Genomic DNA, 57,671 nt, shown 5'->3' on the forward strand with positions numbered 1-57,671 from the left:
TGGGGTGAGTGAAAGCAGCCAACAAAGCAGCAGCTTGAAAGATGAAGGGTATAAAACTATTCAATGTTCCGTTAGGTGTTGCTGCCATTGGCAAACAAGCACTTCCAGTATCAATCATAATAATAGCCAGGCAACTATGGTGAAAAGCAGTCGGTAGAACTACCGTATTTTCAGTTAATACTTTAAATGGGTGTCTGCCCCACTGAAGTATCAATCCACTGGGAAACTCCTGATAACCATTAAACGATAATTGAGAAGGAAACTGCCCCTTCGTATGATTCTTCAATGAATCTGTAAAAGCCTTATTAAGGACTTCCATATCCCCATTATCTTTAACATCATTCCCACTCTGTATGGAGATAAAATTAGCCACAATAGATGCTATCGTTGATGACTGACGTAATACTTTATTCAATACATGAGTGGTAACATTATCTGGGGGAAAACCCGTCTTTAAACTTTGTTCCTCTTCATATTTATCTTGACTCACTACATTTGCATTGTTATTAATAGAAAAGGCTTTAAAATCATTCTTGGCACTCATATAAACCCCTCAAATTAAATGATGTTTTCTTTCATAAGAAATATATTGAACCATTGAAGAGACGATTTCTCTCAATTCGCATAAATAACAGTTTAGTTCAGAAAAATAACAATGGAGCGTTCTTATTACTTATAAGGTTAACTGTTTTTGTATAATTTGTGACTTTCCAGACCTCGACTGACAGTTTTATGTATATTTAGCGGGCGTTAGTTGAGGTTAATATGAGAAATAAAGAAGAATAGGAAATTAGAGGAAAGCTCAAAATATTGGTTCATGCTGAAGAAGATAATAACGTCAGTAAAACTTGCCGTTATTGAAGAATATCCAGAGATACTTTTACCGTTGGAAATAAGGATTATGCCGTCAAAGGAAAAAAAGAATTATTTAATAGCAAACCATGCCCGGAAAACCAAGCTGCCTGCGTTGTCTCTGTCCTTGAAGAGAAAATCTTATATCTGCGCCCAAATTACCATGATGATTATAACAGGCCATTTTGGAATAAAATAGCTTAATATAAAAAATTTACAATAAAAACAATAAGTTAAATTAAAATAAATCACAAAATAAAAACACATGCACACACATATGTACAAACAGAAAAAGCACTCAAATTGATTCTATACTATATAGCGGGAGGGATGGGGATTAGTTCTGAGATGAGAGGGAGATTGTGAAGCCGGACTAACCGGCTTCGTTGTTCTGCCTGTGCAGCAGTGTACACGCTATTCAAAAATCAGCATTTCTAAGCTACTTATACAGTAGTCAGCTAATGCTAAACACATTTAATGTCATGAGTCAACAATTACTTCGGCACCTCAGGCCACTCAACATTGGGAGCCTGTGAAATGTCTACCCTGCTCAGTAATACCCGATATTTCTTCCATTCGAGTAGAGCGGCTTTCTCTGCGTCTGTAGCGACTTCTAAGTCAACCGAGTCTTGTAGCAATGAGAGTGTTTCATTTGCTTGTTGTAACAGTGCTGCTTGCTTCTGTTTTGCTTCGTTGATTTGATGAGATTTGAGTAAGTCTTTATCAACTACCCACTCTTTACCGTTCCATCTATCGTAATCGGTATCAGGTCTTTTGAATGTCAGTGTGTCTTGTAGCTCACCGATTTCTGTTATTTTAATCGGCTCTCTCGTTAACGTGTCGTAAGCGATTTTTCCGCGATAGTCCGGTACTATTTCCCAACGGCTTCTATCTTCACTGCGACGGATGGCTTTATCATCAGAACTTGGTAGTTCCGGCGCATCATGATAAGCATCTGCTGATAGACTGACACCGAGCATGACATATTCAATATCAGCGTTTGTGAATTCTCGTGTGATTTGATTCGAGTGATAAGCTTTTATCCAGCCTGCTTGAATTGCTAATCCGTCTTTACCTAATACGGCTACTTCATGTTCTAAAGAGTATTTTTGTTCAGTCATTATACTGCTCTCACTATGTAGTTAAATGCGATATTACGGGGGCGGGTTTCGTTTGCAGTACGCGCGACGCGAAATGCATCGAATCTCACTGCATACGATATTTCGTTTTGAGTAACGTAAGACATTGTTCTCACATCACCCTCAGAAAATATTCCATTACTGTCATGTGGTCGTGTCATCAAGCCGATGTTGTTACCACCGTCAAGCACCCCGTTTAATTCCTGCATTGCATCACCCTGCCATTCCAAAACTCCGCGGCCACTATCAACACCACGCCCACCATCCCAGCCACGAATAAACTCGCCTCTTAAATCAGGCAATTTACCTTTGGGGTAAGCTTCTGCTAGATTCGGATATAAAGATTTATCAAATTCTTGGCCTCGACACATAAGATAGTTTTTTGATGTCGGTGGATGATTTGACGGCCAGGGAATAGGGGCGCCCACAGGATGATTATTTACAACGTTAACATCATCAACTGTTGCTAATGTTCCAGATTTCATTGGAAAATTAATAGAATAAATAATACTATGGTTAGCGTCTCGCTTATATACTTCAAGAGACGACTGATAATCATTAGAAAGATTAGCTCGAATAACAAAGAATCCGCGTGATTGCTTGTCGTCGGGCGGGGAAAATTGGATTTTGGGACTAGTCCCACTAACCTCAACATAACGAGCATTTCCACGCGCAAAGCGGCTGTTAACCCAATCTTGTGAAATTGAATTTTTCTGTAACTCATCTATTTTTGATGTCAGCTCATTAATAGTCTTAAGTTGAATTGTTTTACCGCTTGGCGTTGTGATATATACAACTCCGTTCTCTGTCATCCATTTATTTAAATTGAATAACAGCTCATCCGTATAATTTAATTGCGCTGTGACTTTTCTAGCAACATCAGAATAAGTATTCGGTACTGATGTTTGAATAAAATACTCAGCATTAGAAACAGCGTCAGGAAACTTATCGATTAAGACTAACTCCGTATCACTATTAACGTTCTTAATTGCTGACAATTTAAAAGCATTCCCGACTTTAATTAGTATGGTCTGAGCTGGAGCAACACCGAATTTATTATCTTTCCAGTGCGTTCCCGTTCCTGTTGCAATATCTGAATTGGAAGTAATTGAAATTGTTCCTGCGTTGTATGAAGACATGATTAACTCCAATGATTAAAAATTAAAATATGTTTCAGCGTCAATGTATAATGATTTCAGCGAAGAGATATAAGTATAATATCCCCAATACCCTCGTTGTATTTTAATATCTTTGGAAACACATGGTGTTATATATTTTCCATCAACCCCACCAACCGCTATCACTTTATTATTTCTTTTATAAATAGACTCACCGAAATTGCAGGGCGTGTACATTGGTCTTGATATGCCAGGTACAGCTACTTTATCTCCTTCAACGCGTCCGCCTAATGATACAGCAACAGGGCGTGTCAATACACCCACTCCAGACGAAAATCTAACATTATTACCGGAATCTCTAATTCTTAATCCATACTTATCATTACGTAAATTATTCTCAAGATTTAAATTCGAAAAAATAACAACTTTAAATTTTCCCGAAGTCATACCAGCCGACCTGGGATTTCTCACTTCCAGCGTGACTTTTGGCGTTAATTCATATCCTCTATAAATATTTAGAGCAACAAACGCGTTATTATCCTCAGTATAGAAAAATGGAAGGCAGTTATTTAAATTCAATCTATTATCAATAACACTTAAATTAAACTCTCCCCTCAACGTAAGTTCTTTTTTATGCGACACATAACTGTATTTAATATTTGGATTTAAAGAAGAAAAATTAGCATTGCCAGATATCTTTAGTCCGTATTTTCCTGCCGATATAGTCGGCCATGAAATTATAACAATATACTTTGTGAAATGATTCTTTCCTGTCTCTAAGAACTCATCCCAGTAAAATGTAAGATATCCCTGATTATCACGAGTAACAGATAAATCTTTACCTCCATCGGGCCAGCTTGCTCGTCCGTCATCTTTCCAATTTATTTCACCGAGTTTATGAGATGATACTGCATAATCATGACCGGGTGGGATTGGATTCTGACATTTCCACCAGGTATTCCATCCGCTCCCCCGAATACCCGGCGCCGATGGTGTAATAATACCCGCCCACACAATGTATGCCGGTGCCGTTTTTTCATTAAATATAAATCTTGAAAAATCAAAAGGATTCGTAATCCTTAAACCGTATTCACTCATAAGAATTCACCCAATTCAATTATTGGAACACCTGAGCCATTGAATATATATATCCCCGTGTTAGTTATCCTCATTTTGTAGCCTCCAGACACGCCATTTACTTCAAACACTCCATTTTTCATATCAATACGCAGACCCGATTTATTCGGCACATAATTAATAGATTTAAGATCAACACTGACTAACAACTCTTGAATTGTCGCACTGTCAATGAACGCACTACGCATGAACACTTGCCCGTTTTTTATAAAAAAGACAGATTCAAGTTTTTTATTCGCTGGATTAAAAACACCGAATGTCTCAGCATTAAAACCAATATTTGTTGTGACTTTTCCGTTCTTAACTTGAGCGCCGATAACCATCCCCGCGTCATAATACTGTCCGTTATAGTTAACCCCTGCTTTTACTGTATATGTTGCTGAACCATCGCCTTTCTGATCAAAAACCGTTGTCGCCTTGGTTTCAATCATTGCCTTTTGTTTTTTGAATTCAGCACTTGTCTGTGTATTATATTCAGATAACGCTTTATCCGTGTTTGCAATTGCGTTCTTATTCTCTTGAATCAGCCCTTTTGCTAAAGTGATTCCATTTGCATTATCATTAACCTCGGCTTTAACTTGATTAATATCTTTTGCTGTTGACTCATTTAATTTAGACATTGATTCTTTAATGTCTAATACGCTTGAGTCAGTATTCTTAAATTGACTAGATACTTGCTGCTGATATTCAGATAATGCTTTATCCGTATTTGCAATTGCATTTTTATTCTCTTGAATAAGTCCTTTAGCTAAAGTAATTTTATTTGTATTATCATTAACCTCGGCTTTAACTTGATTAATATCTTTTGCTGTTGACTCATTTAATTTAGATACTGACTCTTTAATATTTAATACGCTTGAATTTGTATTCTCAAACTGACTAGACACTTGCTGCTGATAACGTGCAAGTGACTGTTGATCAGATACTTGTACTTCGCGAACTTCAACAATTTCAGCTTTTCTATCTCCGTTCTCTTTCATCCAACGTTTAATATCTGCATCACGCGCGGCGGCATTTTCAAGCGCTGCTTCGGCATTTTCAAATGCTGCCTCGGTATTATCATCAATCTGAGATTGAAGCTGTTTTCCTGCGTCTGTTGTTAAGAACTGATCGCCAGCTGCGTCAATTATCCAACTCGCATCGGAAGATGACTCACCCCTGACAAATTCAGTCCACGGACTTTGATTGCCAGTCTTATCGACTAGACGAGCGCGGAAGTAGAAAGCCACACCCGCAGCTAGCCCCTGCATCGTATAAGTTCGTTGAGGATAAGGAACGTCAGACAACAGCATCAAATCATTGCCGTCATTTGTCTTACTGTACTGAATCTCAGTATGTTGTGTGTCTGATGTGTCATCACCAAAATTCCAGTCTATCGTGATCCCGAAGACAATCGGCGTTGTCCTGAAATTTAGCGGTACAGGCGGGTTGCCTTCTTTTCCGTTAAGTTGCGTTTCTTGTGCATTGGCCCAAATACTGGAAATATCTGATGCATTGATAGCCCGGACACGCGCTTGATAACGTCCCGCGTAAATATTATCAACTTCAAAACTCAAAGCTGACGTTCTCGACGCTGATATCCAATTACCATTATCTTTCCGCCACTCTGCTTCATAAGCAATAGCATTTTCTACAGCATTCCAGGTTACTCTCAGTGTAGTGACTACAAGCCCCTGTGATTTTGAAGAATAAGAACTGATAGCCACATTTTTCGGCGGAGTTTGAACGCCGGGCGGAATAACAGAAATGGGACGTTCGTCAATCCGGGCACCAGTATCAATCCGGTCATACTTATCGGGATCGTGATAGACAGCACTGATTTCAAATGTGTTATCACCTTTATCACGCACACTTGTAACCCGGTATTGCTGAACGAAGAGATCATTAGCATCAATCGCCCAACCTGACTCAGGTACCGGTGTTTCTGAATAAGCAGTGGTGACAGTAATAACTTTGCCATTAACTGCCTGGACTGTGCGACCTTCTGATTTACCGGAGGGTAAATTAACTAACAGGCGATCGCCTTCTTTAGCCTCGGCTACTCTATCTAATGTGATGTTGCGCTCTGATACGGCACTAATGCGCCCACCGATAATACGGCCTGAGCGGTTTCTGTCAGCAATTCCAATGATATAGCCGGGTAAGGGTATTTGTCCTTCTAAACCCACACTGAATGAAACAGCACTATCTTTGCTGTTTGTCAGTAAAGCCCAACGGCCTCTTCTGTTTGCTTCACTTTGTCGTGTACAACCGATTGCTGTGATCTCTGTTTGATTGACACCGTAGCGACGAACTAACTCATTATCAGAGACTGGCTCGACAGCATCAGCATAGTGATTGTCAGGATCTGACCAACAAACCATTGCTGTTGTATATCGGGTTCGCTCACTGCTTGCTGAATAAACAAATTTTCCATTGATGACATTTGACTGGTTAAAAATGTAATCCATGTCGCGAGGCATGTCAGCAAGTGCAACAAACTGATTTTGCCCCCAGTACGTCATTCCACGGAATATAGCCGCGAGATCCGTTAATACAGTCCACGCATCATTGCGAGACTGAATGTAGACATTGCATGTAAAACGAGGTTCTTTGCCATCCCCGCCGCGGCCATCTGGGACTAATTGATCACAATATTGGGCGATTCTGTAAAGTTCTGCTTCGCTGATTTGAGTTGAATTAATTCTATTTCCCAGACCAAATCCATCTGACAAAAGAATGTCATAGAAAATCCAAGCTGGGTTATCTGAATGCGCCCACTTAAATGTACCGTCCCATATTCCAGAGTAAGCTCGTGTTACTGGATCATAATTTGACGGAACGCGGATAATACGGCCCTTTGGCTTACAGCTAATTTTCGGGATATCGGGGAATTGCTTTGAATCAAACTCAACATAGAGCAACGCTGTATTTGGGTACCGAAGTTTTGCGTCGATAACTTCTGTGATCGCCTGTACAAACATTCTATCAACATATCGCCCTGAATTTTGATTGGGTGTCAGTCTGCGTACTCTGATTTGCCAGCCAGTTGTGGCTTTTGGTAAATCAATGCGATAAGAACGTTCATACAGTGATGTTGTCTTACCGTCAACCGCCGCTTTTAAGACTTCTCTGTAAGCTCCGCCATCTGTAGCAACATCTATTGCATACTCAATGCGATAACCCACTGTATCCCCGTTATCTTTTTGACGCTGCAACTGGGGCCAGCCGAAGCGCAAGCGGATTGCAGATAACTTAGTATTAGAAACGGCTCGAATCCACGGATGATCACTTTTTAGTTCCGTATTTATCCTGATTTCATTTTCTGCCGCGGGTATTCCTTGAATGTATTCTTGTGATTGGGTGCCTGGGCGGAATTCCCATTTAACACCCGAAGCGTTCAAGCTCCCATCTGCATTAGCGATTGGCGTATCATCTAAGTAAATATTTGTACCATCCAACCCACCAGCAAACTCACCCTCCCCAAGTGCCAAGAGTATTTTGGCTTTCGATATTGACTGAATACTGTCTGGGGATTCAATCGGCGTTCGTTGCTTACCGCCACCGCCTTTACGCCCTTTGATTACTTTTGCCATATTTCACCCATAAAAAACCTCGCTGAAATCGCGAGGCTGATTAAACAAAAAAACCGCAGTTAAGCGGCGTGTGTACATAAAAATCCCGTAAGGGCTATATTTTTAGGTTAATTCCGGCCTGCTTAAGAATAGCGTTAGCTGTATATTTTGAAACTATTGTGTATGGAACACTGAAATTTTTGTTTGTGATATCGCTATGCCAGATTTCATGGCTGCCTTTGCCTTGCCTAATAAAATAACAGCCATGAACCAATAGAATTTCTTTAAGTTGTGGATATAAGCCAGATCCCATATCAGAGCGCCATCCTTGAATCGTAAGATTGTTCCTGAACGAAACTAATTTTCATTCCATCAGGGTTACTACCAAGTTCATTCAGCTCGTATAGTTCGGGAGCTATCTCCCACACCCGCTCTGTCAATTCATCGTATGACTTAGCTTCCGTAACAAGACCAAGCTCATCACATTCAGCAATCCATACGTCATCATGTGTGACTTTTACAACAAAACTAGTTTGTCGATCACCGAAATGCGCCTTGTAAACTATGTTGCTCATGATGCCCCCTTAATGCTCGCTATTGGTTAATAATAACCCACATAACAATATAAGAAAAGGTGATTATTTAAGCCATCCCTAGCTTGTGATTTACTGTTGATCTTCGGTATATATCCCGGCTGAAATAATTGCTCCGCCGATCTCGCGGGTTCCATATAAGACAGGAACGGGATTACCCTGCGCCGTAGTGTTGACTGGCCCACCAAACGCGTAAGAGGGTTTATTGTCAGGGGACTCACGCATTCTCAAACCCGGCATTTGTGGTGATAGCATTTGGACAACACCACCGAGGGCCATTGATGCACCTATCATTGCAGTAGTTCCCCACATCCCCCCAGCTGTAAATGCAGCAGCTATTCCCCCGGATGCAATAGCAGCAGCAGTAATTAAAGCAACACCAAGTATTGTTTGGAATAACCCTCCGCGTTTACTGCCAATAATGACAGGTAAAATATGGATATCATCAGTGCCTTTTGTCATATCAAGCTCATCTTTGCTAATATTTTTACCGCCAACAAAAATTGCAAACGTTAGCCCTTTCTTATGGGCCTCAATCATATATTTTTCAAAACCCGGCAATAAACAACGCATAGCATCAATTGCTTTTTTAGCATCCAATGCTTTGTATTTAAATTCTTTCCCAAAACGCTTTATTAGCGGACCGTGCATTCGGATTGTTCGCATCGGTACATCAATATAAGCCATACAGTTAACTCCACACAAAAACAATTTTAATTCACTTTATATGCAATTCTTTATTTTCTGAATTCGGTCATTTATTCTATAATTAAATAATCCACTTTGATGATAAAAACTAACTTTAACTCCATTGTTCTCATCTACAATATCAACAACCTCAATCTGAGAATTAGAATACACTGTATAGCCGTTACCATAAGGTTGAATAAAAACACCTCCATATCTTGGGCTATTTTCTTGCCAACCAAACAGGATGCATTCAGCTACATCTTTTGTTTGCTGCTTTGTGGACGCATAGACCTGGTCGGGAGAACGACTTCTCATATCTTGGATGCTTGAACAGCCTGCCAAAATAAGCGCACACAGAGTAAGAATGTTTTTTTTCTTCATTGTCATTTTCTCTAAGTCAAAAAAAAAGAATAAATCACAACAAGTCTTTATAACGCAATACCTTTACCGTTCTGTCTTTCCAATAACCCCCGTAAGGCACCCGCTGACTCAGTTGTCCGTACATATGATGTAGTAACATATTATCAGACAAAAGAATACCAGCATGGTTCGCCACCGGGGAAGAAACTTGCATAATTGCCATATCACCGAGTTGCGGTTCGCCGCTGAACTCGCGAAATCCACACTGAAACCAATTATCTAAATAACGGTTTTCTTTGGCATTTTCCCACCAGCAATAATCAACCCGATAATCATTCAGCTCAATGTCATGTTTTTGCTTAAAGTAGCTCATGATTAGCCCCCAGCAATCTGTATGGCCCAGCACGAATGGACGCCCAATTAATGGTAATTCGCCACGCGGCTGAATTGTTCTGATATCCCCCTCCGGCCAACTGACAATGATCCAAGGTAATTCAGTTGTATCGCACTGGGCTTTATCCAATTCAGAAGGCTGCGTTGTTGCGTCGGGGTGACTATGCACAATCGCCGTTACTGTTCCCCAATCCTCAGCGGTTACGTACCCAATGGGATCAAGGTGAAATTGCTCTTCGGGTTCTGTTGCTAAATTCCGGCACGGGAAATACTTTTCTACACGACTTTTTTGAGCAATCACCCCGCAACACTCTTTCGGGTATTCCGATTTGGCATGAGTCATGATCGCTTTTAATGTACTATCACGCATTGTCACCGCCTGATGAGTGCCGAGCCGGGGAAACCACCAAACGGCAGGGGTTCATCTTTCCCAAATCGTTCTTGACACGCGGGTAACAACCCGGAACATTTATCTTTGCTTGGATCATCTACGGGATTATCATTCTCATCAAAATACCGGGTACCGGCATAGTCACACCCCTTGCCGGTTCGGTACCAGCCCCTTGCACACCACTCACATAAGCTATGAATCTGCCGTGTTGGGATCTTCAATCCCTGCAAGTCAGCGGGACTGGCAAGCTCAAACTTTATCGCTTCATCATCTTCTGATTCTTTTCTGTCAATATAGAAAACTTGCACTCGCTCTTGTTCAGGATCTGCGGTTGGATTGCCATCTTTGAAATTAGTGGCATCAAGATAATGAGCAAAGGTATCGTGAATTGTGACCTTTGCTTGAACCATATCATCAAATCTCAGGCATAGCGCTGTGATCAACCCGTCAATATTAGCAACTGTCAGCTTGGGACGCGCTGATTGTCCATCAGTTGACATGTCTAAGCCCTCAATATTAACAGGCCACGGCCCGTACTCTTTTCCCTGCCAGAAAAGTGATTTCTTCGGCAGTTTATCGGTTTTTAACTCTTCGGAAGTATAGGGGATAGTCTCATTATGAAACCGTAAAATATCAGCGCCGAACGCCGTCCCGTCAACTTCATACAACCGGATCGTATTACCAGGCTCTAGTTTTTGAACGTCAGCATTTATCATTATCATGTTTCCTGAATTATGGGTGATAGGCTTGGGTGAAACTGGCAGACAGCGAGTAATTCCCGCCGCCGAGGGCTATCGTCTTGTACGCGTCACAGCGATAAAGCCCGACATCAGCCAGTAAAGGGGTCCACTGAAATGACTTATAACCGCTGTGACGATCAAAGAAATCGACAATCGCGCGGATATACGTCTCGTTACCCACAAATGACAGTTCCCACTTTTGAGTTCTTGGGTGAAGTCCATCCCCGGCCACTTGTGTATAACCATCCCCGAATTGGGCTTTTCTGACTCGAAAATTCACATCAACAGCCGCTTGAACACGGGGTGACCACGTAAATATTTCAATCATTTATCTTCTCCACAACGGGCCTCCGGGACGTAAATCTCTGTCTCTGAGTTCGCGATAACGGCTATCAACAAAAGTTGCTATCTGAGATCCAAACGCTTCCAACCCTGCTGGGGCTTGTGAGGAAGCATTTCCATTACCATCGATTTGTATAAAGACTTGAGGAGCGGCGCTGACTGCCTGTGCATTAGGGCTGGACGCTCTAACACCTAATGAGCCATCAGGCCCACGTTTTAACGGTAAAATTGCCTCCGGTCCCGCTTCGCCCATCAGACCGGCCCCTTTTGCAAAGGCAAATAATGTCGGACTGCTGACTATTTGTCCGCTATAAGCGCTTAAGCTTGGAGAAGAATAAACACCGCCCTTAGCATTAAGCTTTGGCGGCATTGGTACAAGTTGACCGTTAGCTTTCGTGACTCCACCGCCAGCGCCGGAAAACCCGCCGAATAAACCTGACACCGCGTTGGTTATCACGGCTTGCATAGCAATGCGAATCAGATCTTGAATAATGGATTGAGCAAGAGAGGCGGTAAGTTCTTTCAACGAATCAGAAAAACTCTTTGTTCCCATAAGCATCCCTGTTAGCGCATTTCCTGTCCGCTGCTCAACTGCATCTAACAGATTCATCTGCATTTTCTGAAAGCTTCCCTGGCTTGCATACAACTCTTTTGCTGCGGTGAGTTGAGATTCCTTTGATTTATTAGTTGCGGCAGTTACCAATTGCTCATAGCGTTCTTTGCTAATAATGCCGTTTTGATAATAGGCGTCATATAATGCCTGTTGTTCAGCAAGTTGATTTTTGAGCTGGACAACCGGATCAACTTCTCCCGCAATATCAATACTCGGCGCAACAATCTGCTTTGCCTGTTCTGCCAGTTTTTGCCTGGCAGAATCTTGATACAACGTCTTGCTGGCTGATAAGTACTCTTGCTCTGTCAATAAACGGGCATCATAAAGTGATTTAAGCTCTGTATTAGCCTCTTGCTCTTGACGAACCAACGCTTTTACAGGGGAGTATTTCTCCGCCAAATCCATACGTTGCTTTTGGTGATTTTCAACGTTGAGGGTTTTTAAGCGCTGTATCTCAGTTTGAGAGGCTGCACCAGATTTATCTAACTCATTGAGTTTTTTGAGTGTTTCTTGTTCGCTCTGAATAATACGTTGCAGACTTGTTGTGTGCACGGACTCAATTTCTCGGCGTAATTGCTGATACTGATTGAGTGCAGTTTTATCTTCTTTCCCTTGCCCGCCTCTTCCTTTATTTGCCTGATTAGCTTGCTGTAGACGATAAAGTTCGGCTGCTTTGGCACGAATCTGATTTATTTCAACTTCATTCAGTTGTCCTTGAGCATGACTTTGCGCCTGCTGTTCAGCGGCCAACATCGCCCGTTCAACACCCTGCAATCTTTCTAATTCAATCTGTTTTTGTAGTCTATTCAGTTCTGATTGTGCTTCCGTGCTCGGAGGTAATGCTAACGGAATGGCAACAGACAACTCTTGCCGTTCCTGTAATAACTTATTACCTGCTGACAATATCCGGTTGAATTCTGAGCCTGCCGCAGTCATTAACGGTAACGTATCCGTTATGTTTATCATTTCTACGTAATTATCACGTAATAAACCGGATTGGCGAGCTTGCAGTAGATTGAGATCACTTTGTTTTTTACTCAACCCCTCCTGCATTAATTCCAGATTGTTTAGTTCGTTTTTATAGATACGCGTGGCTTCTGCTGCCATTTTTGCCTGATCTGGGGCAAAAGGAAGCCAGACACCACTATCAGATATCGCCCGTCGCTGCTCCATAATAACTCGTTGAGATTCTACGAGTTTTTTCTGGTCTTCTATCGCTTCTTTTTGCTTAGTAATGTCATCCTGCGTATCAAAAATACGTTTATTAACTTCCAGATTGCTCATTGTACGTAGAGAGTCAATCAGTTGATCGGTACTTCTTCCGAGTTCAATAGCCGATTGTTTGGCTTGCTCTTGCTGCTGATGAAGGTAGTAGATAGCAGAACCGGCAAGCATGGCAGCCCCCAACGGACCGCCCATCATCCCTAACGCACCACGAGCAAGCCCTGCCGAAATCGACAGCGCACGGGTCGAAAAAGATAATTGGCGATTGGCCTGAGTTAGTTTTCGTGTCGCATTTTCTAATTTCGCGAATGCTTCAGTTTCTTGCCTGAATAATGTATTTTTTTCCTTAGCATAATTAACAAAAACTCCATGCTGTCGGTTTTCTAACTCTTGTTGCCGAATGTATTTGCCCTGAACCTCGGTTAACTTGATTGTCGCATTGGCTTCATCAATAGCGCGTTTTGCGGTTTCTGCCTGCTGCCTAGACGCAGATCGGGAAGCACTTTCAAGTTGATACCATCCCTTTACTTGTGACTGTAAGTGACTTGTCAACTTGCCACCGATCACAGGAAGTACTGCGTATGCAATAACGTTGGCTAATGCACTAAAATTGTCTGTCAGTGTATTCACGACGCCAGTAACTGCCTGAATACCCGTTCTTAACGGACCATCAGTACTTTGACCGATTTGAATAATCATGCCTTCAAAGGCACTAGTGAGTGACAGCAGATCACCGTTTAGGTTATCAGTCCGGGTTTTGGCTTGTTCAAATGCTGTATTTGTTCCCGTTAACGCGGTTTTTAATTCGTTCAGCTTATTAACATTCTTGGTCAGAATTGTTGCAGCGTTAACATTCTCCAAACCAAACATTTTAACCATCGAAGTTGTTGACAGGCTTTTTTTACCAAGGTTTTCAAGCGCAGTAGACAGCCCTACAACGGATGGTTTCAGACTTTTATCACCCCCTCTCTCTAACATCAGAATAACATTGCGCAGTGCGGTACCCGCTTCGCCAGCTTTTACTTCACGTTCCGCCAAAACCTGAATCGCTGCATTCAGCTCCTCAAAACTGACTTTAGCTTGCGCTGCTGCCACACCACCGTTTTTGATTGCCGCAGCGGTATCGGTAATTTCAGATGAGCCGTATTTTGCACCGGCAGCCAGGACGTTGATATAGCGATCTGCTTCTGCTGCTGATGCACCGAACTGATTCAATGAGAGTGCTAGTGTTCGAGTCGCGTCGGGTAAAGTCGTGCCACCAGCCTGTGCCAGAATCAACGCAGAATTTGTTGTCTTAATCAACCCGTCACTGGTTTTCATCAGTTCGGGTTTTGCGGAGGCCATCAATTTCAGCGCTGTTGCCGCTTGGCTGGCGGTATATTCTGTTGTACGGCCCATCTCTTGCGCCGCTTTGTCAAATGCTTTTAACTGTTCCCCTGTTGCACCAGTGATAGCGGACAGATCAGACAGAGCTTGGCTGTATTGACGGGTAGTGCTAATAATAGCGCCCAGAGAAAAGCCTGTTCCTGCCAACAGTGCCAGTTGGCCCGAAACCGACTTAATCGCCGAACCGAGGGAATGATAAGATTGCTCCGTCTTTTTCGCTCCGTCGCTTGCCCGCCGCGAAAAACGATCGGACTCTTGCCCGGCATAACGATACGCATCGGAGATGGCAGACTTAAAAGAGACTGCATTCACGAGCAGCCCAACAGATAATGTTGCTAAATTTGACATAAATTAACTCAATAATTTAACGACAGCATCACACTGCTCTTGAATGGTACCGCATGATATCGGCGTGGAAGTAGCAGGATGGTATGTATCATGCCTCTCATCACGTCGATTTTTGAGACGATAATACGCTTGCCACTCATTAAGCGTTGAGACTGGTAAGGACAGGATTTTGTAGGGATCTATCTCGCCGAGCTGCTCAGCAAGGGCAAACGCAAAATGCAGCAGCGGCGATTTAGTTAGTTTTTTTCCGCATCTTCCAAGGTACCGATACTGTGGCGCTTCACAATGTTGATAGCTTCAATAATCGTTGCGTTGTCATGGACATCCATTAATTCTGACGCAGTGGGTAAATCTGCCTGATTAATTATCTGCCCCTTATCATCAACGAGACAATCCAGCACAATCTGGACGTTAAGCAAAGAGGCTTCACGACCATTACCGGCTTCACTGAGTTTCTCTACTTTCTCCTCCAATACCATCAATTCTGATGCCGTCATACGACGCAAATTGACTTTGGTACCAAACAGCTCCACCGCTCTAATATGTGGGCGAGGGGTTAACAGGGCAGCTTTTAAGCTTTTCATTATTTATTGCCTCCAGTGATTGTTGTTGGTTTGGTGGTAGCGACACCCCAGACAAGATTATTCTGTTTGCCTTTGACGGTTATTTGAATAACTTCACTGGCAGGGGCTGTAATTTCGCTCATTTCCCAACCAGACAATGCTAAGATCATTGTAGCCGTCCGTTTATTTGGTAATGCAATATAGAACTGCACAGTTTCACGATTCTGGGCAGCATTCAGAAAGTTGGTGAAATCGACATTTTCAGGATCATCAATAAACCCCAGTGTTTTCTCAGGCCCTTCTGGCATGTCTGAAATAAATTGTTTGTTGGTATCAATGAGCGTTGTGCAATCAATGAAGCTGCCCGTTAATCCTGTTGCGCCAAGCGCTTTACAGTTTATGAGTGGTTTCATTACATCAACTGTCTCACCGGGCTTGCCGAATTTAACGATTGTGCCTGCGGGCAGCATTGCATACTCTGGCGAAGATTTATCAGCCATAATAATTACTCCAAGATATTAATTTATTTGCTATAAGTGGACAGTGCGTCGCGGATTTCCGCAGTGAGCGTTTTTAATACTGCGGACTTGTTATAGTCAAGTGCGGGTCGAATGAACGGGTTCGGTACCTGCTTAATGGTTCCTACTTCCTGTGCTAATGCTTTCATGTAGTGTTGTTTTGTTGGACCAACTGTGATCATTACCCCATGATATTTTTTAGCCCGACTGCTGCGGATTTTAATATCATCCCGCATGTGTGGGCCGGGGCTGTTTTTGTCATACCCGGCATGTCGTTGCATATCTTCTTTGACGACTTCCATTGCACCCTTACCCGCTGAACGTAGGATTTTGGTCTGTAGTTCAGTGTCTAGTTCATTGAGTTTTCGCCCCAGTTCTGCCAGTCCCTTAACTTCAACTCTGATCATGCTGCGTCCTCCGCATAAGTGATGATGAAATCACGTACAACTCGATAACGCTTCTGGTTCTCTGTCAGCTCTTCAGCGGATTGGTGAAATGTACCGCGTGAAATAGCCTGTACTGGATAGCGACCAATATAGCCATGCCGAATGGATTCCCACGTCGATCTAACGGTTTCGTCCAGTTTTAACGCTTTCGCGTAATCATTCAGAACAATAAAAGCTACCTGAAACCGCGCCTCTACTAATCGAGTCGATGCTAAACCAGTATTAAATTTGGGATCGCTGATACGTTGGTATGTCACCCCCTCCAATACATTAGACGGTAATATCAGCGGGTAGGCGGGCAACCCAGTTAATCGCTCCAAATCCGTTTTAATATCAGGCTCTATCATGACGAAAATCCGCCTCAGTAGTGATCATTGTGCGAACGGATTGATTGCGGTCAACAGCACGGACAGTAAACTTTCTGCTCTGGTACTCAATCAACCAATCAGAATCTACATCACATCTAGGTCTGATAGTAAACTGCATAGTTTCAATTACTTGTTGTTGATCTGCTGTGCGTATCTTCCTGTTTGAAATCGCGACGGCTTTCGCCCAGACTGTTGCAACATATTCAGATGTGACGATTTCAGCGCCAAGCTCATCACGTGTAATAACGGTGCGAAACAACTTAATACGCTTGTTAAGTTCACCTGCTTTCACTGATACCTCTACAATCACAATGGAATATACCTGTAAGGTTCAAGTAACATCTTAAAACCACCTGGTAACACCACTCCCTCCCGGTTTTCATACCAGTGACCTACAGCGAGCATGATTGCTAACTTGATATCATCAGTGATGACCAGCCCTTCACTCACATCATCAGGAACCCGGTCATCAAAAAGCGGCCGGTTAATAAAGTTCTCGGCGCGTTGACGTGCTGCTTTTGCATACGTTATCAGTAAGTCATCTTCTTCATCCGTATCGATACGGCATTGAGCTCTGAGCTCTTTAATTGTCTGTACCATAATCATCCGAGCCCGTAACCCGTTGCCAGATTACAGGCACAAAAAAACCGCATCAGCGGCTGTTATAGAAAGGGTGCGGAATTTTTAAGCTGTACTTTTACCGGCACCGATCAACGCCTTGATAGCAGCAGTATCTTCCAATACACAGTCAAAACGGTGAAAAGCCAAGAATGCCACTTGGTCAAATTCTGCATAACGCTCAACCAATCGCTTCAGCGTCATATACGTAATACGGCGCAGAATGAAGCGATCAAAGTCACCACAGTAAACAAATTTCTTGCCTGCTCCCATGCTATCAATCGCCTGATCGATAACGTACTGCATGCCTAAGACCGAAGCAGGTGCAACTCCGGCTATATCAGGCAACCACAGCGGACGTTTATTACCGTCCACCAGTTCTGAAAGGGTCTTTAAAGTTGAATCATTAAAGGCCAGGCGAAATTTAAGTCCGTTACGGTAAGCGGGATCAATGCTATGTTTCAGCGCATTGATATCCGTCCAGTCAAGTGTGGCCGCCTTAGCTACTACGGTATCAGTTACGGAGACCTCTAAGCCTCTTGGTTGTAACGGTGATCCTGCGCCAGTTCCTTTCACTAAATATTTAGCCTCGCCACGCCCGATACGTTGAGCAATACGGCCAGCCAGATAAGCTTCAATATCAACACCACTATCTTGTAACAGTTCGTTAGAAATGCGGATAATTTTAGAGCTGAGTTTTTTTGCCCCCAGAATCGCAGTGCCAAATTCAGCATCTTGCTCTGATGTGGCAGTATTTTCTCCCAGCAGCTCTCCTTCTTCCGCCGTGCCGTCAGATGTTGACCAAATGATATCTTGTCCATTGGAGGAATTTATGATTTGAGCTACGCTGGCAATACCACCATAAGCTTTCATCGCATCAACGATTTTATTCAACATCTGAGGGGGTACTGTATAACCGCCCTTTTCATCAGGAGATGTACCTTGTGCACGGAGTTCACGAAGTGCAACTCGTTCTTCCGCGTTCAGTTCTCCAAAACCCTGACGAAGAAACTTATCAAAAGCGGAGGAACGTTTTTCTTGCTGCTGTTTTTCTGGATCATTGTTCAAATGCTGACGTTGTTCTTCCTGGCTCTCTTCAACAAATTGCTGATCGAGAGCCCGAAGCTCTTCTTCGCGTGAAATCTGATCATCCAGTTTTTGTAACACCTCTTTGGCTTTATTCCATTCTGTACGCTGCTCATCCGTCCAGTTGTTATCACCGATCTTGTCATGCAGGGTGCGCATATCAGTCGCAATAGTGTTACGCTTTTGTTTTAAATCATGTAATTTCATCATGGTATTTTCTCAATCTAAATATTTAATAAAGTCAGCAAGCGCTCACGCGCCATTTTCTGATTAATGGCTTTCTGTAGCGCACCACTATTACGCGCTTCCTGCCATGCTTTCATGGAGCGGACACCCGAATCAGCTTCTTGATATGCCGGATAGGTCACTGGGCTAACATCAAACAAGCGCGAAAACTTATTGATTTCTCTGATAATAATTCCCTCATCATCTTCGTACCATTCCTCACCGTCGCGTGCGACACGGAACGCAAACGAACTTTGGTTAATATCGCCGCGTAGCATCGGGGTGAGGACAAGATCGCGGATAGTCTGGGTGTCCGGGGCTACAATGTTGTATTGCAACCCACGCTCATCAACAGATAGTGACAACGTTCTTGATGACGAGCGGCCTAAAATAAAATTAGGATCGTGATTAAACAGACCACGAACATCATCATTCAGCACATCATCAAAAGCGCCAGGCTTAATAATTTCTCTGAATCCCCATAGCGGTTCTGAACGACTATTAAACACCGAACCATAACCGACTATCCGCATAGGCTGGTTCTCGTGTTGTTCGGCGCGTACCTCACCGCTGTAACAGCGCGTTTCTCTGTCACTCATTCGGTTTTTCCTCTTTATTTTGGCCTGTATTAACAGGATTAGCCGTATTGACACTGACCAGCATCTCATCCAATCCATCGATAGGGTTCATATCTTCAAAAGCGCGGGCCTCATTACGACTCATCCAACCATCCGTGATCGCGAGATGATAGAATTGGGCGCGTTCCTGCGGGGTTCCACGGAGCAAGCCAGCAAGATTAAAGCGAACGTAATACCCCGCTTTGCGCTCTACGAGAGTAAACAGGCGGCGATTCAGCTCCTGCTCCCAGTTCACAACCCAGGGCATGACCGTGTGACGAACAAACTGGATTGCTTGCTCGCTGATGTTAGAAAAAGTGGCTTTTTCCAGGTCATTAATCATGTGTGCCGGAACGTTGAATATCCCGGCGATTTGAGAGCGGTTCAGCTTCATCATGTCAATCAGTTGCGCGTCAACCGGTGAAACTGTCAATGCCTGATAATCCAGATCGGCAGGGAGCAGCAACGTTTTATTTTCCTGATTTCGAAGAGCCTGCGCCGCTTTCCGCCAAACATCTTTCAGCCGTTCCCAAGAGTCTTTTTTTAGCTCTCCTTTTACTGAGACAATCCCGGCCGGACGCGCATTACCGCCAAAGAAATTACTAGTATACTGTTGTCCACTCATCCCCATCCCGATAGTTTCAGCATGTTGAAGGATGGGACTTAAGCCCATTTTTTGGTTATTACCGAGTGCCCGGATATGGATCATGTCGTGGGGACTGACTGCAAAGCTGCCCTCTTCGTTATACACTCCATAGGTGTAACGACCACCGGTATTGATAAGCGTGGTTTGCCACGGCATACAGGCATCTATTGCTATCACTTCTCCCCGGCGACTGCGTTTAATCCACGAATAACCGTTACCCCAACCTAAAATATGGCGCTCTTTTAGCTCGCGCCATTTGTAACTAGTCTGCCAAACATTAGGCTCATCGTGCACAAGGTAAAAAACTGGATGATCACGACCTTGCTCTACTTTGTTATCCGTTGTTTTGCGCATGACATGCAATGGCATCTGAGCTAATGAAGACGACAACACATAGATACAGGCATACACCGCAGCTAACTTCATTGACGTTTCAGGACTGACGTAAACATCACCGGACCTAAACCCCTCATCAAGATTTTCACCTGTGATAGGATTGGCTGGGTTCTCCAGTGGCTCGCTGCGAAAAATAGCATCAAGTAACACGCTTATTCCTCCATGCTGCGATTAGGGCAAATGCCAACAGTCCACCGCCGCCCGCTTGTAAAGCAATAGCCGTGCCGTATTGCATGTAAAGCCCAAATGTGAGTAAGCCAAAGCCGGTTAGCCCCAACAGGTCTATAATCAGTAGTTTCATAGCATTAATAATTCTTCGTCAGGATCGAGAGAGGAAAGGAAGTCAGAAGGCTCATTTAACATAGCCCGCCCAATTGCCATCATCAGGGCCACTGCACCGTCGATTTTGTTTTCTGATTGCTCTTTAATGGGGCGAACCACATCATCATTGCCCGGCAAATATTTCCCGACCACGTTACCCACACACCACGTCATAATCGGATTCCCGTCATGGTGGAAGCGCCCAGCTTCAATAGCTGCCTCCAATTCTTTCATGGGATCTGACATGTTTGTGTAGTTTTGAATGATCGTGATGGGGTTTAACCCTTCATCAGCTAATTGATGCGACAGATTCGTCGCACCATGAGGATCAATCGGGGATTCTTCTACCGGATTTTCCAAGTTGTGGGCTTTAGCATCTTCAAGAATAACCCGATAATCAATTTCAGCCCCTTCTGTCACAGTAAGATGCCCGGTATTCACCCACTTTTGATAACGTTCCGCCGTGCGCTGCTGGTCCGTGTCTGTGCTATATACCGTGTCATACGGCACATAAAACTTGGGCGCAATACAGTAATAGTGCCTTTTCCCCGCCATTTCACGATAAAAAAGTTTGACATTTGAATTCATATCCAACTTTCTCGCTAAGTCAAAAGAGAGAATGCAAGGCTGCCCTTCGAACTGTTCTAACGTCAGTGTCTTATCTTCACATTCTCGCCAACTGACTAAATTGAAGTAAGCCGCTCTGGCGGATACCCAAATGTTCAAGTGCTTAGTTTTAAAGGTGTTAGCCAGACGTGCGTTATTCTTTGCTCTGTTTTGCTGACTCAGGAGAAAATCAGCATAGACAGAAACCCCCATGTTTGGGTTGGCTTTTCTGAGTACGTCTGGGTCTGTCCAATCATCCCCCTCATCAACGGTATAAATTATGCCAAATAGCTCATCATTAGGTACCGTGCCGTTAAGCATCTCAATCACTTCACGCCGCTTGTCATAGCACGGTCCCTCTATGTTGTAACCCGCCGTTGTGATTGCCCACATTAGCGGCTGACGCCTTGATCCCATCCCCGTAAGCATCGTTGTATAAAGCGCATCAGTATCATGCTCGTGGTACTCGTCAACAATGGCGCAATGCGGACTGGCTCCGTCACCAGGATTACCAATCAGAGGTTCAAACCGGGCACCGTCTTCCGGGCGGTTCATGTTTTTGGCATTCACTTCAATACCGAACGCTTCCGTTAATAAAGGAGTGCGTTTACACATTAATCTAGCCGGCCTGAATACTTCCCAGGCTTGTTTTTCTGTTGTTGCACCGGAATACACTTCCGCGCCAAATTCATCATCACAAGTAAAACAAAATAAGGCGACACCGGCTGAAATCGCTGATTTTCCGTTCTTACGGGGAATTTCTGTATAAACCTCACGAAAGCGACGCAGCTTTGTGCCTTTATGAACCCATCCGAACGCCGAACATACAATAAATAACTGCCACGGTTCCAGGGTGATCGGCATACGTTTAAACGCCCACTCGCCTTTTGTGTGAGGGAGAAGCTGAATAAATCGAGCCGCTTTTTCAGACAGATCTTTGTCAAACCGGTACCTGAACTTTTTACTTTTCTCTTGTGATAAATCATCAATGTGTCGCTGACAGGCATCAATAACATATTGACAAGCTATAACTTTTCCGCGAACGACATCACGAGCATATTGACTGGCTGCATTAACATTAGGATAAGATTTACGACTCATGATGTGATGATCCGAATAAATGGGTTTTCAACTTTAGCCTTACCAGCGGACCCAATTAACCGCTGCCGACTGCTGGGATCTAAACCCAACATGGAGCCGGTAGTACTCATTTCTGATTCTTGTTCTTTCTTGGCCGTTAACTCAGGGTTTTTTATCGGGCCACCTGTCGCACCCATTACCGTATTACCCTGCCGGGCAATATTCACAACAGCCCGGCGCCAGAACTCATAAGCCACACACCAGCGTTCAAGCACGGCTAAATCCGTCAGGCAAATAATGCCCTGCCCGCATAATTCTTTAACCGTGATCTCCCACATAATGATCGCCAGATTTAATTCGCTCTCTTGAAACCAATCGGGCGGCAAGACCCCTTTTAGCGGAGTAAAAACCGGTTCATCTTTATTCAGAGCGCGTTTACCGGGATTGCCAGCCAATTCCTTACGTGCAGTAGGCTTAGCCCGACGTCCGGATCGGCCAGCCGTTCCTGCCATATATAAAAATCTCCAAAAATGAAATAAAAACTGAAAATGCAGAGGAAAATTAACGCTTAAATTGGCTTATTTATCTCCCGGATTAAATTTCATTTTTCGCGGGCATAAAAATTCGACTGAGGCGGCGGTCCCATAAAGCGAGAGGGGTAGGGATTTGACCCGCCCCTACCCCTGCGAATAGTTCCATTTATGCTGGTTTCTTTTTGAAATTAAATATAGATATCAGGTGCATCATCGGTCATCTCATTAGTGATGAGGAGTTTGATCTCCAATTCAGGATGAATGTGCCTAGCGTTAGTGGTAATCACCGCCTCTCTTTGATTTGATAACAACACCCCTTCGACACTCAAGGTATAACCTTTAAAGATGCCATCTTTGAATAGCCGTGATAGCTTCACTTGTTTCTCTGTCATCTCATTCTCTCCGTTGCTGTCTTGCGTCTATGGCAAGGCCAGCATAGTGATTGCAGATTACTGTCATCATCAGTGCCGCCGCGGGCTTTGGGAATGATGTGGTCAACTGTAGTCGCAGTAACAGCTCTGCCATTACGTAAACAATCTTTACGTAAACAATCTTGGCACAAGTAGTTATCACGCTTCAGTATCCGCGTGCGTATGACATCCCACTTATTACCATAGCCGCGTTCGTGCCTACTCTTACCGCGTTGGTGGTTCTCCCACCCTGTATTCTGATGAGCAGTACAATAGCCGCTCCTGTCCGTTGTTGTATGCGCACATCCCCGTTTACGACATGCGCGGGGTATTCTTGCTGGCATGTCATCACCTATTTATATCCATTAAATTTACACTCATATCACACCTTCATTAAAAGCAAATAGAGATAGAGCCTCCCCTGCAATATTCTCTATAGTTTCCACAATGAATAAGCTCTTTAACATCTCTCCCATTGAGGCAGAGAAATATGAACTGAAACACATCGTTATTCTCTTTCATGACCAGATTCATCAGTGTGCATTTTCTGGCGTCGCTGCTGAGATAATCTCCTCACTTGATCAAGATATTCGGGTATGGCAGACACAAAACCGTTTAGCGTGGCGGCAAGTGGCTTCAGCGCATCGATATCTACCTGAATATCATTGGTCAGAGTTTCCGATTGATGAAATTCATCGGATTGCAGGGCAGATAATTTAGTCTCAATGATGGCAAGTGCTTCCTGTGCGTTATTAATGGCAGAGAGTACCTTCTCTTCCAGTTTATACCCCCACAGGAAGTCAATATGACCTCGACCTTTCGCTAACCCGCTTAACCATGCAGCGACTTCATCCTCTGACAGGTTTCCTGTATTGATATAAGGTTTTTGATTCATAAGTTTCTCCAGTCTGTGATTAATATGAGCCGTCTCTCCGGCTGTCACATCGCTTCGCCTACCTATGGCTGATGTTGCCAACATATGCCACTTTCAGGGGTATTGGTTATTTTTGACTCTGCTGTACACTCGATAGAAGGGTGCTATGTCATAGTTAATACAAACAGACTGCGATAACCGGCGCCGAATTGTTTCCGAATTGGAAATAGTTAGATTCAGAGTTTCCTGCTAAAAAGTCGGTGGGCGCCCACTGAACTGACATAAGTAAATAACTACTATCAAGTATTCTTGCAGTAGAATGCTCTGAATTAGTTACTCTTCATCTATTGACACTGAGTTTTGATGTAGTCCTGCAAGTATTTCGTTTGCTGCTCGTTCTCAACAATCATTCTTCGCAGATCGAAATAATCTTGTTCAACTGCTGGGTTAAGTCGTGGGGTGGCTGCATGGCCCACGCTGCCGGAGGAGCTGGCTTCGCCTTGATTACAGGTGGCCGCGATGCGCAACCGACGATGACCAGCGGCAACATCATTGCGAAGAACATCAATTTCAGATTTGGCATGAGCAAGTTCCTTTGTATGCTGATTATCCAACTCAGACAGGAGCCTTATCCGCTCCTGCTGATTAACGATTTCATTCTGCTGCTCCAGCAGCTCACTCTGTAGCTTAACTGTCGTATCAAGCTGTTTGGTATACTTACCGTAATAGTGATAAGCCAGAAGCGAGGCAAGCGCCAGTACAACGAAGGTATAACCGTGTGAGTTAAACTTCATGCGACCTCTCGTAATATCCTCTCTCCAATCCATGCCATGACCGGCACAGCAATTGAATTTCCGATTGCCCGGTAACGGTGGCCGTCGGGACAATCAGCCGAAGCCTTGCCATTCCACGGAATTTGTGTGTGATTATCGGGAAAACCCTGCAACCGCTCACACTCGACTGGCATTAAACGGCGCACGACACCCTGTGTTGCTATTAGATCAGTAGTGCTTCTATCATCTCTTGAGCGCAGTGTTGATGAAATATCATCCGTTCGGTACTCACCAAATGAGAGCAACCGGTAGGTTGAGACCAATCCACTGCCCCGCTGGGAAAATATCTCCTGATTGCTCATACCGATACCGCCAACATTATGACTTTGGCTCAAGGTTGGGTGTGGATTTGCGACTCTGTCCCAGTGGCTGCCAATAACAGCGCCTGTTCCAGTGCAGCCGGCGGTTTCTTTCCCCGCCGTTCTGCCCGGCGGAGGATTCCTGCACATGCTCTCTGGCTCAAAAAGTACTTTCGCGGGATCGAAGTCGTCACGAGCACTTGCGACAACAAACACGCGACGGCGTCGTTGGGCCACTCCGAAATATTGAGCGTCCAGCACTCGCCACGCGACATTTCTTTGTGGTCCAGACACATAACCAGCGTTCGTCCATCTTTTCCTTGACGGCTTAAGTTCTTCACTTTCTCCTGCAAGGTGAGCAAGGAAGCAACCAAAGGCATTATCTTTACTGGATAGAACTCCGGGGACATTTTCCCATACGATAATTGATCGTTGTTCGTTGTTTGCTGTTCTGACTGAATCAATGACATTTGCCAACTCCACGAATGATAATGTTAATTGTCCCCGTTCATCGCCCAACCCATTGCGCAGACCTGCAATACTGAATGCCTGGCAAGGTGTTCCGCCGACCAAAATATCGGGGGCATAGACTTGATTTGCTGCAACCATCCCGGCAATCCTCGTCATATCCCCCAGATTTCGGACATAAGGCCAGTGATATTGCAGTACCGCGCTGGGGAATTTTTCGATTTCACTGAACCAAGCTGGAGACATTCCTATCTGCTCCCACGCCACGCTTGCAGCTTCTATACCCGAACAAACAGAGCCATAGACTATGCGCACAAGCATTCCTGCCGAATTGCATTTTTCTTTATGCATGGGAAATTCCTAGAATTGGAGAGCTGAACAGGAATTGGAGAGCTGAACAGCTACAAAAGTGAAAAGGCTTTATCAATGACCTCATCGTTATAGGGCTGACTGCCATTTTCTACGGTAATAATGGCTTTGATGAGCTTTGTCATGAATATCTGATTAAATACATCAACAACCTGAGCGCCAGTCGTTCCCATGTCTTTACATACCCGGTTAATATAAGCATCAGTATTATTTTCATTAGAGGGAGCCCAGCGTGAAATAATGCCGCTGACAGTATTAATACCGTACTTCCTGTTATAATTTCTGATAACCTTCACTATTGCCCGAATACCATACTCAGGGCTGACAAACTGACAGAAAGATTTGTCAGTACGGTGTGATTGAGGGACCAATCCTTGCCAGTCATCACCCCAACGAATATTGCCGGGGTTATTATTTCGAATACCTCTGCTCATTCTTTTATTCCTGCTTTACGATTCAAGGTCCCGCGCATCCATTGGCCGAAAAAGTCTGTTCCCAGATAACCAATAATGACGCTGCCGATGTAAGCCAGGTCCGTGCTCAGATTTAAAAAGACGAGTAAGTCACGAATGAACCACGCAATTAATGCGCACATCATTGCGTCAATAATTGTCTTCCAGAACTTACCCCCGTTATATCTACCCCTGAGATAAGCCATTAAACCGGCTAAGGCCGCACCGATACCTTGCTCTTTGACTGATAGCAGCCATAACCATAGCTGCATCCAGATGTCAGGTTGCTTGTCCATGAGTTTCATATCCACCCCCGTTGGGGATTAAGTCCCCGCGAGTACGGGAGTGAGAAAAATTCACTGTGAAAGCAGGTCTATTAACCCTTTACAGTTTTCAGTTGATAAATCGAAAGAAACAATCTCGTTGCCCATATGTGATAGCTGTAATTTCTTAACCCCTGATCTTTCAGCTATGATATCTAGGCTATAAATTGATGGCTTACACAGCGTAATGCCTGTTTCTATTGATATTGTTTTATTAATGAGGTCATTCATGGGAATACTCTCAGAACTTAATACATTGTTGGAAAAGATCCCGCTCTGGAAACGCCTACAAACCATCCCATCAGATGTTGATGATTTAAAGAAACGAGTAGCCGAACTCGAATCGAAAATTAACTCATCATCGGGAGATAAATGCCCCAAATGCAGTGAAATGAGCTACGAGCTTGACAGGACGGAGCTCGATCCTACGTTCGGAGATTTAGGCGTTCAAAGGGATGTGTACCAGTGTGCTAAATGTGGTTATGAAGCTTTTAAGCAGCGCTCACTCAGTTAACCCTTTTGTAAAATGCAAAAAGCCTCGCGAGAGCGGGGCTTGGGAATTGCAGACATAAAAAAACCCCGTGAGTACGAGGATTATTAATTCAATAAGCTGTGTGACAGGGTTATTACTCTTACACTAATGCTATATAAGAAAATAATATTTATTAAAATAATTTAATTCCGTATTTTTATTCCAGAAGCTAAGAGAGCTTTTTTACAGTCCTGAATACCTTCGTTATAGCCCGCATCATAAAAACCATCGGGCGGAGATTTGCAGATAGGTAAAGATATGGCAATATTTTTCCTCTCTGATTGCGCACCCGATAAAAACAGTTTCCACATTAATTGAGCGCCAGGGTTCTCATATTTGATATCAGTTTCGTTGTCAGAGTAAGAAAAATACATCCCATGCTTTGTTTTACAAGATAAAGATACATCACTGTAATATTTATCCATAAATAGCTCAAACCTGCGCTTTATTTCATGAATATTCACTTTTATCTCTCTCGATTGACAGGCAATAAAGCATGGCAAGCCTTAAAAACAGAAAAACCCGCACTTAGGCGGGTCTGAATATTCTTTAGTGAGCATAGCTACAATTCCCCACTATTTAGAGAGATTACGCCAAGTTTATGCAAAACGCAAGCCCTCTCTTTTTTATTGCGCTACTTTGCTAAATTCAGATGCTGCTCTGCTTTCCTCAATGTCGCATTTCGCCACCAGCTTTTCATAGAATGGCTTCCAGTTACGTGACCAGCTTGATTGGGTTAACTCTGGCAAAAGAGCCTTGATTGCCGTATATGCTACTGAGGATGGCACCCGGCTATAACCGCGCCCCGTACAACGCTCACAGATTTTGATCACCGGTGCACCCGTAGCTTTCGTTGCTTCACGATCAACGACTTTCCCGGTCCCATTACAACGGCAACGGCTGGATATAACCCCTTTACCACCGCAAGGAGAGCAAAGTTCATCTACACGCTCCGTTTCTATCCGTTGCTCTATCACATTCTTATATCCGGCATATTTAATCACATCACGCCGAACGGATATTAACCCGCGCCCATTGCAATGTGAGCATGTGCTGGTTGTGGCGGCTGATCGGGAATATTCTTCAAAAGCCATTTTTGCCAATATCACCAGGCATTTTCCTAACTGGCGCCCACTCGCTTTGATGATGAGTTTGGGTACCTGGCGTTTGGCATACAAAGTCAGCTGCTCAACCGTTCTAACGGTATCTTCATTACTGACGCCGTGTTTGCCGAAGAACGCCGCCATTCCAAATTCAGCCTTAGATTCGGCCATACCCAAGGCCGCCATAATATCCGTACCCGTGATCCGGTCTGTTGATGTGCATTTAGACGAATGATTGATTGCCAGTCCTTTTGGACTGAAATGTTTTAGTGCTGATTCTAATTTCATGCGGCACACTCCCCCACCAGATTCAGGATAATCTTGTCGGTCAGTTCTGAGCGGTCATGAAATCGCTCTTCGGACAGTACCCACTTACAAACCTCTATCGCTTCCTGACGGTTCATAGCCGGGGTGATTGCCAAACGCCCCTCAAGATAATCTTCCCGGTCATAGATATAATTTCTCTCATCAATGCCGTATCCACCGGGATCAAGTTCTTTAGCAGCCACATTGCGCATCTGATACAACCAATCCCAATAAAGGAACTCACGAATAACATCAGACAAGGTGTGCGGCTCTGGGAGTTGTTCAGTGAAACCCTTGGCCGTCGCCTGGCGTAATTTATCCGTTTCATTAATACGATCACCATGCATACACCCTTCTGCTTGCTCTTTCTCGTTCCAGTAGTAGAAAGGTTCATAAATTTCTGCCAGCTCCCCCACCAGCATTAATTTTTCTGGTTCGGTCAGTTCCAGCGCAGCCTCATAACTTGCAAAAGAAGCCCTGACCTTGGCCGCCTCCTTGATCTGTTCTTTCGCCCGGTCGATATAGCCTTGCGGGTTATCCATACTTATCGTGCCAAGCGCAATCTGGAAGACATGTGCACCCGACCTCATCAGGTAATCGGAATATTTTTTCTGCGCCTCTTTAGGGGTGATTTTCAGTTTCTTCAACGCTTCCTCGGCGGCGTCAAGATGTGCGGGCTCGTTGGTTTTAATGACTGCCAATACCCACAGATAAGCATCCACCTGTTTGTTTCCGGTAATCTTGCGCTGAACCGGTAACGGTTTCACCGTTGCCAGTGCCGTGCCGTAGCTTGGTTCAGGAATGGCAAATAGCGCCTTATGTTTTAAGTTATCAGTCATCTTCATTAGTCCACCCATTTCTTAAAAGACAGTTCACGCACTTCATCACCGTTAACAAGTACGTCATTGAAATCACCGTGATCAGGCCAGCGAATACTGACCGTTTCTACATCGTTTTTGGCAACGAGATTGCCCCTGGCACACTCAAACGCTGCCGCGTGCCCTGTAGCGGAATGCAAGTCCATATCAGCGAAAATAATTAAATGTTTAACCCCTTTCGGTACCCGGAATTTCCCCATAAATCCCGCATTCATAGTCGGCCAGGTGTTGCAACCGTATATCTGTTTACATGAGAGAGCGGTTTCTATGCCTTCTGTGATCCCCAACGTTGATGAAACGGGAAACATGCGGATGGCAACAGATCCTGTGTGCTTTAAATAATCATCAGACTGTAGGGAATACGTCTTTTTGGCGATATCCATATTGGCTTTTTTATCACCCTCTAATAGCGTCCTGTGCAGGTAACAAAGCGCACCTTTATCATCCGTCGCCAGAGAATATATAGCCTGAAAAGCTTTCATTCCCACAGGCTGATGAGGGCAATACCGGATTTGTTCCGCGGGTAAACAGTTAATCCCCCGGTTGCGTAAATAACTTTCGGCTGACGTTCCGCGCAAATTCACCAGAGTGGCATACTTCCTAATCACCCTGTCACGAAATAATGACCGGTCATCTTTATTGATGGAGTCTTGAGCGCTTTCGGGCTGATAGGCATACGTATTGCCAATAATTTCATCCACTTCTTTTGCCTGAGTTTTAAAGTCTTTCTTCTGAGTCAACCGGAGCAGCGTCCAGCCATCACCCGAATTACCACAGCTACAAATAAAGGTTCCCCGTCCGCCTTGATCATCACAGCGATACCTGCCTTTCCGTCCACATATCGGACATTTGCCTTTGTAGTGCTTTTTCCCTGTGATGGGGGGTAAACCGTAATGCTCAAAAACTATCGACCATTTTCCGATAACGGCATCCGTTGTTTTCATAAGCTACCTCCCTGCGTGGCTAAACTGAGTTGTTTTTTCTCCTGACTCTTCGCGTGAGCAATCAATCTCCATTTGATGAAATTGTTCACTTCCGGGGTGATTTCTACCGGGTGGTCGTGTAAGCCGTTCGGGTACTCACTGAATTTGCTTCTAAAGGTATGCGCACACCAGCCATCACTAATGGGTTTCCCCTGATTAGCTCGCTGGCGCTGGTAATACTTGATTTGTGACCACCAGCTTTGACGCTCTGCCTTGCTATAGACGCGATCCTTGCCGCTGAGCTTTTTCAGTCCACGCGAGCGATCCACTTCCACATCTTCACCGCTTAAGGGCTTAAACCCGCATTTCGGACAAACGTAGACGCCTGCCGGCTTCATAAAGTGACAACTGGGGCACTCCTTCGGCAGCTTTTCAACTTTGTCGCTGTCGATACTGCGAGAAGCCTCTTTCATGCCGTCATTTTTGGACGGTAATTCGTCATATTCGATATCATCGGGATAACCGAGGCGATGAACTGAACCACTGTGATCAAAGATCATGCAGGTTTTTTTACCCTGAGCGGTTCGCAATCCGCGCCCAAGACACTGAACCCATCTGATCTCTGATTTAGTCGGGCGGGCATAAATGATGCACCGGACGTCACTATCAAATCCCGCTATTAACGTACCGACACTTACCAGGATCTTTGTTGCGCCCTGTTCAAACCGATGGATGATGATCTGCCTCTCTTCCGGGGGCGTTTCAGCAATGATTACCTCGGCATTGACCCCCGCTTTATTAAATTCGACCGTGATAAAGTTGGCATGGGCCACGTTGACGCAAAAGCAGATCGTTGGCTCATCGTTACCGTTCACCAGCCAGTTCCTGACGATATCGCCCACCAGCGTTGAATCACCCATAATTTCGGCCAGCTGGTCCTCTTTGTAATCCTGCCCAAAGTCATTATTGGAAGTTACTTTTACGCCTTTCAGGTCCGGCCTGGTGGGAGCATAAAATTCATAGGAACTGAGTTCGCCTTTAGCGATAAGCTCCTTCATCGTGGTGGGTTTTAAAAGCTGCTGGTAGTAGCTTCCCAGAAAGGGGGAAAATGGCGTTCCTGACAGACCGACAACCTTTACTCTTGTGTTCTCTGCAAGATATTGAATCACTTCAAGCAGTTTTTTACGGCGCAAATGGGCCTCGTCAATGATCAACAAGTCGATGTTGTCTGGCATGTCACGACGAATAAGCGTGTCAGCCGATGCAATCTGAATTAGCCGGTTCGGATCATGGGGCTGGTAATCCCGCCACACGTAGCCAATTTCTTCCTCCGGCAGTCCGTACTGAATGAATCGGGTAGCAGTCTGACGCACCAGAGTTAAGTAAGGCGCGACAAACATCACCCGCATACCGCGAGAGACGAAACCGGCTGTAATGAATGCCGATAAGCCGGTTTTACCACTTCCTGTGGGCGCATATACCATGAATGTACTGTGCTGTTTCCAGTTCTGGCGCAACATAGCCAATGCCCGGCTCTGAGTTGTGTTTGGGGTTATCGTCAGCATGCTTTGCCTCCCTGTTCCCTTAAGGCGGATTCAGTGACATAATCGCCTGTGGGTACTGAATTCTGAGAGGTGCCTGTTGCAAGAACCGAATCAGACGCGCTCGCTAAAGTATCGCTGTTCGGTTTCTTGCTCCCTTCTGAATATTTTTTTATCAGTTCGCGAGCGATATTCTTCTGTCTGCCTGTTAAGTATTTTCCACACCGAAAATAGCGGCTGAGTCCGTTGATAAAATCGTATTCCCATCGGGTCAGCCCAGAACAAAGAAGCCGCTCTAATTCCAAAATAAGTTTCTCACTGGTTTCCATCGTATTGTCCTCTGTTATTCCACTTTGCCAGGAACACAGCCCTGACGGATATCAATTTAGCCATTTAGCCGTCCAGACGTATTTCGGCTTTATCCCCCTATAGTGATCTTCTATAAGATCGGAGTTGTTTTCCTTGGCTGTGCCTTCCCTAACACCCCTTTCAAAGATCACCCCCCTTACCCCCCTAGAAAGTTTTCCCCTCTTCCCCAAAACATTCAGACGTCCAAACATCCAAATAACTTTTCAAACTTTCTTCTCATTCACTAACTGAGGCTTGTCTGTATAACCCAAGCTCGCTCTGGCATACTTCGTCACAAATTCGCGTAGCCTGATGTTTGCATGGCGCCGGGCGGCATTGTCTTTACGATACGAAATTTGTTCTTCATCCCACGCCGCTTGATAAACCTCAGCATATTTGACTGCGATTTTCCCGCGAGTAGCCGGATCAAGCCTCAGCAATATCTCCTGTATCCAGTCACCATCGGACGGATAAAAATACGAAGGCATTGATACCTTTGCCCGTTCAGAGGACATGATTGACACTGTTACGATACAACTTCTCGTTATATTCAAGTTTTCCGTTCGTCAGTTTCTCAAGCTTAAGTGCAGCTCTTTCTGGGATGATTTCTTTCCACTGCCCAACAGCCTGATCACTGATCAACATAGCGTTAGCCACTTTTCTCTTAGAACCGAAATATGAAATTACACTTGATTTCAACATTGATTTGCCTTACCAACTAAATTAAAATTTAGTTTAATAAACTTTAAATTAAATTCAAGTATAATTGATAAAATTAAGTACTGCTAGGGGTCTATATGCAATCAATCGATAAAGTAATGACAATTGGAGAAAGAATATACTCGCTCCGCAGGGGGCTTGAGTTAACCCAAGTTCAGGTAGCTGAAAAGATAGGTGTATCAATGGCTGCCGTGTCGCTGTGGGAAAAAAACAAAGCAAGCCCAAGCAGTGAAAATCTCCAAAAAATAGCGCAGGTTCTTCAATGCAGTGTTTCTTGGCTTCTCGATGGAGAAGATTCTGCTGATAATCAAGCCACTACTTATACTATAGGTAGCTGTAGCAGCTACAGGATACTTAAAATACTTGATCTGCTTCCTGATAAAGAAAAAGCAAAAATTATTGAATTTGCTGAGGAGTTACTTTCAAAACATGCCAAAGCACTAGAGAATGAATTAAATAAAGTTAAAAAAAATATTAATAATATATAAAACAATCAGTTATGAATTAAAGTGCAAAAATTTAAAAAATAATTGATTTTTGCACTTGAAATTCAAGTAAACTTGATCAATAGTGTTATTAGAACTGGTGACACTATATGAGGATGTAAAAAAATGACTGATTCTCACTTGGAAAAAGCCCGTACAATCGCAGGCACATTGGAGTTGCTACAAGAGTTTTCTGTTCAACAACAAGAACCTGGCAAGCGTTCACTTGTAGATATGGTGATTTTGGAAAAGATAACTGAACTGAATTCGGTTCTAATGACTCTTGATAACGATCGACATATAAGCAAAATTGAAGACGCTATTCTATAAACTCATTTTATTAAAATAAAGGACTGATAGCGATAAGGCTACACAACTAAAAAATTATCAATAATAACTTCAAACCGATTATGAGGTAAAAGGTGAAACTCAATAAAAAAGGGCAGGGAGCAATGGCAAGTATCAAACTATAAGCGGGATTTAAAATGGCTCTGGTGTTTGATTGGCGTCACCACCAGAGCCTGAACAACAATAATTGAGGTGCAATTACTATGTTCAATACAAATAGTACCACAAAGACTTTCATTTTTGCAGTCACAAAACACGCAGGCACTGAACAACTCATTGTCAAAGTTAAGTGTGTAGCTGAAAGTTATCAGAAAGCCAAAGATGCATTAACTGAAATGCTGTCAGAATATTCCATCATATGGATGGGACAGTTAACTACAGCGAGCATCTAATTATGAACATCAGCAAATCAACTATCAATTTCGCAAACCGCCGCAACATCGACATCGAAATGATCAACATTGATGGAGTGGATGTAGTTTGGTTCAGCCAAATAGAAGATGGTGAAGTTTCAGGTGAATCGATGTTTGTAATGTTCAATAATCAAAATAATTTGACGTGGAAAGGAAATATTTATTTACCGCGAGCAATAAAAGAGGAAATACCGTCCACTATATTGTCAGAGAAACAACTGAAAGAAATGATTAAATTCTTAAAAAAAGAATTACCAGATGCTTGTATGTAATTACTTCTCCACACTGGGAAGCAATAGAGAATTAACCATGTTTAAGATAATTGTAACAACTAAAAACTATCACACAGGGCGGATAACAACAGAAACTTTTCGCAACAAATACAAAACATATCAAGGAGCTGAAAAAGCTGCTAGGGGAATGCGCCGGGTTTGTATGCCAGATAGCAAAACTATTACTGAAACAGTTGATGCTGATGTCGTAGAGGTGAAACGCACTTAATATAACATTATCTTCTTTATTTAGTTAAGAGTGAAAAGTCAAAATTAATTTTTAAATAATTACATGAGGGTATGAATATGGAAATATGGTTTAAGCAGTTTGAATCCCACGGCAGAAAAATTTTAGTCGAGAAAGTTGAGGATAACGAAACAGAAAAATTGGGCATTAAAATACGCTGGCAAGAGGATTTTGGTGAGATATCGATTGGTCCTTGGTTTTCATTTAATGACGATATTTACAAACATGTAGTACGGCTTCGTGATGCCGTATTCAATAAAACTAAGCAAGTTGATATTGATAATGTAGTCAGGGAAATATTAGAAAGATTAGAATTATTACCATAACTTCCGACAGGGAATTAAATAGAGGATTAAATTATGTCGAAGAAATTAACAAGAGATTTAAAGAAAGAAATAGTTAATAACGCGTTATCATCTGCTGGAATATCTGAATGCTACGCCCAATTGGGGCGAGAAAAGGACCAACTCGCAAAAGACGTCCGAGTTGCCGCGTTGGGAGGGGAAGAAAAAGCCAAGCATTATAATCGCGTATACGATAAAGCACTTGAAGATATTAAGGAGTTACAAGTTAATATTGACAGACATATTCATATTTATAATGTACTTGCGGATGGCATATATACCGCCTTTGGTGGACTCCAGCCGGGACAATTATATTACGGCAAAGATGACCTAGGAAAAGACATTAAGTTAATAACGCCCACGCAAAATCATTGTCGTTTTCCAGCGGACCATGAACTCTCTATTCGTTTTACGGAGATAGAAAAAAAATCAAATGAGCTAAACAATAAGAAAGATGAAATAAAAAATAACGTTTACGCTATTTTAAATTCAGTTACTACAACAAAGCGACTTATTGAAGTCTGGCCGGAAGCGAAAGATTTAATTCCCTCTGAGGATATTAGAAGTATAAACACTTCATTATCAGTAAAAGTTGAAGATTTAAACAAAATGATTGGCATACCCAAAATCGAGGATTAAAAAATGTCAGAAAATAAAAAACACGTGCACGCTGAATTAATGTTGCAATATGCACAAGATGCGTTGAAAACTGATGAGCCGTGGAAAATGTGGGAATATAGAGACAAAGACGGTGATTATATTTGTGAGTGGAAAGAATTGAATTATACTCCGAAATGGGGTTTATGCCGCGAATATCGGCGAAAGACTGAAATCACTGTCGGCAAAGTGAGTTTTCCGAAGCCTGTTGATTATGAGTTAAATAACGGAGATAAATATTATTCTATAATTGACTCAATGTCATATGATGAATGCGGTCCGCTCATTTGGTTCGGAGATAATATTGATGTTTTATATCTTAATAACAGATGTATTCATTTAACGGAAGAAGCAGCTAAACAGCATGTGGAGGCGCTAATTAAAATAAACAAGGGTGAGTTTTAAGTATAAACTCTGATTAACTCAGTAACTGATTAGATTTTATTACAGCTCAATGGCTGAGGATTATCTCAGCCTGAAATCAGGATTGTATTTATGAGTAATCAAACATTAATTGAGCGATACAGAAACCGTTTAATAGCAGCAAAACTCGATGCAATGATGAAAAAGACAGGTAGTTATTGTATTGCTGTTAATCTTCACGATAACTCTATGTGTACTATTGAATTGTCGGAAGAGATATTAAAGAAAGCCCTGCATGTATTTTTCGAAGCACCTGTTTATGACGAATATAAACGAGAGAGAGCCGATAACTATATTTTAAATAGCTATACCGATTATCTGTCAAAACATTGGAAGTTAACAAGGGAAGGTGATGACTTCATGAGTGCACTTATTAAGTTAATTGCAGAAAGAGCTAATCACAGTGGATTTTCACCAGAATACATATTCCAGTAAGTAGAGGTTTAGCAATGGATATCACTTATTTTAATTTCTCACAAAGAGCTATTCAAAGTGAGCGTGAAGAAAAATATGAGACAGCGGCTATTTTTTGGAAAAAAGTCTCTGAACATGCAAAACATTCAAGTAATCGTAAATGGGCTGAATATCGCTCTGAATTGAACTCAAAGCGTCATTCGTTACATGAGCGTCATCAACAATGGCAGGCAGATAACAAGCGACGTCGCAAAGAAGATGGAGAAACGAAGCGGCTGGCGGGTGCGATAAAGACTCACATTGATAAAGAAAATGATAGCGTCAGTATAAAAAATACTCAGCAGTTAATACAGAAAGCTAAGGAGCTTGAAGAATGTGGGATGTTTAGGAGGGCGAGTGAAGTTTATAGCGAGGCTATTGATCGTGCACTGACTGATAAAGAGAGAGAACGTTGCACTATTGATGCCAAACGTTGTGCAAGAAAAGCCCGGCTACCGCATCACTGTGAGAGATAGTAATGAAGAATTTCCTCACCTATTGTTTTTTAATATTTACCATGTCTGTAATTGTTGGTTTTGGATTCGCTGGTGGTATTATTTCTTTCTTTAGTTACATTGAATTTTTGAATAAAGCGTTACAATGAAAGAGGTGATTTATGGCTGCACGATTAGAAATTATTATCTCGTATAATAAAGAGTTAAATAAACATTATGTCGAATATTCTACAGATGTAAGTCAAGATATTACAAATGAGGAAAGAAAAACTATTGCTCAATTGAGAAGTAAATTATTATCTTGCATGGACAATGAATATATTAGTAGTAATCAGAGTTGCATTCATTAAATGTTTAATATTATCTGAAATTAAAGGTAACTATCATGACTAAAAATACAGAGTCTTTAATATCCGCATGTCACGAATTATCAAGAGTAGCAAGCTGTGACGATTATTTAATTCTAAATGATATTGCTGATAAGTTGAAATTTCTTCGTAAAGAACGTGACAGATATGAAGAAATGTTTATTGATTCTTGTTGCGGATTAGCTTCAATAGCTGATGCGGTAGGAATTAGAGAAGAAGATGACACAGGTTCACCAGGACAAGTAATTGCGCAAATTAAATCAATAGCACTCAAATCTCGCATTGAGGGTATTAAATATGCTCGTGATAGATTAATTGCAGCTTATTTGTCAGGATTCATAGATAAACAAGAGTCAGACGTGCGAGATGTAGCAATGATGATTGATAGCTCTATAAAAGAGATTCAGTTGGAAATAAATGATTGCTGGGTAACTGATAATTTCGGTGATGAATGGCTTAACAGCGGAGATAAATAAATGAAGTTATTCGAAAGTTGGCGCCGCTATCTTAGTCACATTGCAGCAATTATATTGGAGTAAATAATAATGATAGAAATACTGAAAGCTGGATGTATTGAACCTATTCACTTTGATTTCGATACTCATTATTTTGATGATATAGATGACGGAACCAATATACTTGATAAATATGGTTATGCTGTTAGCGCAGGAAGTAATGGTTCGGTTGACGTTTGGGTAGATGATGACTGTAATTTTCGGGGTGAGTTTTCAAGATTCTATATTGTAATTAACTCTATTAAAACTTCATCAAGAAATGAGTTAATGTTGTGGCTGAATGAGTATATTCAAAAACAATATTAATAGAGCAACAATGAACGATTATTTAACTTTAAAGAAGGTGAATGATGAAAAACGATAAATACGAATGCGCAAAGCGTAAATGTAAACATATTCATTATGACCGTGAGCGTATTTACATAAAAGACCCTGAGTGCTCATATGCGAAAATTAGTACATGTCCAAAGTGTGGACATAATGAATTCTATATCTTTAATGTAAGAGAAGTGAAAAGAATTGAATATACAGTTTGTATTGACACAGGAGAGCGTTTTGAATTTGAAATACCTTCTTCTTTCAATTTGAATTTTTTAGCCGAAGAGTGTGCAGAAGATTATTTCCATCTTCAAGATAGTGAAAATTGGCCGAAAGAATTCCACATTTGGGTTGATGATGCATTTTTCGGAATATTCGAAGTACATGCAGAAGTATCTTTTTCAGCAAAGAAAATTGATGATAAATAATAAAGAGGAGATATGACAAATAATTTATTTCACATCACACAAATAGTGGCTTCGGTCTGGGGTGATCCATCTGATATCACTGATGCTGTCTGGAATGCCGGTTACAGAAAAGCCGATAGAACACCAGAAGATATGGTGTTGGTGACACTTAAAGTCATCGAGGATTCTTATTACAGCGACATTGTGTATAAGTATTGGCCCAAAGACTTAGAAGCCGTACTTGCTGCTGAACTGAATTTCTTGATTGATGATTTGGTCTGGAATGATAAAACAACGCCGGCAACAGTGGCAAGGATAATTTTAGAGAACGGTTATCAAAGAGGAGATGAGAAATAAATGGAAGAGTCTGAATATATTACTACACGCGAGCTGGCTAAAAAATTACGGGTTACGCCACACACTATCAGAACGTGGTGTGGGGATGGGAAACAGAAAAAGGAAGGTTTCCCAAAACCCAGATTTCGTGGAAGAGAAAACAATTTCGCTAAGAAGGACATTGAGGACTGGGAGAACGGGAAACAATTTTAGTCAGCTTCTTCCACCAGCTCTCATATGCCTCTCTCTGTTCGCTCAGGTAGGTGTGCTTATCGTACACCTGCCACACTCCCGGCAGTTTATGACCTATCATAGTTTCAGCTACATGGGGCGGTGTTAATTCAGAAACCCCGGTACGCATAGTTCTACGCAAGTCGTGGATTGACCAGTGTACATGGGGATCGAAATAAGGTGCCATCTTTTTGTTAAGCCTTTCAATGATGTGTTTATGTGATCCCTGAGCGAAGGGTTTGTCACCAGAGACAATAAACAGGTATTCGTTCCCATGATTTAATTTCTTTGTCTGCTCAATTAGTTCTTTGGCTTCGGGGATAATCGGCCTAACAATGGTTTTTTTAGATCTTCTCCCTGTTTTATGGTTTCCTGGAGGAATAGTCCAAATATTTTTTTCATAGTCAAAATCAGTGACTTTTGCTTTCAGTAACTCACCAATCCGGCATCCAAATAACAAACACAGTTTTACCATCAGTGCGTTGCGTGGGTTATATTTAGACGCATTAATAATATGAAATAGAACCACTAGCTCCTCTTCACTTAATGTCCTCTCTCCCATATCAGAATCGATATCAATGTCCGCATCAGGCTCCTTCCCTTCTAAATCACTCGGTGCCACATCAGATAACGGTGTGATACTGGTCATCCCTCTCCTGACAGCCCACTTATGCGCCTTCTTGGAGTATGTCAATATACGCGCTCCGATTGATGGGGTTCGCTTTGCGACGTCTTCAATTAAAGCAAGCCAGACATGAAGTGTCACCTCGTCATGGGGCAACTTACCAATTTTGGGGAAAACATAAATCTCGAAAGAGCGTAAGATTTCATCAGCCATGACTCGCGAACCTTCCATTACGGTTTTCCACCATTCCCGAATAAGCGTTTCCACAGTGACGGCACTCAATGCAGATTCTTTTCGAACGCGTTTAACTATTTTTGGATTACGATGCTGCTCCAGTTCCCCGCGATAAGAAATCACAGCATCACGAGCATCTTTTAAGCTCGTTGCGGGATACGTGCCGATATCAATCCGATCCCCTTTCCCATCCCATCGATATCTAAACTGAAATATAATTCTTCCTTTCGGGGTAACGCGAACAGAGAGACCATCTCTATCTGATTTGGTAATCATTTTTTCTTGTGGCTTCCCGCTGGTGGAGCGCAGCCATGAATCAGTAATTGCCATATTAATTTTCCTCAAAATAATACAGCTCTTAATGTAGTTTATGTACACCGGCATGTACATAATTTTCATGACACAGGGTGATTATCTATGATTATCACTGACTAAGACAAGCCGATAAAAAATAAATTTCAATTTAAAATCAATAAATTAATTTAATTTTCATGACTAAAAATGACTATTGATGTCGGGTGATGATTATAACAGGCCATTTTGGAATAAAATGGCCCACTATGCTATTGATACCGCTATCCGTTACTACCAATTGTCGCTGTCATCCGAATTTGACGGTTATCGCTGATTTCAAGATTAGATAAAACCACTAATTGAGGCAAAGTTCTACGCAAGAAACGCGATAACAGCGGGCGTAATGCATGATTAACCAGCAATACTGGAGGCGCGCCCAACATTTCCTGACGTTGTAGTGCTTCCGTCGCCTGCCGTTGCAAATTATCCGCTAATCCGGGTTCCAGACCACCACCATTTTGCAACGCCTGAATTAACAAACGCTCAAGGCTCGCATCCAATCCGATGACCTGAATTTCCTGCGCTCCGGGGAACCACTGTTGAGCAATTGCCCGGCCAAGCGCGATTCTGACCAAAGATGTCAACTCATAGGGATCAGTTTGTCCAGGTGCGTGTTCAGCCAAGGTTTCAATAATTGTCCGCATGTCCCGGATAGGTACCTGTTCGGACAATAGATTTTGAAGCACTTTATGCAAGGTTGTCAGATTAACAACATCAGGAATAAAGTCCTCAGTCAGTTTAGGCATCTCCTGACTAACTCGCTCAAATAGTTGCTGAGCTTCCTGACGGCCAAACAGTTCATTGGCATATTGAGTCAACAGATGATTCATATGGGTCGCAACCACCGTACTGGCTGCAACCACTGTGTAGCCCTGAACCTGAGCTTGCTCTCTGAGGCTATCATCAATCCAAACCGCAGAGAGCCCAAACGCCGGATCTTTCGTGATATCACCTTGTAATTCGCCTACTGCGCCACCGGGGTTAATCGCCAGCCAGCGCCCCGGATGAGCTTCACCACGACCAATTTCTACCCCTTTCATCAAAATACGGTAGCCAGCCGGAGCCAGTTCAAGGTTATCCCGGATATGAACTACGGGGGGTAAATATCCCATCTCCTGAGCAAATTTCTTACGAATTCCGCTGATTCTCCCCAGTAATTCACCATTCTGACGAAAATCAACCATCGGAATCAGACGATAACCGACTTCCATACCCAAAGGATCTTCAAGCTGAACATCGGACCATGAAGCTTCTGATGTCTGTTGCTGCTCTTCTATTTTTGGTTTTTCTGCATTTATCGTCGGCGCATCAGTACGGCGATATAGATACCAGCCAAGACCGGCCAATGCCGCAGTAAACAACAGGAAAACAAAATTGGGCATTCCCGGTACCATGCCCAACAATCCAAGAACACCCGCACTCAACATCATCACTCTGGGATTGTTGAACAGTTGAGTCACCATCTGCTGACCAACATCCTGGTCCGTTGCCACGCGGGTAACAATAACACCAGCCGCAGTAGAAATAATAAGAGCAGGTAATTGTGCAACCAAACCATCACCAATGGTTAACAGGGTATACGCTTCTCCCGCATCCCCCAAACTCATACCATGTTGGGCTACACCAACAATTAAGCCACCAACAACGTTGATAACCAGGATCATCAATCCCGCAATCGCGTCGCCACGCACAAACTTACTGGCACCATCCATCGAACCATAAAAATCCGATTCCTGCGTCACTTCAGCACGGCGTTTCTTCGCTTCTTCTTCACCAATTAATCCAGCATTTAAATCGGCATCAATTGCCATCTGTTTACCCGGCATACCATCCAGCACAAAACGAGCGCCCACTTCGGCAATCCTTCCTGCACCTTTAGTAATGACCATAAAGTTAATCAATACCAAGATGATAAATACCACAATACCAATAGCGAAATTGCCACCAACCAGAAAATGGCCAAATGCCTCTACAACGTGCCCCGCCGCCGCAGAACCGGTATGCCCTTCCAATAAAATGATACGGGTTGAAGCTACGTTAAGAGATAAACGCAATAACGTGGAGAACAACAAAATGGTCGGAAATGCGGCAAAATCTAGCGTACGTCGGGTAAACATCGCCACCAGCAACACCATGATTGATAGCGCTATGTTAAATGTAAACAGCAAATCAAGCATGAATGGCGGCAATGGCAATACCATCATCGACAAAATCAGGAGGATCAATACCGGCCCGGCAAGCATTTGCCATTGCGAGCCTTTCATATTGCCCGGTAAACGAAGTATAGAGGCCAGATTAGCCATGACGATTATTTTCTCCAGCAAAATCCAGTGCTGGCGGCACTGGCAGATTTTCAGGTTTCTTCGGCTTCAAGCCGCCTTCCCGTTTCCAACGTTTCAATTGGTAGACCCAAGCCAGAACTTCCGCGACGGCTGCATAAAGTGTCGCGGGGATTTGCCCGCCAACTTCACTATGGCGATAAAGCGCCCTGGCAAGCGGCGGCGCCTCAAGTAATGGAATACGGTTTTCTGTACCTATTTCTTTAATCCGTAATGCAATAATCCCCGCGCCTTTCGCCAATACTTTCGGCGCACCCATCGCTTTTTCATCATATTTCAGCGCAACAGCATAGTGAGTCGGGTTGGTGACAATTACATCCGCTTTCGGTACATCCGCCATCATACGCTGACGGGCAGCCGCCCGTTGTTGCTGACGGATACGCGCTTTAACATGTGGGTCCCCCTCTTGTTCTTTAAATTCATCCTTTATTTCCTGCCGAGTCATTCTCAGCTTTTTCAAGTGGCTGTATATCTGGTAAACAACATCGAAAGCCACCATCGGTATCAACATGAAAACCACCACATAACCGGCGAATATCAGCATTTGCATAGCATCATCCAGTGCCAACAGTGGCGGTTGAGCTATGAGCCGTAACATGGCAGGCCAATTCATCCAAAGGAACAAAGCGGCGCCAATACCGACAAATCCCGCTTTAAGTAGTGCTTTGAATAATTCCGCCAACGCATTCATTGAGAAAATACGTTTCAGGCCAGAAATGGGATTCAATTTTTTCGCATCAAATTTGATGGATTTGGTACTGAACACTAATCCACCCAATAGCGCCGGAGCACTTAATGCTACTAACACTAATCCGGCAAAAACCGGCAACAAAGCCAAAACAGCTTGCTGGAGCAATCTGCCAATCTGTTGAACCATCTGTCTATCATTGCTGACTACATTGTGATCAAAACTAAACCCTTCAAACACCATCAATGACAATTCATGCGTCATTGACTGACCACTCATCCAGAGCAAACTTAAACCACTGGTCAACATCAATATAGAACTCAGCTCTCTGGAGCGGGCTATCTGCCCCTCTTTTCGGGCTTTTTCCCGTTTATGGGGCGTGGGTTCTTCTGTTTTCTCAAGATCGCTATCTTCAGCCACGGCTTTCCTTGTCAGATTTTCAAACGCTATCGTTCAGAAAATAGGGAATCAAATGGCTGTTAGCATGACAAAAGAGAAAAAATCCGATGGCTGGAACAATGGGAAATTTGACCGGGTATTTGCGGGATCAAGCTCAATAGTATGAGCAATCCAAGACAACCAAATGACTGGCAGCAAATGCGATTAATGTAAGAACCCACGACGTTGTACTTTACTTAAATCGATATCATCTTAGTGAAATAGCGGAACGATTCGGTAAAGCGCCGACCCGCGTTCGTTTTCGCTGGATCAGAGATGAAAAAATCGGCAGGATGACGGTTCAGGGCTATCACGTCAGCCCGGAAAGTGGTCTGGATAAAGTGCCGGTTCATATGATGAGACTGAATCCGGCCACCGGTAATTATGAATTCTGGGAACCGGGAGAAAAATACCGGCCGACGATCTTATGGACGCCGAACGAACAGAAATTCAAAGTTCCACCCCATACCGGGAACGAGGAACAGCCGTTTATTCCGTCGCAGATAACCGTATTGCCGATCCCGGATAAAGTGGGCAGCGATATTGAATCGTTGCCAATGCCGGAAGAGAAGGATTTTCGCGATTATATTCTGATACTCCCCATCCCGAATATGCCGCCGGTGTATGTGTATTTGAGTAAGCCTAGAAGTGGATTACCACAAGATGGACACAATTATTATCCTGCCCCAAAAACAGAGGAAATTACTGGAGTTTCTGGGTTACGGTCAGCTAAGAAAAAAACTCCAAAACAAAATGGAGGTGGTAAACGGGATAGATGGGTAGATAGTAAAGGCCGCAGAATTTATGAATGGGACTCTCAGCATGGTGAATTGGAAGTTTACCGAGTAAGTGATGGTGAGCACCTTTGCTCTATAGATTATAAGACTGGGAAAGAGTTAAAACCTGCTATCAAAGGGCGAAGCATTAAACAATATTTGTGAGGTATATAATGGGATTAAAATTAAGATTAGAGTGGTTTGATAAAAAAACAGAATTGGGGGAAGGATGTGAATATTCCAAAGATTTTGAAGATGATGCTGATGTTATGGTTAGTGGATTAGGAATATCAACAGAAGATAATATAAATAACGGCGGCTTTGATGTGGAATCTAAATGGGTGAGTATTCTACAGATCCATTTCAAGCATCAAATTGATTTATCAGCTTATGATTATCAAATCTCTTTTGATTATCGAGATTTGTGGTAAACAGAGATTCAGCGGATAGTGGGATAGTGATCAATAAACCGCTATCCGTGTTTAACATAAGTTTTCGTTCCATACACGCCAGATCTTGGGTATAAATAAATGTCCGTCAACATTGAAGCATTAATTAATAATTTAGGTAAAACTTATCAGGAAATTCATAGTGAAGGATTAATTCCTTATAAAACGAAACCAAGTGGTTTTCCTGGTGACGATATTATTTGTCTGGAAATGGCAAAAGAGGGCATATTTTTAGCATTTTATCGGGAAGGAAAGCGTTTAAAGGAAATTACATTGATTTTGCTAAATGAGAAGAAACCTCTGTATAAATTTCCCAACGAATTGCCATCTCCTTTAGTGCCACTGATGACCCGGCAATGGGTTCATGAACAATTTGGTAAACCTGAAAAATCACTTTCTCCAAGGAAAAGATTAAAGAAAGATATTGGTTGGACAGAGTTATATACTCTCCTAGGTTTTCGAGTTCCAGTGAATATGCAAGTTGATTACGATCTATCTGAGCATGTCAAAGAAGTGGCATTTTTACCCCCCTCAGAAGTACGTTGGTAGTCAATAAAGGAGTTTTTCTCTTGAGAGCCAATTCATTAATCAGCAGTTTAAAAGGCTATATTGAAAATGAATTGGCTTAATTGAGAAAAGAGGTTATATAAATAATGGCGATTAACATTGAAGCATTAATAAATAGTTTAGGTAGGTCTTATCAGGAAATGACTAAAACGCTCGCTTTTACCAATATCCAAACACAAGCAATGCAAACAGTTCAGTCATATATTACCCCTTAAGTGGGATTTGAGCTTTTTGTAGAGTGCGTCGGGTGCCAGATCAGCATCATTCGGCCAGCACACTGCGCCACACTCATCAACATGCGCTTGGGCAAAGAATTTCTGCTCTTTCAGTGGCTCGAACATGGGTCCGAACAACCGATCCGCGATGCACACCTCTCCATAGGTGCCATCATCGAACGTCACCGCCAAGGTGTATTCTGGCTTTATTTCCACTTTCGTTACTCTGCGCATGATAATCACTCCAGCGGTTCAATCTTGTTGAGAGGCTGATGCTGCTCAGCCAGTTGCCAGTCATTCAGCAGATCCTGCCTGTGCTCAACCGCCCATTCGATGACCATAGCCTTTGCTCGTTTGGGCAATGAGCCTTCCATGACCTCCAAGGTTTCAATTGAGATAATAGCCTCATGTTCACCGTAGTAAGCATGGAAATGAGGCGGATTATGGTCGTCGTAGTACATCCGGATCAGGATGCCAAAAAACTCACTGATAGTTGGCATTTGTAATGGCCTGAGAAACAATGATTCACCAATCATATAATACTATTCACAGTAGCACTAAGATTGACACTACTCAACCATTAAATACGAGATATAAATATTGAGAAAGGGAGTCCTTTAGTTGGTTCATCAATCCCCAAATACGAATACCCAATATTTCTCAGATAGAACATTCACGACACTGTAGTGTGCAAGGATTAATGTTAAATGTGTTAGAGGGACAGATAGCTTATTCTCTCAAAGAGAACAAAGTCACTGAATATTTCCTGCTTAGAAATGGATATGTTAGTAACGGCTTAACCAGAATTCAGGTTATTTAAGTCAATTTCCATCCGGAAACTCATTACCACCACCCATTGAAATTATTTTCCAATTTAAATATTAGATTAAAATAATTTCAATAGTCATTCCAACCTTTATTATTACAATAGCATATTATCTCTAATATATTTCTCCATTTTATTTACAGTAAATCTAATGTTTCATAGGCTAGTACCTGATCCCCTTCATGAGATGCTCATATTATATTAATTGAAAAAATCTTATATCATCCTTTTATCACCCCAATGACTTATCCTGATTTATAATTATCTTCATGAATATCATGGCATTCTCACAATCCATCAAGCACTAGCACATATTTAATTTATCCCAAGTTAAACTTTTAATTCCTCTGGAGTTCCCTCTCTATATGGCACCAGCGTCGTTCTATCTTGCGAATCAACCGCACAATGATTATTACCGACAACAAGCATGACCAAATCGCTAGTTGCCTTAATCGCGTGATCTATTTCTCCATTCACAAAATAACAAACTCCAGGCTCTATTTCATGCTTTTCACCAGCATAAATAACATAACCCGTTCCTGCGAGTACAAATAAGATATGATGCCCTAAATGAGTATGATTCTGCATCCCTTCATTTTTGCTGAAACGAATGAGATCAGCACCAAAGCCATCAAACGAAACTAATCCCTCGCCCGTTCCCATACTGTTAACCATTTTATGGCTTCTAACCATTGTATCTACAACGAGATGTTCACCATTCCAGTGACAGAATCTATTTTTAATAAGTTCCATATTACCTTCCTTTTATCTCTACAAATAAAATTTTATTTTAAAGTAACTATCATCCCTCTTTGTTAATTGAAATAATACTATCCCTCTATCAAATAAAATAATATTTCCCAGTAAAGTTTCAATCATCACAAACTCATATCAACAAAGAAATTAACTGGTTATTAACAATATATCAAATGGAAATATGTAATTCCATAGTAGTATTTTATAAAAGCTCACTCTGTGATAGCAATCACTGTAAAACCCTTATTTTAAATTTCTTTATAGAAGATAATCCCAGTTTAAAATAATACTAGCCAAAAGTTAGGTTAATTATATTATTAAGTCAGGACAATAATGATATTAATTAAATTAACCTTTACCCTCACTAAAAATAACTATTTCAGAGAGATATAAACGCAATTTTTTATTTTAGTTCATCAAACAGATCACATTAAGCCCCAAGGCTTCAAATTCTCTAACATTTTACGCAAAATATTCCTTTATTCACTACTCAGGTCTGACATTTCATCTTTATCATAGAGGGGAACAACATAAATTGTGCTGCAAAGAAACCCCACAACCTTTGCCGAGATTGTGGGGTTTTTACCATTATTTCACCATGCTCTCTGGTTTTCCTGTTCCGCTTCACTACCTATTGTTTTGCAACCACAGATTCATTGTGAGGTAACCAGTAACGCCAATGTTCAAAAGCATATTTGGGCAATCGAATACGCAACGGTTTCTGCCCGGAAGGCCAGCAAGTACGCCAATCTATATCCTGACCTCGTAACCATAAAAATCGAGAGTCGTCTTCTGCCATATGAAGCCATTGATCTTCTTTGGTTGAAGCAGACGAAGCAAAATCCCGTAGCTGTTTCAGAAGATCCTGCCGTGATGTTGCAACAAATAATGCCCGATAGGATAACGCTGCCCTGCCAAACTGTAATGTCCAGCTAACCGCTGGCAGTTCAATGCTTTCATCGTTCTCAATAAAGTCCCCCAGCATAGCCACCATTTTTTGTAACGATGCCTGGCTATTAGCCGAGATGGGATAATAATATCCCTCCAAATTGGCTTTAATCTGTTGCTGCGCTTGAGTTGGCGCCTCCTCCAGAATGACATGGGAGTTGCTGCCACCCAATCCAAAAGAACTGAGCCCAGCGAAACGTTTTTGCCCCGCCCCAACCCGCCAGGAATTTTCTTCCGTAGCCAGTTGTAAGCGCGAATCCACACTATCCATTTCAGGATTCAAACGCTGAAACGCTGCGCTAGGTACAATAGATTTATGCTGCAACATTAATAAAACTTTAACAATACCAGCTAACCCCGCAGCCCCTTCTAAATGCCCAATGTTGGCTTTTACTGAACCAATATAGCAAGGTTGTGATATCTCTCCCGATTTATCATGGTTAAAGACTTCATTAAGCGCATTAAATTCTATGGGATCACCCAACGAAGTTCCCGTTCCATGCGCTTCAAGGTAACTGATTTGTTCCGCGGAGATTCCAGCCTGTTGCAAGCTATCTTTAACTAACGCAATTTGCTGCTCAGGGTTAGGTGAAGTCAGTGAATTAGCGCGTCCACCATGATTGACCGCCGATGCCCGAACGTATCCATAAATCGGATCCCGATCCTCTAAAGCCTGTTTTTGCGTCTTCAAGAATAGACAGACAGCTCCTTCACCACGGACAAAACCATTAGCATCCGCGTCAAAAACCCGGCAACAACCATCTTTAGATAACATTCCCGCCCGGTAATAAGCAGCCATGTTGAATGTGTTGCTCAATAGGTTAACACTGCCAACTATCGCCTGTTGGCATTCCCCGGAACGTAATGAATTCACCGCCTGAGTTAGTGCCGTCAATCCACTTGAACACGCGGTGTCAATCTGCAAACTTGGGCCAATAAAGTTGTAATAAAATGACAACCTGTTAGCCAGAAGGCAATTCAGTGTCCCTGTCGTTGCATAAGCATTTGCCATCGCCATATCGGCCGCAACCAGTTCACGATAATCATTACTGCACGAACCAATAAAAACACCGGTCTTTGATCCTGAATAGCCAAGCGGATTAGCACCACTATCTTCGATCGCCTGCCAGGTCAATTCCAATAGCATTCTCTGTTGCGGATCCATCATGGCCGCCACTCGCGGAGAAATACCAAAAAACGGTGCATCAAAACCATCAATACTATCAAGCAACCCCGCTTTTAAAGCTTTTTTAGGCAACGGAATCGCGTAAGGTTTTCCAGAGGCAAACCGATGCTCAGGAATCTCTTTTATCACACTGCGACCGGATCTTAAGATCTCCCACATTTGTTCAGGAGAATCTTCCGCCCCAGGTAATCGGAAAGCCATGCCCACAATAGCAACAGGCATCTGTTTCGTATCACCTGCACTACTTACTGAGGGAGTAATAGAACTCAAATGCTCCAATAAAGCAGATTTAGCAATCCGCTGTTCATCCGGGCTAAGTGAATGATATATGTGATACAGATTATCCATGCTTTCCTCCTGCCATGAGGCGCTGCAACTCTAATGCTGCTTCACCATCAAGACAACGCATCGCATTAATAAAATCATCTAAGGAATGTTTGTTTTCAGTCGGTTCAGTTTTGGAAGTATCAAGATATTCAATCAATCGATGCGGTGAGCTATAACGCCAAAACAGCGTTGGCGATAATTTTCGGCGAAAATGTACTGACATTCGCTCTGCAAGTTTTACCGCCTTGAGCGAATCAATACCCAAATCAGCCCAAGTACGTTGCATCATTGATTCAGTGAAATCTTCGTCCCAATTCAAGAAATCAGCCAAGAGCGTGCGTAGCTGACCAGAGACTGGTTTACCCAATTTACCTTCCATCTGATGGGCTACAGATTGTGATCCAGACAGAGCGCGAACCTGAGCAATAATCTCGGTAATAAACTCAGACGCCTCTACCCCATTGAGCAAATAGTGATTAAATGCCAGAACGAGGTTCATCTCTTTGTTGTGAGGTGCACCGATGAACAATGTTGACTGAGATGGCGGCACAATAACAGGCACAGCAAAAGTGGCGCCATCGTTGCCGGTATACGAGATCATCATAGGAACATCAATATCGACGGGCAGTTTTTCCGCATCGGGATCAAGTACACCATTCAAGTGTTGCCTGAACTCAAAAAAGCTCATTGTCTGCGTTCTCGGTACTTTCAGCGAACTCAAATCGCCTTTTTCATCCAGGAAAGCAATACCCAGGTTAATATCCGTATAAGTGTGATAACGCTCTTGATCAAGCGGTCTCGAACGCAACATCGGAAATTTTTTCAATGCCTGGGCAATCGCATAAGTGATTACCTGAAATGGCGTTATCCACTCCTGCTGCCCGGAAGTTTCCGTTAAATGATGAATGGCATTATCAACAAGCTCAATCGGTAAGGGTTTAGCTGCCCAGCAAGGTTGTACATTGGCACTATTTAATCGTATTGCACGATTAAGACGCTGCTGATCTCTTGACAGAAAACCCACATTGTCATTTTCTGCATTGCTCTTTTCCGACGGCTTCGTTTCACGGTGCTGCCGAAGGTAATCATCTATATGATTGGGCAATAATGTCCCATGTTTTTCCGCCAGTTGACTAAGAATGCGCGGCTCAATTTGGTGTTCTTGTGCGTACTGACGGGTTTTCGGCGGAATACGCGCAGGAGGAGCAGACACCTCAGGAGCAGTATCCATTTTCTCCGGCGGAGGCGTTAACTCTTCACTGACAGGGGAAGACTCCGCCATCTCGCCAACGGCTCTGATGACTGCAATAGGCGATCCAACAGGGATAATATCATTTTCCACAGCCAACCATTTTTCCAGTATCCCCTCAACATCGGACTCAATGGTAAAGGCGGCCTTATCCGTCTCCATTTCATAAACAGGTTCATCACGCTGAACATGATCTCCCACCTGCTTAAGTAACTGGATGATGACGACTTCAGTGGTTCCTTCTCCCATCGGGGGAATAAGCAACTGTGCCATAAGTTCTCCTTAGCTCATTACCGCATAGACGGAGGCTAAAATGTCATCCGTGCTGGGTAAAACAGCTTTCTCTAAACAAGGATTAAAAGGAATATGAATATCTTCACGCGTCACTAGGCGCGGAGGTGCCAGTAAAGAGAAGAAATTGTCATTCTCATCCAAAAGATCAGCAATAATGGATGCGCCAACACTGGCCGTCCGGGTATCCTCTTGCACAACGATAAGCCGCCCGGTTTTGCGCAAAGATTCCGCAATCCGTTGTTTATCCCAAGGTACCAGACTACGTAATTCAATCACTTCAATGTCAATATTGTCTTTTTCTGCCTGAAGAGCAGCCATAGTCGCAAGCTGAATAGTATTTCCCCAGCCAACCAGTGTAATATCCTTTCCTGCCCTGACGATATTTGCCTGCCCAAGCGACACTGGACTCACCAACTGGCGTTCATGGCGCTCTCTCATAAGGTGTTTAGGGATCAGAATCAGACTCGGCATGTCCAGACTTAACGCTGTACGGAACAACGCGACGGTATCAGCTGGTGTCGTTGGAACAAGAACGTTAATACCGGGAATATGCGCTAAGATACCGTCCGAGCTTTGGCTGTGCCATATACCGCCTCCTGGGAGATAAGCGCCATAAGGAGCATATATCACCACCGGACAGCGCCATTTTCCTACCGTTCTCCAACTTAAAGTGCCAAGTTGTGACTGTAGCTGATTGAGGCCCAGCCCAACAAAATCAATAAATTGCAGTTCAACAATCGGACGCCAACCACAGGCAGACAACCCAACGGACGAGCCAATAATCGTGGCTTCAGAAAGAGGGGCATTAATCACGCGATCAGGATAACGGGTGGATAAGCCACGGGTGAAACCAAAAACTCCCCCTTTAGGATCCTCAATATCCTCACCAAATAACAGCACATTCGAATGCTGACTTAATGCCTCATCCAAAACCTGATTTACCGCTTTGACCTGTGTCTCTTCGGCTTCCATCTCAACATGTGCGGTAGGCGTTCCTTCACGATTGCATAAATAGGTACTGACAGTTGCGGGATCAGGCTCTTCCTCGCGGTAAACACGCTCGAATATTTCCGCTACATCAGCTTTGATGATCTCTTTTTGTTCAGCCAAAGCCTGATCGGTAATCGCTCCTTTTTCCTTTAAATAAGCGACATAATTTTCAATAGGATCCTGTAGTACTTCCAGTTCATCCGGGGTACGGTACAGTTTGTGAGAATCTGAATTAGAGTGAGAATCCAACCGATCCAAACGACAAACCAATATGCAAGGAGTCCGCTCAAATCGCGCCTTATTGAATACCTCCTGTGCAACAGGAAACACAGTTTCCGGGCTGCGGGCATCAACACGGCGGATCAAACACTCGTTAAATATTCCCAATCGATACGGAGCCATCTTCTCCGTTGACGTACTAATACCCAATTTATTATCAGAAACCACAAAAACTACCGGCAAACGCCTTTCAACCGCAAAGCTGACCGCTTCATAAAATTCTCCCTGCCGGGTTGCCGCATCGCCAACACCACACACGACAAGCCCGTTTTTATTGTCCAACACGCTTGCCCAAGCAGCGCCAGCCGCGGGAATACATTGGGTTCCCGTCAGGCTGACTACCGAGAAGATATTATGCTCTTTGGAGCAAAAATGATTCGACATGGTTCGGCCGGCCGAGTGAGAAGTGGTCTTACCCATAAGTTCCCTTGTCATTTCAACAATCGACATACCACGCGCTAACACTAATGCCCGATCACGATAGTAAGGAACCAGCACATCATTCTTTTCCATAAGCTGAGGCAGCACAGCCAATCCTTCATGTCCAGCAGCCGACACATGAAACCAAGCCCGGCCTTGTCGCGTGACTAATGCACTACGATTATCAAATTCCCGTGACAGCAGCATGTCATAAAGTAACTTTTGCTCATCCAAACAACCATTAATTGAAGGGCTGTATTCCTTAAGAGGTACTTCATTGATCTGTACGTCTATCACTCTCTTTTTCCTCACAAATAGTTAACGTGGTAGTTGTCGTTATTGCGCTTAATGCCTGATAAAAAAGCGAACACGGGGTTAGTCCCGTTCATGATTACTTGAGAGACTATAGATCCCGATAAAGAAGTGAACGTAGGGGTATTTCCCACACGAATTACAAAAGATAGAGGTATACACCTAACATGGAGGAAAAAATTATCTCCATAACCATAAATGGCTTCGGCTGTCATGGTATTCCCTAAATTTTTAGCATTGTCCTGAACATAATGTGACACCATTTAAAAAACTCCAACCGATGAACAACAGCCATTCGTTAAGAGTAGGGCCAACAAGCATCGGCATTTCCATGATTACAACACAATAAAAAAACAGGTTTTTACCTATATCTTTGAGTCCTGCAATGATAACGGCCTATCCCAATAGACATTAAGACATAGGAATAATTCATTACTTTGCTAAATTATTTTGATAATCAGATTTTTTCGACAAGCTCTTCATTAGGTATTTTTATGTTTAACCAAGATATAGCCTCAATAATAACACGTATTATATCAATCGAACTTGAGACTTTATGCTCACATTAGAATTCATTATATTTTGTGATGAATGTCAATAATGACCTCCTCATATCGAACAATAGATAAAACTGAATTGACGAAATCACCCAGCATCAATCCTGATATTTTATAAAAATTTAGCTTATTATCTCTCATGTTTTATCATAAAAAAAACTGTAGTAATGCGGGAGTGATCACAAAAAGGGTAGCAAAAAACTTAACTATATGATTATTATGAAATTATCATCCCAAACAACGCTGATATTATAATGCAATTAGTAGGATATCAACATATAAAAATATATTTCATAATCTTTTGAATATATTACCAATCATTCAAATAGTAAATTAAAAAAATGATAAGATAAAATATAATTCCCAAGAGATTGATTTTAATGAATTTATCCCTATGTTATATAATTATTTCTATAAATAATAGAATCAAATGCAGGTATAATTTTCATACTTCGAAGAGTGATTAATTCATGCAATTATTTCTACTTCAGAGACTCTTTCTCATTTCAAATAACAACGGCTTTGACAACCCCTTTGTTTAACATTGACAAACAACTCCAGCACTTTCGCACCATGCCAATCATTTCCGTTGATTTTGCAAACGCAAACCTGAACACTCGGTGGTGGATATCCATTCCACCGTTACTTATCTTTCATACCGAATTTGAGTATTCGATCACAATAGCTTCATCTGGTTAGTAGACTTGATTGCGATCTGCTAATCAACTCAATTATCTTTTAGTCCAAAAAAACCAGCTTGATAATTTAATTACGATATAATAACTCATATCCCAAAAGGGTACATATCATGAAAAACCTTCACTATCTGATTGTCACACCAGGATTAATATTTTCAGCCGCTGCCCTTGCGTCACCCGCCAATAGCATCGAGGCACGCCTGGATGCACTGGAACAGCGACTGCAACAAGCAGAACAGCGGGCTGCCCAAGCGGAAGTACGAGCCACTGCCGCCGAGCAACGCGCACAGCAACTAGAACAACGCACTATCGAAACCAAACAACAGACCATACAAATAGCACAAAGCTCTACTCTGCTGGAAAACAGTGCTTCATCAACCAGAAACTTGAAACTGAATGATTTCACCGATCTAAAATTGTACGGCGATGTAGAATTCAATCTTGACAGCACCAGCCGAACCGGTCAGCTTACTTCACTTAAAACCAGCGATAATAAAGACTGGAAACCTGGCGACAAAGAGCGTTGGAATATTAATGGCCGCATCTTGATCGGACTGGACGGTTACCGCCGCGATCAAAACAACAACTTTGCCGGCTTTAGCGTGCAACCGTTGGCCGACATAACTGGCAAAATGAATCTCGATGACGCCGCTTTCTTCTTCGGCCATGAGAAAAACTGGCTGGCAAAAATCGGGCGTTTCGAAGCCTACGATATGTTCCCACTCAACCAAGATACTTTTATTCAGTATTCTGGTAATACCGCCAACGATTTGTATGCCGATGGTTTCGGCTATATCTATATGATGAAAGAAGGACGTGGCCGCAGTAACAGCGGTGGTAACCTAATGCTGAGTAAATACGCTGGCAACTGGTATTTCGAACTCAATACTCTATTCGAAGATGGCACTTCACTATTCCAAAATAACACCTACCACGGCAACACGCTGGAAAATAAAAAAAATGTCGCCTATCTGCGTCCAGTAGCCGCCTGGAAAAAAGACCCGTTCAGTGCAGCCATAGCGATGGAGAGTAATGTCGTCAATAACGCCTATGGCTACCAGAATGACCAAGGGCAATGGATCGATCAATCCAAACGCAATGGTTACGGCATGACACTAAGTTGGAACGGTCTGGTGACCAATCCTGATGACGGCATTGTCGCTAACCTGAACACCGCCTATCTGGATGCCTCGGATGAACACAATTTCACTACCGGAATCAATGTGATGTGGCATCGTTTCGAACTGGGTTATATCTATGCCCACAACAATATCAAAGCGTTCAATACTGACGATACGACCGCACATATTAATCACCCATTCAGTGAACCGGGTAAATACGATATAAATACCATCCATATGTCATATCAGATTCCTAGCATCATGAATATGAAAAACTTTAATCTCTATCTTGGCGCTTACATCTCTATGCTGGAGGCAAATGCTAACAATAAAATCACCAATAATAATAACCGACGCTACGGCGCACGCGCCAGATTTAAATATCTCTTCTGATGTAGGTTAATGGTCTTCGTTGTCGGCATAACCGTAATTGAAGTAGTCAGCCAGATCTAAATTTTTAACGCGATCATGCTGGCAAATAAATAAAACAGAGGATAAGACATGATGAACCGAATAGGTGAGTATCTATAGCCTTCATCTTTCAAGCTGCTGCTTTGTTGGCTACTTTCACTCACCCCAGTCACATAGTTGTCTATGCTCCTGGGGATTCGTTCACTTGCCGCCTCGCTGCAACTCGAAATCTATTAGGTATATGCTCCTGGGGATTCGCTCACTTGCCGCCGCGCTGCAACTCGAAATCTATTAGGTATATAGCAATATGGGCGTGACATTAATCGAAATTATGGACGATAAAATAATTCTCCTCAGCGATTACTTTAAATTTTAAGTGCCTCATTAAGTAGGATATCGCTGTAATAAAAATTTGGTGCTCTCTGGATGTTGTATTTGGTTTAAATATTATCGCTACGCTCTTGTTTTATTAGTCTGGCTTCCAAGAAGAAGGTGAAGAGAATAAGATTAATACCGATCAATACCATCAATCATATTTCCGGAAAATCTTTAATCCTGAGTGGCAGGTTTACCCCTGCCACATTTATACCCGTTATCTTTCAAGTTGCCTCTTTGTTGGCTGCACTCACTCACCCCGGTCACATAGTTCGCTATGCTCCCGGGGATTCGCTCCCTTGCCGTCGCGATGCATCTTGAAATCCATTGGGTATATTCAGAAACCTAAGCTATCCAGTAGATCATCAACCTGAGCCTGATTAGCAATAACACCCACGCCGTTTTGGTTCACCTGCGGGCCATTTAGCAAGCTGTCAGCCTCTTTCTTAGTTTTCGCTATCTGATCAGCTGGCATATTTTCCATTAATACCATGACCAACTGTTTTTCTATTTCCTGAATAACATCCATCATCCGCTTGATAACCTGACCGGTAAGATCCTGAAAGTCCTGTGCCATCATGATCTCCAGCAGTTGAGCGTTAGTGAAAGCGGTATGTTCAGGTACCGAATTGAGGTAATTCCGGGTATCCATCACCAGAGAGCGCGCCACTGGCAATTCAACT

Annotated in this window: 66 protein-coding genes and 3 pseudogenes (2 of these 69 running past the window's edge); 19 read left to right on the top strand and 50 right to left on the bottom strand. The window is 42.9% G+C overall.

Features of this window, described 5'->3' with window-relative positions:
• From D3222_RS26575 to D3222_RS00715, 32 genes and pseudogenes are all read right to left on the bottom strand, one after another.
• Positions 1-544, bottom strand: the 5' portion of a protein-coding gene (locus tag D3222_RS26575; RefSeq protein ID WP_369973490.1) for a gp53-like domain-containing protein. The gene continues 86 nt to the left of window position 1, outside the view; the window shows 544 of its 630 coding nt (coding positions 1-544); it begins with the start codon at positions 542-544; its stop codon lies off the left edge, out of view.
• Between the two features lie 802 nt (positions 545-1,346).
• Positions 1,347-1,973 (bottom strand): tail fiber assembly protein, encoded by a 627-nt coding sequence (locus D3222_RS00565; protein ID WP_118984363.1) that lies wholly within the window; start codon positions 1,971-1,973, stop codon positions 1,347-1,349.
• Positions 1,973-3,130, bottom strand: coding sequence for a phage tail protein (locus tag D3222_RS00570; protein WP_232832362.1), 1,158 nt, complete (start codon positions 3,128-3,130; stop codon positions 1,973-1,975). Before D3222_RS00570 ends, D3222_RS00565 begins: the two co-directional genes overlap by 1 nt.
• Positions 3,131-3,145: 15 nt before the next feature.
• The gene (locus D3222_RS00575) at positions 3,146-4,207 is read right to left on the bottom strand and encodes a hypothetical protein (protein WP_118984364.1); all 1,062 of its coding nucleotides are present in this window, start codon (positions 4,205-4,207) and stop codon (positions 3,146-3,148) included.
• Complete coding sequence (locus D3222_RS00580) at positions 4,204-7,821, bottom strand: phage tail protein (protein ID WP_118984365.1); 3,618 nt, start codon at positions 7,819-7,821, stop codon at positions 4,204-4,206. The genes D3222_RS00575 and D3222_RS00580 overlap by 4 nt, the downstream gene beginning before the upstream one ends.
• Positions 7,822-7,915: 94 nt before the next feature.
• Positions 7,916-8,113 (bottom strand): type II toxin-antitoxin system HicA family toxin, encoded by a 198-nt coding sequence (locus tag D3222_RS00585; protein WP_118984366.1) that lies wholly within the window; start codon positions 8,111-8,113, stop codon positions 7,916-7,918.
• 1 nt (position 8,114) lies between these two features.
• A complete protein-coding gene (locus tag D3222_RS00590; protein ID WP_118984367.1) occupies positions 8,115-8,375 on the bottom strand; it encodes a DUF1902 domain-containing protein in 261 nt (86 codons plus the stop codon).
• 90 nt (positions 8,376-8,465) lie between these two features.
• On the bottom strand, positions 8,466-9,080 hold the full coding sequence (locus D3222_RS00595; RefSeq protein WP_118984368.1) for a tail assembly protein: 615 nt from the start codon (positions 9,078-9,080) through the stop codon (positions 8,466-8,468).
• Positions 9,081-9,116: 36 nt separating this feature from the next.
• Positions 9,117-9,464 (bottom strand): hypothetical protein, encoded by a 348-nt coding sequence (locus tag D3222_RS00600; protein WP_118984369.1) that lies wholly within the window; start codon positions 9,462-9,464, stop codon positions 9,117-9,119.
• A 34-nt stretch (positions 9,465-9,498) separates the two neighbouring features.
• Entirely contained in the window at positions 9,499-10,206 is a 708-nt protein-coding gene (locus D3222_RS00605; protein WP_118984370.1) for a C40 family peptidase, read from the bottom strand.
• A 2-nt stretch (positions 10,207-10,208) separates the two neighbouring features.
• Positions 10,209-10,946: a phage minor tail protein L gene (locus tag D3222_RS00610; protein WP_198672723.1), complete on the bottom strand. Its 738-nt coding sequence runs from the start codon at positions 10,944-10,946 to the stop codon at positions 10,209-10,211.
• 13 nt (positions 10,947-10,959) lie between these two features.
• Positions 10,960-11,295, bottom strand: a complete 336-nt coding sequence (locus D3222_RS00615) for a phage tail protein (RefSeq protein WP_118984372.1) — start codon at positions 11,293-11,295, stop codon at positions 10,960-10,962.
• Entirely contained in the window at positions 11,296-14,880 is a 3,585-nt protein-coding gene (locus D3222_RS00620) for a phage tail tape measure protein (RefSeq protein ID WP_118984373.1), read from the bottom strand. It abuts the gene before it with no gap.
• Between the two features lie 236 nt (positions 14,881-15,116).
• Positions 15,117-15,464: a phage tail protein gene (locus tag D3222_RS00630; RefSeq protein ID WP_118984374.1), complete on the bottom strand. Its 348-nt coding sequence runs from the start codon at positions 15,462-15,464 to the stop codon at positions 15,117-15,119.
• Positions 15,464-15,943, bottom strand: coding sequence for a phage tail protein (locus D3222_RS00635; protein WP_118984375.1), 480 nt, complete (start codon positions 15,941-15,943; stop codon positions 15,464-15,466). Before D3222_RS00635 ends, D3222_RS00630 begins: the two co-directional genes overlap by 1 nt.
• A 23-nt stretch (positions 15,944-15,966) precedes the next feature.
• The gene (locus tag D3222_RS00640; RefSeq protein ID WP_118984376.1) at positions 15,967-16,368 is read right to left on the bottom strand and encodes an HK97-gp10 family putative phage morphogenesis protein; all 402 of its coding nucleotides are present in this window, start codon (positions 16,366-16,368) and stop codon (positions 15,967-15,969) included.
• A complete protein-coding gene (locus D3222_RS00645; RefSeq protein WP_118984377.1) occupies positions 16,365-16,754 on the bottom strand; it encodes a hypothetical protein in 390 nt (129 codons plus the stop codon). The genes D3222_RS00640 and D3222_RS00645 overlap by 4 nt, the downstream gene beginning before the upstream one ends.
• Complete coding sequence (locus D3222_RS00650) at positions 16,741-17,067, bottom strand: phage head closure protein (protein WP_118984509.1); 327 nt, start codon at positions 17,065-17,067, stop codon at positions 16,741-16,743. Before D3222_RS00650 ends, D3222_RS00645 begins: the two co-directional genes overlap by 14 nt.
• Before the next feature lie 14 nt (positions 17,068-17,081).
• Complete coding sequence (locus tag D3222_RS00655) at positions 17,082-17,375, bottom strand: head-tail connector protein (RefSeq protein WP_118984510.1); 294 nt, start codon at positions 17,373-17,375, stop codon at positions 17,082-17,084.
• An 84-nt stretch (positions 17,376-17,459) separates the two neighbouring features.
• Complete coding sequence (locus D3222_RS00660) at positions 17,460-18,686, bottom strand: phage major capsid protein (RefSeq protein WP_118984511.1); 1,227 nt, start codon at positions 18,684-18,686, stop codon at positions 17,460-17,462.
• Positions 18,687-18,703: 17 nt separating this feature from the next.
• Complete coding sequence (locus D3222_RS00665) at positions 18,704-19,303, bottom strand: HK97 family phage prohead protease (RefSeq protein WP_118984378.1); 600 nt, start codon at positions 19,301-19,303, stop codon at positions 18,704-18,706.
• A complete protein-coding gene (locus D3222_RS00670; RefSeq protein ID WP_118984379.1) occupies positions 19,296-20,513 on the bottom strand; it encodes a phage portal protein in 1,218 nt (405 codons plus the stop codon). The genes D3222_RS00665 and D3222_RS00670 overlap by 8 nt, the downstream gene beginning before the upstream one ends.
• A complete protein-coding gene (locus D3222_RS25385) occupies positions 20,503-20,664 on the bottom strand; it encodes a hypothetical protein (RefSeq protein ID WP_198672714.1) in 162 nt (53 codons plus the stop codon). Before D3222_RS25385 ends, D3222_RS00670 begins: the two co-directional genes overlap by 11 nt.
• Entirely contained in the window at positions 20,661-22,391 is a 1,731-nt protein-coding gene (locus tag D3222_RS00675) for a terminase large subunit (protein WP_118984380.1), read from the bottom strand. The genes D3222_RS25385 and D3222_RS00675 overlap by 4 nt, the downstream gene beginning before the upstream one ends.
• Positions 22,388-22,882: a phage terminase small subunit P27 family gene (locus D3222_RS00680; RefSeq protein ID WP_118984381.1), complete on the bottom strand. Its 495-nt coding sequence runs from the start codon at positions 22,880-22,882 to the stop codon at positions 22,388-22,390. Before D3222_RS00680 ends, D3222_RS00675 begins: the two co-directional genes overlap by 4 nt.
• Positions 22,883-23,091: 209 nt before the next feature.
• The gene (locus D3222_RS00685; RefSeq protein WP_118984382.1) at positions 23,092-23,295 is read right to left on the bottom strand and encodes a hypothetical protein; all 204 of its coding nucleotides are present in this window, start codon (positions 23,293-23,295) and stop codon (positions 23,092-23,094) included.
• A complete protein-coding gene (locus tag D3222_RS00690) occupies positions 23,292-23,657 on the bottom strand; it encodes an HNH endonuclease (RefSeq protein ID WP_118984383.1) in 366 nt (121 codons plus the stop codon). The genes D3222_RS00685 and D3222_RS00690 overlap by 4 nt, the downstream gene beginning before the upstream one ends.
• Positions 23,658-23,821: 164 nt before the next feature.
• Complete coding sequence (locus D3222_RS00695; protein ID WP_118984384.1) at positions 23,822-24,208, bottom strand: hypothetical protein; 387 nt, start codon at positions 24,206-24,208, stop codon at positions 23,822-23,824.
• Between the two features lie 323 nt (positions 24,209-24,531).
• The gene (locus D3222_RS00700; protein WP_118984385.1) at positions 24,532-24,981 is read right to left on the bottom strand and encodes a lysis protein; all 450 of its coding nucleotides are present in this window, start codon (positions 24,979-24,981) and stop codon (positions 24,532-24,534) included.
• A gap of 35 nt (positions 24,982-25,016) precedes the next feature.
• Positions 25,017-26,108, bottom strand: a pseudogene (locus D3222_RS00705) (DNA cytosine methyltransferase); the annotation flags it as partial.
• Positions 26,109-26,188: 80 nt separating this feature from the next.
• Positions 26,189-26,590 (bottom strand): structural protein, encoded by a 402-nt coding sequence (locus D3222_RS00710; RefSeq protein ID WP_118984386.1) that lies wholly within the window; start codon positions 26,588-26,590, stop codon positions 26,189-26,191.
• On the bottom strand, positions 26,587-26,913 hold the full coding sequence (locus tag D3222_RS00715; RefSeq protein WP_118984387.1) for a phage holin, lambda family: 327 nt from the start codon (positions 26,911-26,913) through the stop codon (positions 26,587-26,589). The genes D3222_RS00710 and D3222_RS00715 overlap by 4 nt, the downstream gene beginning before the upstream one ends.
• A gap of 247 nt (positions 26,914-27,160) precedes the next feature.
• On the opposite strand from D3222_RS00715, the gene D3222_RS00720 reads away from it, so the two are divergent.
• Positions 27,161-27,445 (top strand): hypothetical protein, encoded by a 285-nt coding sequence (locus D3222_RS00720; protein ID WP_118984388.1) that lies wholly within the window; start codon positions 27,161-27,163, stop codon positions 27,443-27,445.
• A 161-nt stretch (positions 27,446-27,606) separates the two neighbouring features.
• Here the strand turns inward: D3222_RS00720 and D3222_RS00725 are convergent, their stop codons facing one another.
• The 8 genes from D3222_RS00725 to D3222_RS00765 all read right to left on the bottom strand — a co-directional run bounded on the left by D3222_RS00725 (position 27,607) and on the right by D3222_RS00765 (position 33,264).
• Positions 27,607-27,927 carry a hypothetical protein gene (locus D3222_RS00725; protein WP_157975261.1) on the bottom strand — a complete coding sequence of 107 codons (321 nt, stop codon included), beginning with the start codon at positions 27,925-27,927 and terminating at the stop codon, positions 27,607-27,609.
• A gap of 162 nt (positions 27,928-28,089) precedes the next feature.
• Positions 28,090-28,854 carry an antitermination protein Q gene (locus D3222_RS00730; protein WP_118984390.1) on the bottom strand — a complete coding sequence of 255 codons (765 nt, stop codon included), beginning with the start codon at positions 28,852-28,854 and terminating at the stop codon, positions 28,090-28,092.
• Entirely contained in the window at positions 28,851-29,711 is an 861-nt protein-coding gene (locus tag D3222_RS00735; RefSeq protein WP_118984513.1) for a helix-turn-helix domain-containing protein, read from the bottom strand. The genes D3222_RS00730 and D3222_RS00735 overlap by 4 nt, the downstream gene beginning before the upstream one ends.
• A gap of 5 nt (positions 29,712-29,716) precedes the next feature.
• A complete protein-coding gene (locus D3222_RS00740; RefSeq protein WP_118984391.1) occupies positions 29,717-30,694 on the bottom strand; it encodes a DUF7146 domain-containing protein in 978 nt (325 codons plus the stop codon).
• On the bottom strand, positions 30,691-32,238 hold the full coding sequence (locus D3222_RS00745; protein WP_118984392.1) for a DEAD/DEAH box helicase: 1,548 nt from the start codon (positions 32,236-32,238) through the stop codon (positions 30,691-30,693). Before D3222_RS00745 ends, D3222_RS00740 begins: the two co-directional genes overlap by 4 nt.
• Positions 32,232-32,543: a hypothetical protein gene (locus D3222_RS00750; RefSeq protein WP_118984393.1), complete on the bottom strand. Its 312-nt coding sequence runs from the start codon at positions 32,541-32,543 to the stop codon at positions 32,232-32,234. Before D3222_RS00750 ends, D3222_RS00745 begins: the two co-directional genes overlap by 7 nt.
• A 243-nt stretch (positions 32,544-32,786) precedes the next feature.
• A complete protein-coding gene (locus D3222_RS00760) occupies positions 32,787-33,077 on the bottom strand; it encodes a hypothetical protein (protein WP_232832364.1) in 291 nt (96 codons plus the stop codon).
• Positions 33,067-33,264, bottom strand: a complete 198-nt coding sequence (locus D3222_RS00765) for a Cro/CI family transcriptional regulator (protein ID WP_118984396.1) — start codon at positions 33,262-33,264, stop codon at positions 33,067-33,069. The genes D3222_RS00760 and D3222_RS00765 overlap by 11 nt, the downstream gene beginning before the upstream one ends.
• A 95-nt stretch (positions 33,265-33,359) precedes the next feature.
• Between D3222_RS00765 and D3222_RS00770 the strand changes: the two genes are divergently transcribed.
• The 13 genes from D3222_RS00770 to D3222_RS00840 all read left to right on the top strand — a co-directional run bounded on the left by D3222_RS00770 (position 33,360) and on the right by D3222_RS00840 (position 39,344).
• Positions 33,360-33,770 (top strand): helix-turn-helix domain-containing protein, encoded by a 411-nt coding sequence (locus tag D3222_RS00770; protein WP_118984397.1) that lies wholly within the window; start codon positions 33,360-33,362, stop codon positions 33,768-33,770.
• Between the two features lie 123 nt (positions 33,771-33,893).
• On the top strand, positions 33,894-34,097 hold the full coding sequence (locus tag D3222_RS00775) for a hypothetical protein (protein WP_118984398.1): 204 nt from the start codon (positions 33,894-33,896) through the stop codon (positions 34,095-34,097).
• 376 nt (positions 34,098-34,473) lie between these two features.
• Entirely contained in the window at positions 34,474-34,800 is a 327-nt protein-coding gene (locus D3222_RS00785) for a hypothetical protein (protein WP_157975262.1), read from the top strand.
• Between the two features lie 37 nt (positions 34,801-34,837).
• Positions 34,838-35,029, top strand: coding sequence for a hypothetical protein (locus tag D3222_RS00790; protein ID WP_157975263.1), 192 nt, complete (start codon positions 34,838-34,840; stop codon positions 35,027-35,029).
• A gap of 77 nt (positions 35,030-35,106) precedes the next feature.
• A complete protein-coding gene (locus D3222_RS00795; protein ID WP_118984402.1) occupies positions 35,107-35,373 on the top strand; it encodes a hypothetical protein in 267 nt (88 codons plus the stop codon).
• A gap of 33 nt (positions 35,374-35,406) precedes the next feature.
• The gene (locus D3222_RS24905) at positions 35,407-36,030 is read left to right on the top strand and encodes an Nmad5 family putative nucleotide modification protein (RefSeq protein WP_157975264.1); all 624 of its coding nucleotides are present in this window, start codon (positions 35,407-35,409) and stop codon (positions 36,028-36,030) included.
• A gap of 3 nt (positions 36,031-36,033) precedes the next feature.
• Entirely contained in the window at positions 36,034-36,453 is a 420-nt protein-coding gene (locus tag D3222_RS00805; protein ID WP_118984403.1) for a hypothetical protein, read from the top strand.
• 90 nt (positions 36,454-36,543) lie between these two features.
• Positions 36,544-36,906 carry a hypothetical protein gene (locus D3222_RS00810; RefSeq protein ID WP_118984404.1) on the top strand — a complete coding sequence of 121 codons (363 nt, stop codon included), beginning with the start codon at positions 36,544-36,546 and terminating at the stop codon, positions 36,904-36,906.
• A 14-nt stretch (positions 36,907-36,920) separates the two neighbouring features.
• A complete protein-coding gene (locus tag D3222_RS00815; RefSeq protein WP_118984405.1) occupies positions 36,921-37,400 on the top strand; it encodes an ANR family transcriptional regulator in 480 nt (159 codons plus the stop codon).
• 364 nt (positions 37,401-37,764) lie between these two features.
• Positions 37,765-38,223, top strand: coding sequence for a hypothetical protein (locus D3222_RS00825; RefSeq protein WP_198672715.1), 459 nt, complete (start codon positions 37,765-37,767; stop codon positions 38,221-38,223).
• Positions 38,224-38,292: 69 nt separating this feature from the next.
• On the top strand, positions 38,293-38,568 hold the full coding sequence (locus tag D3222_RS00830; protein WP_118984407.1) for a hypothetical protein: 276 nt from the start codon (positions 38,293-38,295) through the stop codon (positions 38,566-38,568).
• Positions 38,569-38,612: 44 nt separating this feature from the next.
• The gene (locus D3222_RS00835; RefSeq protein ID WP_118984408.1) at positions 38,613-39,008 is read left to right on the top strand and encodes a hypothetical protein; all 396 of its coding nucleotides are present in this window, start codon (positions 38,613-38,615) and stop codon (positions 39,006-39,008) included.
• A gap of 12 nt (positions 39,009-39,020) precedes the next feature.
• Entirely contained in the window at positions 39,021-39,344 is a 324-nt protein-coding gene (locus D3222_RS00840) for a hypothetical protein (protein ID WP_118984409.1), read from the top strand.
• A gap of 148 nt (positions 39,345-39,492) precedes the next feature.
• Here D3222_RS00840 and D3222_RS00850 read toward each other — a convergent pair whose 3' ends face one another.
• The 3 genes from D3222_RS00850 to flhB form a co-directional block, all read right to left on the bottom strand.
• Positions 39,493-40,743: a tyrosine-type recombinase/integrase gene (locus D3222_RS00850; RefSeq protein WP_118984411.1), complete on the bottom strand. Its 1,251-nt coding sequence runs from the start codon at positions 40,741-40,743 to the stop codon at positions 39,493-39,495.
• A gap of 245 nt (positions 40,744-40,988) precedes the next feature.
• Positions 40,989-43,070: a flagellar biosynthesis protein FlhA gene (flhA, locus tag D3222_RS00855; RefSeq protein ID WP_118984412.1), complete on the bottom strand. Its 2,082-nt coding sequence runs from the start codon at positions 43,068-43,070 to the stop codon at positions 40,989-40,991.
• Positions 43,063-44,214, bottom strand: coding sequence for a flagellar biosynthesis protein FlhB (flhB, locus tag D3222_RS00860; RefSeq protein WP_118984413.1), 1,152 nt, complete (start codon positions 44,212-44,214; stop codon positions 43,063-43,065). The genes flhA and flhB overlap by 8 nt, the downstream gene beginning before the upstream one ends.
• Before the next feature lie 230 nt (positions 44,215-44,444).
• Between flhB and D3222_RS25765 the strand changes: the two are divergent.
• The 3 genes and pseudogenes from D3222_RS25765 to D3222_RS00875 all read left to right on the top strand — a co-directional run.
• Positions 44,445-45,173, top strand: a pseudogene (locus D3222_RS25765) (S-type pyocin domain-containing protein); the annotation flags it as partial.
• Positions 45,174-45,181: 8 nt separating this feature from the next.
• Complete coding sequence (locus D3222_RS00870; protein ID WP_118984414.1) at positions 45,182-45,439, top strand: colicin E3-like toxin immunity protein; 258 nt, start codon at positions 45,182-45,184, stop codon at positions 45,437-45,439.
• 99 nt (positions 45,440-45,538) lie between these two features.
• A complete protein-coding gene (locus tag D3222_RS00875) occupies positions 45,539-46,006 on the top strand; it encodes a DUF6392 family protein (protein WP_118984415.1) in 468 nt (155 codons plus the stop codon).
• Positions 46,007-46,221: 215 nt separating this feature from the next.
• Here D3222_RS00875 and D3222_RS00880 read toward each other — a convergent pair whose 3' ends face one another.
• Positions 46,222-46,473 carry a DUF2442 domain-containing protein gene (locus D3222_RS00880; RefSeq protein ID WP_118984416.1) on the bottom strand — a complete coding sequence of 84 codons (252 nt, stop codon included), beginning with the start codon at positions 46,471-46,473 and terminating at the stop codon, positions 46,222-46,224.
• Between the two features lie 5 nt (positions 46,474-46,478).
• Positions 46,479-46,760, bottom strand: coding sequence for a DUF4160 domain-containing protein (locus D3222_RS00885; RefSeq protein ID WP_198672716.1), 282 nt, complete (start codon positions 46,758-46,760; stop codon positions 46,479-46,481).
• Positions 46,761-46,867: 107 nt separating this feature from the next.
• Between D3222_RS00885 and D3222_RS25770 the strand changes: the two are divergent.
• Positions 46,868-47,039 (top strand): annotated as a pseudogene (locus D3222_RS25770) (IS982 family transposase); the annotation flags it as partial.
• Between the two features lie 356 nt (positions 47,040-47,395).
• Here D3222_RS25770 and D3222_RS00895 read toward each other — a convergent pair.
• The 4 genes from D3222_RS00895 to D3222_RS00910 form a co-directional block, all read right to left on the bottom strand.
• On the bottom strand, positions 47,396-47,818 hold the full coding sequence (locus D3222_RS00895) for a cupin domain-containing protein (protein WP_118984417.1): 423 nt from the start codon (positions 47,816-47,818) through the stop codon (positions 47,396-47,398).
• Positions 47,819-48,452: 634 nt separating this feature from the next.
• On the bottom strand, positions 48,453-50,303 hold the full coding sequence (locus tag D3222_RS00900; RefSeq protein ID WP_118984418.1) for a type I polyketide synthase: 1,851 nt from the start codon (positions 50,301-50,303) through the stop codon (positions 48,453-48,455).
• Positions 50,296-51,804, bottom strand: a complete 1,509-nt coding sequence (locus D3222_RS00905) for a biotin/lipoyl-containing protein (RefSeq protein ID WP_118984419.1) — start codon at positions 51,802-51,804, stop codon at positions 50,296-50,298. The genes D3222_RS00900 and D3222_RS00905 overlap by 8 nt, the downstream gene beginning before the upstream one ends.
• Before the next feature lie 9 nt (positions 51,805-51,813).
• Positions 51,814-53,811: a dehydrogenase E1 component subunit alpha/beta gene (locus tag D3222_RS00910; protein WP_232832366.1), complete on the bottom strand. Its 1,998-nt coding sequence runs from the start codon at positions 53,809-53,811 to the stop codon at positions 51,814-51,816.
• A gap of 1,380 nt (positions 53,812-55,191) precedes the next feature.
• Between D3222_RS00910 and D3222_RS00925 the strand changes: the two genes are divergently transcribed.
• Positions 55,192-56,595 (top strand): carbohydrate porin, encoded by a 1,404-nt coding sequence (locus D3222_RS00925; RefSeq protein WP_118984422.1) that lies wholly within the window; start codon positions 55,192-55,194, stop codon positions 56,593-56,595.
• Positions 56,596-57,325: 730 nt separating this feature from the next.
• On the opposite strand, the gene cheZ is transcribed toward D3222_RS00925, so the two are convergent.
• On the bottom strand, positions 57,326-57,671 hold the 3' portion of the coding sequence (gene cheZ, locus D3222_RS00940; RefSeq protein WP_118984424.1) for a protein phosphatase CheZ. Its footprint extends 305 nt past the window's final position; the window shows 346 of its 651 coding nt (coding positions 306-651); its start codon lies off the right edge, out of view; the stop codon is at positions 57,326-57,328.

Source organism: Photorhabdus sp. CRCIA-P01 (genome assembly GCF_003545805.1).
In the GTDB taxonomy this organism is placed as follows: Bacteria; Pseudomonadota; Gammaproteobacteria; order Enterobacterales; family Enterobacteriaceae; genus Photorhabdus; species Photorhabdus antumapuensis.

Bases quoted from the DNA above. Each gene is read 5' to 3' on its own strand.
- D3222_RS00565 (WP_118984363.1), bottom strand. From the start codon at position 1,973: ATGACTGAACAAAAATACTCTTTAGAACATGAAGTAGCCGTATTAGGT.
- D3222_RS00570 (WP_232832362.1), bottom strand. From the start codon at position 3,130: ATGTCTTCATACAACGCAGGAACAATTTCAATTACTTCCAATTCAGAT.
- D3222_RS00575 (WP_118984364.1), bottom strand. From the start codon at position 4,207: ATGAGTGAATACGGTTTAAGGATTACGAATCCTTTTGATTTTTCAAGA.
- D3222_RS00580 (WP_118984365.1), bottom strand. From the start codon at position 7,821: ATGGCAAAAGTAATCAAAGGGCGTAAAGGCGGTGGCGGTAAGCAACGA.
- D3222_RS00585 (WP_118984366.1), bottom strand. From the start codon at position 8,113: ATGGGATCTGGCTTATATCCACAACTTAAAGAAATTCTATTGGTTCAT.
- D3222_RS00590 (WP_118984367.1), bottom strand. From the start codon at position 8,375: ATGAGCAACATAGTTTACAAGGCGCATTTCGGTGATCGACAAACTAGT.
- D3222_RS00595 (WP_118984368.1), bottom strand. From the start codon at position 9,080: ATGGCTTATATTGATGTACCGATGCGAACAATCCGAATGCACGGTCCG.
- D3222_RS00600 (WP_118984369.1), bottom strand. From the start codon at position 9,464: ATGAAGAAAAAAAACATTCTTACTCTGTGTGCGCTTATTTTGGCAGGC.
- D3222_RS00605 (WP_118984370.1), bottom strand. From the start codon at position 10,206: ATGCGTGATAGTACATTAAAAGCGATCATGACTCATGCCAAATCGGAA.
- D3222_RS00615 (WP_118984372.1), bottom strand. From the start codon at position 11,295: ATGATTGAAATATTTACGTGGTCACCCCGTGTTCAAGCGGCTGTTGAT.
- D3222_RS00620 (WP_118984373.1), bottom strand. From the start codon at position 14,880: ATGTCAAATTTAGCAACATTATCTGTTGGGCTGCTCGTGAATGCAGTC.
- D3222_RS00630 (WP_118984374.1), bottom strand. From the start codon at position 15,464: ATGAAAAGCTTAAAAGCTGCCCTGTTAACCCCTCGCCCACATATTAGA.
- D3222_RS00635 (WP_118984375.1), bottom strand. From the start codon at position 15,943: ATGGCTGATAAATCTTCGCCAGAGTATGCAATGCTGCCCGCAGGCACA.
- D3222_RS00640 (WP_118984376.1), bottom strand. From the start codon at position 16,368: ATGATCAGAGTTGAAGTTAAGGGACTGGCAGAACTGGGGCGAAAACTC.
- D3222_RS00645 (WP_118984377.1), bottom strand. From the start codon at position 16,754: ATGATAGAGCCTGATATTAAAACGGATTTGGAGCGATTAACTGGGTTG.
- D3222_RS00655 (WP_118984510.1), bottom strand. From the start codon at position 17,375: ATGGTACAGACAATTAAAGAGCTCAGAGCTCAATGCCGTATCGATACG.
- D3222_RS00660 (WP_118984511.1), bottom strand. From the start codon at position 18,686: ATGAAATTACATGATTTAAAACAAAAGCGTAACACTATTGCGACTGAT.
- D3222_RS00665 (WP_118984378.1), bottom strand. From the start codon at position 19,303: ATGAGTGACAGAGAAACGCGCTGTTACAGCGGTGAGGTACGCGCCGAA.
- D3222_RS25385 (WP_198672714.1), bottom strand. From the start codon at position 20,664: ATGAAACTACTGATTATAGACCTGTTGGGGCTAACCGGCTTTGGCTTA.
- D3222_RS00675 (WP_118984380.1), bottom strand. From the start codon at position 22,391: ATGAGTCGTAAATCTTATCCTAATGTTAATGCAGCCAGTCAATATGCT.
- D3222_RS00680 (WP_118984381.1), bottom strand. From the start codon at position 22,882: ATGGCAGGAACGGCTGGCCGATCCGGACGTCGGGCTAAGCCTACTGCA.
- D3222_RS00685 (WP_118984382.1), bottom strand. From the start codon at position 23,295: ATGACAGAGAAACAAGTGAAGCTATCACGGCTATTCAAAGATGGCATC.
- D3222_RS00690 (WP_118984383.1), bottom strand. From the start codon at position 23,657: ATGCCAGCAAGAATACCCCGCGCATGTCGTAAACGGGGATGTGCGCAT.
- D3222_RS00695 (WP_118984384.1), bottom strand. From the start codon at position 24,208: ATGAATCAAAAACCTTATATCAATACAGGAAACCTGTCAGAGGATGAA.
- D3222_RS00700 (WP_118984385.1), bottom strand. From the start codon at position 24,981: ATGAAGTTTAACTCACACGGTTATACCTTCGTTGTACTGGCGCTTGCC.
- D3222_RS00710 (WP_118984386.1), bottom strand. From the start codon at position 26,590: ATGAGCAGAGGTATTCGAAATAATAACCCCGGCAATATTCGTTGGGGT.
- D3222_RS00715 (WP_118984387.1), bottom strand. From the start codon at position 26,913: ATGAAACTCATGGACAAGCAACCTGACATCTGGATGCAGCTATGGTTA.
- D3222_RS00720 (WP_118984388.1), top strand. From the start codon at position 27,161: ATGGGAATACTCTCAGAACTTAATACATTGTTGGAAAAGATCCCGCTC.
- D3222_RS00730 (WP_118984390.1), bottom strand. From the start codon at position 28,854: ATGAAATTAGAATCAGCACTAAAACATTTCAGTCCAAAAGGACTGGCA.
- D3222_RS00735 (WP_118984513.1), bottom strand. From the start codon at position 29,711: ATGACTGATAACTTAAAACATAAGGCGCTATTTGCCATTCCTGAACCA.
- D3222_RS00740 (WP_118984391.1), bottom strand. From the start codon at position 30,694: ATGAAAACAACGGATGCCGTTATCGGAAAATGGTCGATAGTTTTTGAG.
- D3222_RS00745 (WP_118984392.1), bottom strand. From the start codon at position 32,238: ATGCTGACGATAACCCCAAACACAACTCAGAGCCGGGCATTGGCTATG.
- D3222_RS00750 (WP_118984393.1), bottom strand. From the start codon at position 32,543: ATGGAAACCAGTGAGAAACTTATTTTGGAATTAGAGCGGCTTCTTTGT.
- D3222_RS00760 (WP_232832364.1), bottom strand. From the start codon at position 33,077: ATGTCCTCTGAACGGGCAAAGGTATCAATGCCTTCGTATTTTTATCCG.
- D3222_RS00765 (WP_118984396.1), bottom strand. From the start codon at position 33,264: ATGTTGAAATCAAGTGTAATTTCATATTTCGGTTCTAAGAGAAAAGTG.
- D3222_RS00770 (WP_118984397.1), top strand. From the start codon at position 33,360: ATGCAATCAATCGATAAAGTAATGACAATTGGAGAAAGAATATACTCG.
- D3222_RS00775 (WP_118984398.1), top strand. From the start codon at position 33,894: ATGACTGATTCTCACTTGGAAAAAGCCCGTACAATCGCAGGCACATTG.
- D3222_RS00785 (WP_157975262.1), top strand. From the start codon at position 34,474: ATGGATGGGACAGTTAACTACAGCGAGCATCTAATTATGAACATCAGC.
- D3222_RS00790 (WP_157975263.1), top strand. From the start codon at position 34,838: ATGTTTAAGATAATTGTAACAACTAAAAACTATCACACAGGGCGGATA.
- D3222_RS00795 (WP_118984402.1), top strand. From the start codon at position 35,107: ATGGAAATATGGTTTAAGCAGTTTGAATCCCACGGCAGAAAAATTTTA.
- D3222_RS24905 (WP_157975264.1), top strand. From the start codon at position 35,407: ATGTCGAAGAAATTAACAAGAGATTTAAAGAAAGAAATAGTTAATAAC.
- D3222_RS00805 (WP_118984403.1), top strand. From the start codon at position 36,034: ATGTCAGAAAATAAAAAACACGTGCACGCTGAATTAATGTTGCAATAT.
- D3222_RS00810 (WP_118984404.1), top strand. From the start codon at position 36,544: ATGAGTAATCAAACATTAATTGAGCGATACAGAAACCGTTTAATAGCA.
- D3222_RS00815 (WP_118984405.1), top strand. From the start codon at position 36,921: ATGGATATCACTTATTTTAATTTCTCACAAAGAGCTATTCAAAGTGAG.
- D3222_RS00825 (WP_198672715.1), top strand. From the start codon at position 37,765: ATGACTAAAAATACAGAGTCTTTAATATCCGCATGTCACGAATTATCA.
- D3222_RS00830 (WP_118984407.1), top strand. From the start codon at position 38,293: ATGATAGAAATACTGAAAGCTGGATGTATTGAACCTATTCACTTTGAT.
- D3222_RS00835 (WP_118984408.1), top strand. From the start codon at position 38,613: ATGAAAAACGATAAATACGAATGCGCAAAGCGTAAATGTAAACATATT.
- D3222_RS00840 (WP_118984409.1), top strand. From the start codon at position 39,021: ATGACAAATAATTTATTTCACATCACACAAATAGTGGCTTCGGTCTGG.
- D3222_RS00850 (WP_118984411.1), bottom strand. From the start codon at position 40,743: ATGGCAATTACTGATTCATGGCTGCGCTCCACCAGCGGGAAGCCACAA.
- flhA (WP_118984412.1), bottom strand. From the start codon at position 43,070: ATGGCTAATCTGGCCTCTATACTTCGTTTACCGGGCAATATGAAAGGC.
- D3222_RS00870 (WP_118984414.1), top strand. From the start codon at position 45,182: ATGGGATTAAAATTAAGATTAGAGTGGTTTGATAAAAAAACAGAATTG.
- D3222_RS00875 (WP_118984415.1), top strand. From the start codon at position 45,539: ATGTCCGTCAACATTGAAGCATTAATTAATAATTTAGGTAAAACTTAT.
- D3222_RS00880 (WP_118984416.1), bottom strand. From the start codon at position 46,473: ATGCGCAGAGTAACGAAAGTGGAAATAAAGCCAGAATACACCTTGGCG.
- D3222_RS00895 (WP_118984417.1), bottom strand. From the start codon at position 47,818: ATGGAACTTATTAAAAATAGATTCTGTCACTGGAATGGTGAACATCTC.
- D3222_RS00900 (WP_118984418.1), bottom strand. From the start codon at position 50,303: ATGGATAATCTGTATCACATATATCATTCACTTAGCCCGGATGAACAG.
- D3222_RS00905 (WP_118984419.1), bottom strand. From the start codon at position 51,804: ATGGCACAGTTGCTTATTCCCCCGATGGGAGAAGGAACCACTGAAGTC.
- D3222_RS00925 (WP_118984422.1), top strand. From the start codon at position 55,192: ATGAAAAACCTTCACTATCTGATTGTCACACCAGGATTAATATTTTCA.